We start from the raw sequence: 57,671 nt of genomic DNA, 5'->3' as shown, positions 1-57,671 counted from the left end.
TCCGGTGGGTTTGATGCCTGGTGAATCGCCCGAAATCGGCGCAATTTTGTCAACAAGCAGTGATGGCACTGGAACTGGCCGGTCAGAAACGCTCTATATAGAGGTAAGACAGAATAATAGCCCCGTGGACCCGGAATCATGGTTTCGGACCGACAAGGATGGATAAACGAGTATGAAGAAATTTCTGATGGCCGGTCTGGCCGGAACCGTGGCAGGTGTAATCGCAACTACACAAATTGCTGGTCCTTTGCTGGCGCAAGAGGCTGACCGGAAGGCCAGCGTGTACGAGCAACTGGATCTGTTCGGGGATATTTTTGAACGTATCCGCGCCCAGTATGTCGAAGACGTGGAGCCGGAAGAGCTGATCGAAGCGGCCATCGACGGTATGCTCACTTCGCTTGATCCGCATTCTAGCTACCTTTCGCCAGATGATGCTGAGCAGATGCGCGTGCAGACACGTGGCGAATTCGGCGGATTGGGCATCGAGGTCACACAAGAGGAAGGCTATGTCAAAGTTGTCTCGCCGATCGACGATACCCCGGCAGATGAGGCGGGGATCGAAGCGGGTGATTTCATCACGCATGTCGATGGGGAAAGCATCCTTGGCCTGACATTGGACAAGGCCGTGGATCTGATGCGTGGCCCGGTTGGGTCGGAAATCGTGATCACGGTCGTCCGTGAGGGCGAGCAAGAGCCGTTTGATATCACCATCATCCGGGACACCATCAAGCTAACAGCCGTGCGTGCCCGAACCGAAGGCACCAGCGTTGTTCTGCGTGTCACCACATTCAACGACCAGACTTTCCCGAACCTGCAGGAAGGCCTGAATGAACAGATCGAAGAAGCTGGTGGTCTGGACAAGGTCAATGGCTTTGTCCTTGACCTGCGGAACAATCCTGGCGGGCTGCTGACCCAGGCGATCAAAGTTTCGGACGCGTTCCTGAACGAAGGCGAGATCGTGTCCACCCGTGGTCGTGACCCAAGCGACGGTGAGCGTTTCAATGCAACAGCGGGTGATCTGGCCGAAGGTAAACCAATCGTTGTCCTGATTAATGGCGGGTCCGCCTCTGCATCGGAAATCGTGGCCGGCGCGCTGCAAGACCACCGTCGCGCGATCGTTGTCGGCACCAAGAGCTTTGGCAAAGGATCGGTGCAAACGGTCATGCCGCTGCGTGGCGATGGTGCAATGCGTCTGACGACCTCGCGCTATTATACGCCCTCGGGCCGGTCAATTCAGGCACTTGGCGTCAGCCCCGACATCATCGTTGAACAACCGCGCCCTGCGCCGGATGCCGAGGAAGAGGAAGCCAACGCCCGCACGCGGTCCGAAGCTGACCTGCGCGGCAGCCTGAACAATGACAGCCTCAGCGAAGATGAAATTCGTCAGATCGAAGAAGACCGCGCCAAAGCCGAAGCCACTGCTGAATTACGGGAAGAGGATTATCAGCTGGCCTACGCCATCGACATCCTCAAAGGTTTGTCGGCGTTCAATCCCAACGGACCGTCTCAATAAGACAAACAGGGCCGCCGATACAGGCGGCCCTTTCTGCAAAGGCCGGGATCAGCCCTCAACCTTGTGCAGTTTTTCTTCGTCAAGCATCATCGCCAGAACAATGCCTATCGAGACCGAGATGGCCGCAAAAACAAAGGCCATGTTCATACCTGCATCGAATGCGGCAGCGACGGCGGATTTGACCTTATCGGCCTCTTCCGAGCTTAGCTTTTCCATGATAGCGCGGGCCGTACCGGTCGTAAGCGTTCCACCGTTGATCGCCTTTTGATCGGTTGCAGACATGTTGATCCCATCCGCAACCAGCTGTTTACTGAGGCTGGACAGGCTGACGACATACATTATTGCGGTCGCGAAGGCGACGGATATAGCGCCGTATACCAGATGGGTCATAAAGCTCAGCCCGCCGACAAGTCCGGCGCGTTCAGGTTTGACGGCGCAAACGGCTGCAGTGCCTGATGGCCCAACCGTCAACGTTGCGCCCAGCCCGATCATCGCCATGCCGGGCAAAATCTGAAAATATCCCAGCCCCGCCGGCAAGATAATAATACTGAGAGCGCCGGTCGTTGCGATCAAATACCCCCAGAACAGCAGGCGCTTTGGCCCGAAATCATTATAAAGCGTGCCCGAAACAATTGAGCCGACGGCCAGCAGGAGTGTCAGTGGGGCAAGCCCAATCGCGGATTCAAACACGGACCAACCAAGGACCTTTTGCATGTATTGAGGGAAATATAGCAGCCCTACAAATGCCGCCGACACGTTGAACATGTTCAGTCCCAGCGTGATCCGAAACTCGCGGTTCTGCATCATTTGTGGCAGCAAGAGAGGCTCTTTCACGCGCTTTTCGACTTGCGGGAAAAAGAAGAACAGCGCGGCGCTGACGAAAAACAACATCAGCAGCGGGACAGACGTCCAGCCCCAGTCCGCACCGACGTCCAGCCCATAAAGCAGCAAAAGAACAGCAAGCGAGAGAATACCCATCCCGGCAAAGTCAATATGTTCGCCCTTTTTATGTTGGGTTTCGCGTTCCATAAGGATCAAGGCCGTAACCATCGAAATGGTCGAGAACACAACGTTTGCCAGAAAGAAAAACCGCCAATCCCCAAAGCTGACTGCGGCACCGCTGATCAGCGGACCAAAGACATTGCCGCTGGTCACACCGGCCAGGATCATGCCCATGATCATGGCGCGGTGTTCAGGGCGCGAGACTTTGGTTGCGCCAAAAGCCAATGTGCAAGGCCAGACACAGCCGGAACCAATCCCCTGCAATGCGCGAGCCACAATCAGAAAGTCGAGACTGGGAGAGACAAAGCACATGATGGACGCAAACAGAAAGATTGCCAGCCCAATGATCATCATCTTGCGGTGCCCAAACATGTCCCCCATGCGCCCCCCGGCGACCATAGTCATGGCAAAAAACAAGGCGTAGATGTTCAGCACCCACTGGGTGCTGGTAATATCAGCGTCAAAACTGTTTTCGATGGCGGGGACAAGAATAAGAGCGCCGGTAAAGTCGATACCGATCCCAAACCCTGTCACCATCAGAGCGATGACCTTGACGATACTGCTGCGGTCCATTTTCGCACCCGGGTTGCTTCGGATGACTTTTATGATGCACGGATTCCGCCTGAAAGATAGACAAAGCCTTGGAAACGAAGAAAACCCGGATCAGTCCGAAGGTGCCTGAGACCGTCTAAATGCCCGTTTCAACAAGTCGAGCTCCGCCCGCAACAAAGCGATTTCGGTTCGCAAATCATCTGCGGCTGATGCCCCCGCAATGATTGTGAATTCACCGATCTTCTGTGTTGTGTTTGCATCGGCTATTACAAAGCAATGAACCCCGTCGGCGATAGCGGTTGATGGCACCGGCACACTCAGTTCCCAACCACCATCGGTGGCGGTCATGAGCACACCCTCCAGCGCCTGGCCCATGTAACGGACTTCGACATGCGGTTCAGTGTCGGCCTGCAGGTACCCGCGCCAGATGCCGTTTTCGAACAAGGTTGGGGTCAAGGTTGGTTGTGTCATGGCCAATGCTCTCACATGTCGGCGCGGTGGTGGCGGCAAAGGGTCAGGTCCCGCAGAACTATGCGGTTCATCGCCGGATTGGTCAGAACCAGGTCCAGCCAAATCTTGTCTATGCGCCGTTCGTTCAGCGGCAAATTGGCAAGATCGAAATCTAGAGCATTCGAGCTTGTAGACAAATCCAGAGACCGTGGAACGGAATCGGTGTTTGGGCCGTGCTGAATATTCAGTCGTGCGGTCACGTCCAGCGGACGTTCTGTTTCAATCTGGGCATCGACCCGCATCAGGTGCTGCCGCGTCAATCCTTGCACTGCCTCAGGCGGCAAATCCAGCGACACGGAAAGAAATGACCCGGCAAAACCGAACACTTCGACGCCAAGTCCAAAAGCGGCCAGATCCTTTTCGTCCATGTTTCGCGCTTGTCGCACGCTGATCTCAGACAAGGCGCAGTCATGGAATATCTTTACCTGTTGATCCAACTCGACCTTACGCGGGATTGAGGCCAGGCCGGGCCGAGGCAAGGGGCCCCGCCACAAATCAGGTCGCCAGCACCAGTCAGTACCCAGCGGTTTGGGAAATTGCTTTGATCCAATCAGGGGCAGCGTCAGTCGTTCGTTTGCCTCCCGAAGCAAACGGTCCAATTGCGCACGCAGTTTGCGCGCCTCATCCCGCTGTTGACGCAATTGGGGGTTCGTAGCCCCGGCCGCGTCTTGAACGGCCCGTTGCCAGCGCGCAATAGTTTTGCGGTGTAGATATCGCTCCAGAAGTTTGCCCATGATCCCATCGTCTGAACTTGACCTTCTTTAGTCAAAGACAACGGCGAGGATAAGGCCGAATTGGTGAAATCCGCATAAAACTATCCGACACTAACGTGGTTGTGACTGGGCGGTTTTGGTTGTGTCTGCTAAGGCCGCCATTGCCGTTCTTGCAATCATCCGGGACTGTGCGTACCGTCCGGCACCTGATTGCTGTGGATTATCCGAAAAACCGCGTACTAAATTCTTTGAGGCAAGGCCGGGGCATGGAACCCACACTATTTTCGTTCATCTGGAAACACTCGAAAAAGCAGCAGCTTGTGCTGTTGTTTCTGACGGTATTGTCATTTCCGTTTCTCTACGCCTCGCTTGAGCTGCCAAAGCAGATCATCAACGACGCAATCGGTGCGCCCAGCGATAGCGTGACGCTTTTTGGGTTCACCTTCACGCAGGTCCAATATCTGCTGATCCTCTGTTTTGCATTTTTGGCCACTGTAATCGCCAGCGGCTTGATGAAGATGCGCATCAACACGATGAAGGGCATATTGGCCGAACGTATGCTGCGCCGCCTGCGGTTCACGCTGATTCACCGCGCCATGCGATTCCCGAAATCGTATTTTGCCACCACCAGCCAGGGTGAACTTGTTTCAATGATCACCTCCGAGGCCGAACCGATGGGCGGCCTGATGGGTGATGCGATTGCCCAGCCGGTGTTTCAGTTTGGTCAGATGATGACCATTGTCACCTTTCTGTTCATGCAAAGCGTTTGGTTCGGTCTGGCCAGCATCGCGTTGATTCCGTTGCAGGCATGGCTGATCCCAAAACTGCAGCGCCAGATCAACCTGCTGAACAAGGAACGTATTCAGCAGGTCCGCCACCTCAGCTCGGAAATTGGCGAAAGCGCGGCGGGCATCAGCGATTTGCGGGCCAATGGTGGCTGGCGCTATCGGTTGGCACAATTCAGCCATCGGTTGGGAACCTTGTTCGAGATCCGGTTCAAGATCTACAACAAGAAGTTCTTTATGAAGTTCCTCAACAATCTGATTACTCAGATGACGCCGTTCCTGTTCTATTCGGTCGGTGGCTATCTGGCGATCACGGGTGAGGTGACAGTGGGCGCGTTGGTCGCGGCGCTTGGGGCATACAAGGACCTTAGTGGCCCATGGAAAGACTTGCTGACCTATTACAACCAGGTTCAGGATATGTCTTTGCGCTGGGAAATCGTGATTGAACGTTTTGCCCCGGACAACATGATCCCTGAAGAGCTGTTTGTGGGTGAGCCAGAGTCTATTCCGCATCTCAGCGGCGATATCGAACTGCGCAATGTAACAGTGCGCGATGATGACGGGAAAACCATCCTTGAAGATATCGACCTGACCATCCCCAAGGGTGCCCGCGTTGCTATCCAGTCGTCAAGCGCCGCCGAGCGCGGCGCGTTGGCGCAACTGCTGACACGAGAGCTTTTGCCGATACAAGGCAGCGTCACAATTGCGGGTCACGATCTGCTAAAACTCCATCAGACGGTAATTGCGGCGCGGATCGGCTATGCCTATTCGCGGCCCTATCTGTTTGACGGGACTTTGGGTGACAACCTCTTGATGCCGTTGCGAACCCATCCACAACACGAAACCGACGCGAAGAAGGCCCCAAGCCGGTGGCAAATCGAAGCGGTGCGGGCCGGGAACCCTCCGGATTCCCTGTCGGATGAGTGGATCGATCCCGGCCTGGCAGGGTTGGAAGACATCGAGGATATCCGCAACTGGTGGTTCCAGCTGGTCGAGGCGATGGGCATTGATGAGTTCATGTTCCGCCGGACATTACGTACCCAGTTCGATCCAGAACAGCATTCTGCGCTGGCGCGGGATATTGTAAATCTGCGCGATACGGTCGCGCAAAGGTTGGAAGAAAAAGACCTGGCGCGGTATGTCTATCGGTTCGAGCCGGACCGCTTTAACCCGGCTGTTCCACTGGGGGGCAACTTGCTGTTTGCCGCTCCGTCTCGCGATATCTCACCGGATATTCTGGCGGGCGATGATCGGTTCATGTGGATGCTGCGCCATCACGATCTGGATGATGACGCAATGAGCATTGCAAGCGCGGTGCTGGAAACACTGCACCAGACGTTTGGGCGGGACGGGGCAGATCACCCGCTGTTCCTTCGTCTGGGTATGGCCAAGGATATGTTCCACCGCCTGCTTGATATCGAGGATCGGCGCAAAGCCAAAGGGGATGAAGCAATCAGCGAGGGCGAGCGTGCCTTGTTGCTGACCGTTCCGTTCCTGCTGACGGCGGAACAGATCGGGCCTGATTTTCCAGACGAGTACAAAGATAAAATCTTGGCCATCCGAAGGGGGCAGGCGGAACAGCTGCGTGCCTCGATGGATGGGATGTTCGTTCCGGTCACGCCAGATGCATATATTGAACGCATGACTGTCATGGAAAATGCCCTGTTCGGGCGGGTTTCTTTGATGGCCGGGGCGCACACGGATGAAATCGAAGATGTCGTCGCCGAAGCCATGAACGAAGCTGGTCTGCGCCGCCGGGCGGCGGCCATTATCTATGACCTGCCCTCGGGTCTGGGTGGGAATAATCTGCCGACGGTATTTCAGGAACGCGCCGCATTCTCGCGCGCTGGAATCAAGCGTCCTGATGTGTTGATCCTGGACAAAGCTCTGGCCAGCCATGATTCCGAGAGCAGGCTGAGAACCCGGCTGAAACTGCGGGAATTGTTGCCGGACTCCGTCATGATCTTCATGGAGGATTACTTTGCCCATCCCGAAGCCTATGATCTGTTCGTCGAGATCAAGGATGGTCGAATTGACGGCGTCTCGCGGACCCGTCCAGAAGAAGAGGCCAGCTCAACAGATGATCTGAGCCGCAAGCTCAAGATTATCTCGTCGACCGAGCTGTTTTCCGGCATTGACGGTCGCAACCAGCGCCTTCTGGCGTTTTCCGCGCAATGGTACGATGCCGCAGCCGGGCAGATCATCTTTTCCGAAGGGCAAACGCCAGATGCCGCTTATCTGTGTATTTCGGGCGAAGCCGACCTGATCTGGAATGAAGGGAACGGAACCGCGCGTACGATCTCGGTCATCGAGCCGGGGCGTCTGATCGGAGACTTGTCGATCATCACGGGTGAAATTCGGCAATTTGATTTGGTCGCGGTCAAGAATTGTTCGTTCCTGCGCATTGGGGCCGAGGAATTGCGCGCGGTTATTGAAAGTGACGCAGGTGTTGCGATGCAGCTGCTGCAGACGGTTGCCGGCTATCTGACTACGATTTCCCAAAGGCTGAACGCCGCCAATGCAACCTCATTGATCTTCGACGATGACGCGCCGAACCGGGATGTGGCCGACAATGCCTGACGCCCACCCCGGCAGATACATAGCGCATGAACGACTGGTTGCACCTTCGCGCGCACGGCCAGAGCTGTGGCGCCTGCTGGTCGGGCTGACCATTGTTGGCGTGGTTGGTATCCTGCTGAACTTTCTACTTTTTGGATTGGTTGCGGGTCTTGGGTCCGTGGAGTGGGCTCAAGGCTTGTTGACTGGTGCATCCCCGGTTGCACTTTTGGTGCTACTGGCAAGCTTTGGCTTCATCACATTGGGCGTGTCCATCGCTGCAAAACGCCTACAGCATCGAACCCTGAGCTCAATCTGTGGCCCATGGCGCGAGGGCATTGGGCAATTCTGGAGTGTTTTTAAGGCATTGCTGATCGTTGGGATCGTCGTGGCCATCTTGCCGCCATATGGCATGGGCGCAACGCTGACGCAGAATTTGGCACTGTCGACCTGGCTGTTGTTTCTGCCTTTCTCTCTTTTGGCAGTGCTGATTCAGACAAGCGCTGAAGAGGTTCTGTTTCGGGGGTACATACAACAATGTCTTGCGGCACGATTCCGATCACCGGTTGTTTGGTTAGGCATTCCGTCAATCTTGTTTGCGATCGGTCACTATGCCCCCGGCGCAGCCGGAGACAACGCGCTATTGGTCGCCGTTTGGTCCGGGATGTTCGGCCTGATGGCGGCGGATCTAACGGCCAGGTCAGGGACGCTGGGACCCGCTATCGCATTGCATCTGTTCAATAATATGGTCGCGTTGCTGTTTGTTTCCTTACCCGATGGCTTAAGTGGTCTGGCATTGTATCTGCTTCCCTATGACATGTCGGATACCGGGGCGCTGCGGCAATGGCTGTATGTGGATTTTGCTGTGATGATCGTCAGTTGGCTAACAGCGCGGGTTGCACTCAGGCGTTGATTGCAATTCTTTCCGTAGCGTCTTATTTGACGTCAAAGCCGCACAAGCCAAGGTTCCGATATGAACTGGATTACAAACTACGTCCGCCCACGGATCAACTCGATCTTCTCGCGCCGAGAAGTGCCTGAGAATCTTTGGCACAAATGCGATGAATGCGGAACCATGCTGTTTCACCGTGAGTTGGCGGAAAACCAGAATGTCTGCACCCAGTGCGATCATCACATGGCGATCACACCGCGCGCGCGGTTCGATCATCTGTTCGATGGTGGGATCTTTACCGAGGTCGAAGTTCCCGCGCCCAAAGACGATCCGCTTCAGTTCCGCGATCAGAAGAAATACCCCGACCGGATGAAAGCCGCCCAAAAGAAAACGGGCGAGAAAGAGGCGATGTTGGTCGCCTTAGGCGAAATTGGCCGAACCCCGATTGTTGCGGCCGCGCAGGACTTTTCGTTCATGGGCGGATCCATGGGCATGTATGTCGGCAACGCGATCATCGCGGCCGCGCAAGAGGCTGTGAAACAGAAACGCCCGCTGATCCTGTTTTCGGCCGCTGGCGGCGCACGGATGCAGGAAGGTATCCTAAGCCTGATGCAGATGCCCCGCACAACCGTGGCAGTAGAAATGCTGAAAGAGGCAAATCTGCCCTACATCGTAGTGCTGACTCACCCAACGACGGGCGGTGTGACGGCTTCGTACGCGATGCTGGGTGATGTCCATATCTCAGAGCCCAATGCGCTTATTTGTTTTGCCGGTCCACGCGTGATCGAACAGACGATCCGGGAAAAGCTGCCCGAAGGCTTCCAACGCGCGGAATACCTGTTGGATCACGGCATGTTGGACCGTGTGACCAAGCGGACCGAAATGCGCGATGAGCTGATCACGATCACGCGGATGTTGATGAACCAGCCTCCGGCGGTCAAAGGTGATCTGCCTGCGCCCGAATCTGAAGATGCAGTGGCAGAAGCCCCGGCTGAAGACGCGGAAGAAAAATGACCTCTCAGACATCGGACGTCATCCTGGAAAGGATGATGGCGCTGCATCCCAAGATCATTGACCTGACCTTGGATCGTGTCTGGCGTCTGCTGGCCGCGCTGGACAATCCGCAAAACAAACTGCCGCCGGTGATCCACATCGCGGGAACCAACGGCAAGGGCTCGACCCAGGCCATGATCCGAGCGGGGCTGGAAGGGGCAGGGCTGACCACCCATGCCTACACCTCACCCCACCTGGCCCGGTTTCATGAGCGTATTCGTCTGGCGGGGGAACTGATTTCCGAACCGGATCTGACAGCGGTTCTGGACGAATGTTATGCCGCCAATGGTGGCGAGAACATCACGTATTTTGAGATCACGACCTGCGCGGCCCTGCTGGCTTTTGCCCGGTCCAAGGCGGACTACACGTTGCTTGAGGTCGGGTTGGGTGGCCGGTTGGATGCGACCAATGTCATTCACGACCCGGCGGTGACGGTCATCACGCCGGTTTCAATCGACCATGAACAATTTCTGGGCGATACCTTGGGCAAGATCGCAGCGGAAAAGGCCGGCATCATTAAGCCCGGTGTTCCCTGCATCGTTGGCCCGCAACAGGATGAGGCGCTGGAGGTCATTGAATACACTGCCGCGCGTCTGGGTGCACCTTTGTTGGTGCATGGCCAACACTGGCACGTCACCGAAGAAAACGGGCGGCTCGTCTATCAGGACGAAACTGGCCTGCGCGATCTACCGCTGCCAAATCTGTTGGGCGCACATCAGTATCAAAACGCCGGCGTCGCGCTAGCGGTATTGCGTCATCTGGATCTTGGGGAAGACGCCTATGAGGCTGCGGTGACCAAGGCTGAATGGCCAGCCCGCATGCAGCGATTGAAAACCGGCCCTCTGGTCGAACAGGCCCCCGAGGCCGAGCTCTGGCTGGATGGCGGGCACAACGCTGCCGCAGGTTTGGCATTGGCCGATCTACTGGCGAAGCTGCCTGCACGTCCAACCCATATGATCTGTGGGATGTTGAACACAAAGGACGTCACCGGGTATCTGGCTCCGCTTGCCGCACAGGCGCAAAGCCTGACGGCAGTCTCTATCCCGGGCGAGGTCAATACGCTGAGCGCTGACGACACCGCTGAAGCCGCTTCTCGGGTTGGGCTGGCAGCGTCTACTGCCAATAGTGTGGCCGAGGCCCTGAAAAAAATTACTGAAGATGACCCGCAGGTGCGGGTTCTGATCTGTGGATCGCTATACCTGGCCGGTAATATTCTGCGCGAGAACGGCTGAAAAAGGCGCATCTGCACAGCTTCATCTGGCCAAAAATATCCCGGGGGAGTCGCGCAAAGCGCGGCGGGGGCAGCGCCCCTATTGCCCCCAATCCTGATCCTGCATCTCACGCAGGCGGGACGCAGTGCGCTCGAATTCAAATGTGCCTTCACCTTCGACGTACAGCATCTCGGGTTCTGCCGCAGCTGAACAGATCAAGCGGACTTTTCCCTCATACAGTGCATCAATCAACGTTACGAACCGTTTGGCTTCGTTAAAATTATTGCGCGACAGACGTGGGATGTCCTCAAGCACCAGAACTTTGACCTCTTCCGCGATGGCAAGATAGTCTGCCGGGCCCAGCATCCTTCCACAAAGGTCATAAAAACTGGCCCGCGCCACGCCGTTTCGAAAAGCGGGCAGTTCTACCGCACGACCGTTGACCTGCAGAATTAGCGGGTCCGCCGCGCCTCCGGCCAGGTCGTTCCAGACGCTGCGAATGCTCTCGCGCGCCTCGGGACCTATGGGCGTAAAGTAAACAGGTGCGCCTTCCAGCCGGTTTTGGCGGTAGTCCGTGGGTGAGATCAGCTCCCACACCTCAAGCTGTTCTTTGATATGTGCAATGAAAGGCAAAAATAGCTGACGGTTTAGCCCGTCCTTGTAAAGGTCATCCGGATGGCGGTTCGATGTCGTCACGACCACGGTGCCACCTTCATGTAGCAGATTAAACAAACGACCAACGATCATCGCGTCCGTGATATCGGTGATTTGCATTTCGTCAAATGCCAGTACGCGCGCGGACTTGATCACCGAGGCGGCGACAGGAGCCAGCGCGTCTTCAACCCCGTCCATACGGGCCTTGTGCATGCCTGCGTGGATTTCCTGCATAAAGGCGTGAAAATGCACTCGGCGGGCGGGGATGTCTGCCAAAGAGTCGACGAACATATCCATCAGCATGGATTTTCCGCGCCCGACTCCGCCCCACAGATATAAACCCTTGGGCGGCGGCGGGGCTTTTCGAAAGAACCCCCGTTTCACAGGTTCGGCCAATGCCGCCCGGATACGTTCGAAATGAGGAAGAACAGCCTCTTGCGCGTCGTCTCTGGTCAGGGTGCCGTCGGCCACCTGCGTGTCATAAAGCGATATCAAACCCGTCATGTTTTGAGGCATAGCGCCCGGTTTGCCCGTTGAAAAGCAGCCATTTCTCTGACGCATCAATTTTGCTTATCCGTGACCGCAAAAGTCCTGAATTGACGCACAACCTAAACGCGGTAACGTCTGGTTCTTGAACGCCCGAGGACCTAATGCCCCAACACACGCGCTTGCTGAACCCCATCCTGATCGTCGGATGTATCATCATCACCGTCAGTTTTGCCGTGCGCGCATCGTTTGGCGTGTTTCAGATCCCCATCGCAGATGAATTCGGCTGGCTGCGCTCGGACTTTTCGATGGCAATCGCAATTCAGAATTTGGCCTGGGGCATTGGGCAGCCGATTTTCGGGGTCATCGCCGAAAAGGTCGGCGACAGGCGCGCGATTATTCTTGGGGCTCTGACCTACGCGGCGGGTATGGTTCTGTCGGCCTGGTCCGTCACTCCGTTCGAGCACCAAATGTACGCATGGCTTGTGGGGTTCGGTATCGCGGGAACAGGATTTGGCGTGGTGCTTGCCGTGGTGGCGCGGGCATCGTCGGACGAAAACCGCTCTATGTCGCTTGCGATTATCACAGCTGCTGGCAGTTTCGGTCAGGTTCTGGGGGCGCCTACAGCCGAATGGATGCTGAGCTTTATGCCTTGGCAGCAGGTGTTCATCGTATTCGCTGCAGCTATCTTGGCACTGGTGCTGACACTGCCGTTCATGCGCGCCCCGCAGGCCGCCAGCAAGGCAGAGATCGAAGAAAGCATGAGCCAGATCCTGACCAGGGCTTTCCGCGATCCATCCTATACGCTGATCTTTCTGGGCTTTTTCAGCTGCGGTTATCAGCTTGGCTTCATCACCGCACATTTCCCCGCTTTCGTGACCGAGATGTGCGGACCCATACAACCCGGTGGCGTACTGCATTCTATTGGCATCACAACCACATCAGCACTGGGGGCCGTGTCAATTTCATTGATAGGCCTGGCAAATATTGCGGGCACGCTGCTGGCGGGTTGGGCCGGGAACCACTTTCCCAAAAAATACCTTCTGGCAGGTGTCTATACGGCGCGCACACTTGCGGCGGCGGCCTTCATCGTGTTCCCGATCACGCCCCTGTCGGTCATCGTGTTTTCGCTGGTCATGGGTTCGCTTTGGCTTGCCACCGTTCCGCTTACTTCGGGGTTGGTCGCGCATCTCTACGGACTGCGCTACATGGGAACGCTGTATGGGATCATCTTTTTCAGCCACCAGGTCGGCAGTTTCCTGGGCGTCTGGTTGGGCGGGCGCATGTATGACCAGTACGGCGACTACACCATGGTCTGGTGGATCGGAGTCGCAATTGGGGCGTTCAGTGCCATCGTCCACCTTCCCATTCGCGAAAACCGCCCAACGCCCGTCACCGCCTGAGCTACAGCGCCTCTTCGACCGTCAGTAGACCTTCTTGCAGCAGTCGGTCCGCCCAACCCTGTGGGCCGGTAAAGTGGTGCGTCTGCCATCCACGGGCGCGCGCCGTTTCGATATTTTCGAGTCGGTCGTCGGTGAACAAAAGCGCCTCGGGCGGTAGTCCACAATCCGCTTCGACCATTTCATAGATCGGAACATGCGGTTTGACGGTCTGCATCCGTCCCGACACGTATTGTTTGTCGAACTCGTTGAGGAACGGGTAAACCGTCGTCGCATAGTCGAAATTTTGCACGCCGAAATTGGTCAATGCAAAAACCGGCACGCCTTTGGCCCGCAAGGCCCGTTGCAGACGGATCGAGTGGGGGATCTCGGGCGCGGCAAGTTCGATCCACTTGTCGTGCCACATGCGGATTTCATCCCGCCATTCCGGGTATTTCTCGGCCCAATCATAGATTGTGTCAGTGAAGTGATGACCCTGATCAACCAGGTCGTTCATCCCGTGCAGGTCAACTTCCGAGAACATGGCACGACGGCGCTCTTCCCCGATGACCTGGTCGTAATAGCGTTCGGGTTGCCATTCGATCAGAACATTCCCGATGTCAAAAACAACAGCTTTCACCGACATGTACGTACCTGTCTTCTTGTTCCTTAGTTGGTGCCACTGAACCAAGCGCGACGGGATTGTTCAAGGCACAACCGCAGCGCGCAGCGCTGCCCGGCCCAATTGTCAAAGACGCATCTATGATGCGTCGCTGGCAAGCGGGAGGATTAGCCCCGCTGCGCAGCCCTTAACTCACGTTCCAGGGCGTCCAAAAACCGGGATCGGTCAGCTTTGCCAAAGGGTTTTCCGCCGCCACCCGCGCCCAATGGGTTGGATGCGCGCAAGTCGGCCATCAAATCACGCATGGCCAGTTGCTGGCCGATATTGGCCGCGGTAAAGGCTTCACCGTTTGGACGGAGGACCCGAGCGCCGGCCTCAACACATTTTGCGGCCAGCGGGATATCCGAGGTTACCACTACGTCCCCTGCGCCGCATCGTTCGGCGATCCATTTGTCTGCCTCATCCGCACCCTCAGACACGATGACCACCTGCACCAATGGGTTTGCAGACGGCCGCAAGCCACCGTTTGACACCAGTGCCATCGGAACTTTGTGCCGGGTTGCAACCCGTTCAGCCTCGGCTTTCACGGGGCAGGCATCGCCATCGATATAGAGCGTCGTCACGCTTTCCCGGCCTTCTTCTCGGCCTTTTCAGCGGGCTTCTTGCGCACTTTGAACTCGTCCGGGATTGGCATCCGATTGAATGCATCCAAACCAGCGATCTTATAGGCCTCGGCAAGGGTTGGATAGTTGAACGTATTCTGCACGAAGTAATCCACCGTGCCCTTCAGATTCAGGACTGCCTGCGCGATATGGATCAACTCGGTCGCACCTTCGCCCACGATCTGCACGCCCAGCACCCGGCGGGTTTTCAGTGAAAACAGCATCTTCAGCATGCCATGTTCCAACCCCATGATATGCCCGCGCGAAGTCTCCCGGAACCGCGCCACGCCGACTTCGTATGGGATGCCGCGTTCCTGCAGTTCCTCTTCGGACATGCCGCAAGTTGAAATCTCGGGGACTGAATAAATGCCGTAAGGATACCACGGACTTTCCGGCAGGGTAGGGGTTTCCAGCGCGTGACAGGCTGCCACGCGGCCCTGCTGCAGCGAGGTTGAGGCCAATGATGGGTGCCCAATCACATCGCCAGTCGCGTAGATATGCGCCACAGCAGTTTGATACGTCTTGCGATCCACGTTGATCCGGTTGCGATGATCGGTTTCCAAGCCAACGGCCTGCAGGTTCAATGCCGATGTCGCCCCCATGCGCCCGGCGGCGAACAACAACATTTCAGCACGCACGTGGCGGCCATTCTCGAGCGTGACTTCGACATGGCCGCCAGCGTCTTCTATCTTTTGAACGGCTGAGCCCAAACGTAGGTCCACGCCGTTTTCGCGGATCTGATGGGTGAAATCATGGATTAGGCGGGTGTCGATGAAATCTAAGAAGGTTTCACGAGGTTCGATTAACGTCACCCGAACGTCCAATGCCGAGAACATGGTGGCGTATTCCACACCAATTACTCCGGCACCTATCACGACCAGCGAGCGCGGGATCTCTGCCATCTCAAGAAAGTCGTCACCGTCCACAACGGTCTTTCCGTTGAATGGCACATAATCCGGGCGATAGGTTTTTGTTCCGGTTGCTATCAGGAACTTGGCCGCCGTAAGTCTCGTGGTCTCACCGGCATCAGTGGCAACCTCAATCTCGTGAGGCCCAACGAATTTGGCCAACCCGTTCAGGGTCTCCACATGGTTGCGGTTGAATTGGTGTTCCAGCACGTCAACTTCATGATCCAGCGTCATATGCAGACGCGCCTTGAGGTCTTCGGCCCGGATCTGATCTTTGACGCGGTACGAGCGGCCATAGAAGCTGCGCTCGCGCCAGCCGGACAGGTTCAGTACCGTTTCGCGCAGGGTCTTTGACGGGATCGTTCCGGTGTGGACGGACACGCCGCCAAACCGATCCTTGCGATCGATCACCAGAACACGCCGTTGCAGTTTGCCCGCCTGTATCGCGGCCGAACGACCCGAGGGGCCGGACCCGATGATGATCAGGTCATAGTCGTATTGGCTCATGCCTCAGTCTCCGTACAGTGCCTCGGCGTGGAAGGTGATGTGGTCTTCCATGAAGGTCGACACGAAGAAGTACGAATGATCGTAGCCCGGTTGCAGGCGGAAGATTGCCTGCTGACGACGTTCGGCAATCGCCTGCGCCAAAGTTTCGGGGCGCAGCAAGTCGATGAATTGGTCACTGGCACCAGTGTCGATCAGGATAGGGCCATCAAAGCCGATTTCTTTCATCATGACCGAGGCATCGTGTTTGACCCATGCCGTCTCATCGTCGCCAAGGTAGGCGCTTAGTTGCTTGCGACCCCAATCCGCACCCGTCGGGTTCGATATAGGTGCGAAGGCGGAGACAGACCGGAAGCGACCCGGCAGGTTCATCGCGAGCGTCAGCGCCCCGTGACCACCCATCGAATGTCCGGTTATGGCCTGACGCTCCGCGTCGATCGCGAAGTTTTCGATCAGCAAAGCAGGCAATTCTTCGGCCACGTAATCCCACATGTTGAAATGCGGCGCCCAAGGCTGCTGCGTGGCGTTCAGATAGAACCCGGCGCCCTGGCCCAGATCATAATCCTCGTGATCCGCGACACCCTCACCGCGCGGGGAGGTGTCCGGGAAGACAACCGCGATGCCTTGCTCGGCCGCCCAAGCCTGAGCACCTGCTTTGGTCATCGCGTTTTCATGGGTGCAGGTCAGGCCTGACAGATACCACAATACCGGAACCGGGCCGTCTTTGGCCTCGGCTGGCAGGAACAAGCCAAAGGTCATGTCGCATTGGCAGGCAGTCGAGGCGTGGCGGTAGACGCCCTGAACGCCTCCGAAACATGCATTTTCCGAAAGGGTTTCCATTTGGTTTCGTCCTTACGTTGGGTTTGCGACATGGCTATCCTTACACGCTCGATACGTAAAGGCTGCGCGGCTTTGGTGTGCCATTTTTCACAAGGCTTAGATCAGGGCGTTCCGACCCAGGCGATGACCAACGGCACCGTCAGAATGCTGGCCGCTGTGGACAGTAGTATCGCAGCTGATGCACGGTGCGGGGCCACCCTGTAATGGGCGGCCAGCATATACACGTTACCCGCCACCGGCAGTGCCGCGGCGGCGATTGCGACAGAAGCAGGAAATGCTGCCACGGGCAAAATCCAAATCAACACAACGGCAACGCAGACAGGGTGAACGACAAGTTTGCAAAAGCTCAGCCAGCCTGCAATGTGAACGCGTTCGGCGGATTTACTGGCCAGAGAAGCTCCGATAGCGAATAGGGCACCCGGTGTGGCTGCCCCGCCCAGAATTGTCAGGAAATCGTTCAATGGGACAGGAACAGGAATCTGCAACGCGGACCATAGCATTCCCGCCGAGATCGAAACGATCATCGGATTCTTGATCAACCCGATCCCGATCAGTCGGAAGGTTGCAGGTTTCAACCGCCCGTCGCGCCCGCCATTTATCAAGATGACGATTAGGGATGAAAACACCACCAGATCAACCGTTAGAACCAGCATAACCGGGCCAATCGCGGCTTCGGTAAACAGCAGCGCCAGCATGGGCAGGCCCAGAAAACCGACATTGCCGATGGCGGCACATTGAGCCTCGACCGCGGCGGTCGGGATATCAAGCCCACGTATCCATGCGACAACCGTCGCCAAGACGTACACAGCGGCGGTTCCGATCAAGTATCCAACGACTAGCCTTGCATTGAAAATATCCGCAAAGGGCAGGGTGGCGGCAAAGCGAAACAGCATGGCCGACAGCGCAAAATAGAAAACGAATTTCGTCAGGTACGCCGTTGCTTCTTCAGAAAAAAATCGACTGCGCCCGGCCCAGTACCCCAAGCCGATGATCGCAAAAAAGGGCAGTGTGCGCAGAAAGATATCGACCATGTGCAACGTGGTAGCACGTAACACACAGGCTGCAAGATGTGACGGGCCAGTTATAGGGTTTTGGGGACGCGCGTTGTAAAATAACTTAACTGGTCAATCGAAAACCTAACGTCATCTGTGTTGCCAGATGCCTGCTAATTGTGCGATTTGTTGTATCTGAACTGAACGGTTTATACATTTGTCACCCAATCGACCGAAGGAGAGTACATGACCGAAGCAGCCGTCATTCTGCGAACAGGCCGAAAATTTGATCAGGTCCTGCGCGGAGCCCGAGAGGTTTTCATGGCGGATGGTTTCGAAGGTGCAAGCGTCGACGACATCGCGCGCGCTGCGGGGGTGTCGAAGGCGACGCTCTACAGTTATTTCCCGGACAAACGCCTGCTGTTCATGGAAGTGGCGCAGGTCGAGTGCAGGCGAATGGCCGAAAACGTCGTGGCGATGGTCGACGACTGCAAGCCAGCGCGCGAAGTTCTGACTATCGCGGCGACGGAACTGACGACTTTTTTAGTCTCGGACTTCTCGCAACAAATGTTCCGCATCTGCATCGCCGAGCGTGACCGGTTCCCCGAGCTGGGCCAAACATTTTATGAGGCCGGGCCGCAGAACGGTCAGCGCCAGATGGTCGAGTATCTGGAAAAGGCAGTCAACAAGGGTGAGCTGGCCATCGACAACCTGCAATTGGCAGCCGAACAGTTCAGTGAACTATGCAAGGTTCGGATTTGGACCCGCGCTGCCATCGGTGTTCAAAAGAGCTTCTCCAAAGCAGAGTTGGATACAATTGCGACGCAGGCCGTTGATATGTTCATGGCGCGATACGGCGTCTAACCGGCCACTTGCCCCCTAAATCGAAGGGTGAACGACCCGCATCCGGCAAGCCGGATGCGGGCGAAACAAGTCACTCGATAAAAGTCTTGGCCAACCGGTCACTGATTGGCTGTGACAGATAGCTGATTACTGCGCGCTCGCCGGTTTTCACGAACAGATCCGCGGGCATTCCTGGCAACAGATCCAGTGCGGCGACTTCGGTGGGTTGATCGGCATCCAGTTTCACCCGGGCTTTGTAATAAGGCTCGCCGGTGCGGTCGTCCTCCAGAGCGTCGGCTGAGATGTCAAAAATCCGGCCGCTGGCTTCGGGCACATCGGTCTGCGTAAAGGCTGACAGGCGAATGCGCGTTGCCTGACCGATCTGCAGCTTGTCAATATCGGCGGTTTTGATCCGCGCTTCGACGATCAGGGCCTGATTGGCGGGAACAATATCCATGATCGCTTCTCCGGGGCGAATGACGCCGCCGGTTGTCGATACTGCCAGATTGACGACCCGCCCGCTGGCAGGGGCCAGGACCTGTGTTCGTTTCAACCGTTCCGATGCCCCTGAATATTGTGACCGGATCAGATCAAGCTGAGCATCCACAACGGCAAGCTCTCCTGCGATCACCTCATCGCGCAACTTTTGTTGGCTGAGCAAGGACAGCTGCAACTCTTGCACCTGATCCTGTGCCTGCGCGATCTGGGTGCGCAACGACGCATCGACACCGCCCAGACGTTCCATTTCGATCTGGCGCGCGCTGACCCGTGTGACGGCCACAAGTCCTTTGTCTAGCAAGGATTTCAGATTGGACAGTTCAATCTGAGTGATGACGATCTGGTTTTGGGTCGAGAGGCGTTGTTCGTTCAGGCCGACGATCTGATTGCGCAGCCCCTGAATGCGTTGCGCGTTGATTTGAGCCTCGGTCCGGCGGGCGCGGGCTTCGGCGTCAAATAGTTGTTTCTGCGTCAGGTAGGGCGACAACCAATGCAGCCGCTGCATTCCATCGCTGAACCCGGCCAAGGCGGTTGGTTCGTCAAACCTGTCCGTGCCGTTGATCTGCGCCAGCAAGCGGGCGCGTCGGACCGACAATTCGCCCAATTGGCTGCCCAGGATACTCAGATCTACATCGATATCCGAGCTATCAAGTCGCACAAGGGGCTGACCTGCCTGAACAAATTCACCGTCCGTGACAAGGATCGAGTCAATGATGCCACCATCCAGATGTTCGACCGTCTTGCGGTTCCCCTCCACCACAAATGATGCTGGCGCGACGACCGCCCCGTCCAGTTTCGAGGCGAAAGCCCAATAGGCGCTGCCGCCCATGAAGGCCATCAGGGTAAACAATCCGAACAGGACATAGCGTTTGATCTCAGAGGTCTCGGTTGTGATGTCCAAGACTTGCACATCGTGGGCAGCAAGTGCGTTCTGAGATTGTGAGCGTTTCATCAACTGGGTCATTGGGCAACTCCGCTGATCTGAGTTTCATTGGCAGGGGCCGCGTCGGGTTTTTTCGCCGCGGATTGGGTAGGGTTGTCCAGAACGTTCCGGCGATTGACCTTCAGAACGTCCTCTTTGTCTCCGAACTGAGATAGGGCACCGTTTCGCAGGACCATCACCTTGTTGGCGGCCTGCAGTGTTGCCGGACGATGGGTCATGACGATGGCAATTGCACCGCGGGCCTGCGCCGACATGATCGCATCGCGCAGGGCCTGTTCACCTTCGGCATCCAGGTCCGAATTCGGCTCGTCCAAAATCAACACAAATGGATCGCCATAAAGCGCCCGGGCCAGTGCCAGCCGCTGACGTTGACCACCTGACAAAAAGAACTCCCGACCAATGCGCGTTTCATATCCATCGGGAAGGGCGCTGATCATTTCGTGCACACCGGCCTCGCGGGCGGCACGCAGCACTTCGGCATCATCTATGGCGACAGAGAAGCGCCCGATGTTTTCGCGGATCGTGCCGTCGAACAGCTCCACATCCTGCGGAAGATAACCGATCTGTTTGCCTAGATCCTCGTGGTTCCACTTGGACATCGGGCTGCCATCCAGCAGAACTTCACCCCGCTGTGGGTGCCAGATACCAGCCATCATCTTGCCCAGAGTGGTCTTGCCCGAGCCGCTATGCCCGATCACCGCCAGCACGTCTCCGGGCACAAGGCCAAAGTCGATCTGGCGGAGCGAGGCGTTGACGGCGCGCGGGGGCCCTGCCTGCGCAATCTTGACGTCCAGAGATTTGAACGCGCGCGGCAGGTGCAGATTGGGTGGGGCTTCGGCAAACTCTTCGGTCAGTTTTGCCAGCTTGGAATACGATCCGCGCGCGGCCAGAAAGCTGCGCCACTGACTGATCAATTGGTCAATTGGGGCCAGTGCACGGGCCAGCACGATGGTTGCCGCGATCATGACGCCAGCGGTGGATTCTCCGGTGATGGCCAGTGCCGCGCCAAGTCCCAGAATGGCCGACTGCAAACCCATCCGAACGGTCTTGGACACGACAGAAAAGCTGGCAACCCGGTCAGCGGCGCGGGTTTTGTGCTGATGGGCCTCCGCCTGAAGCGAGGTCCAGCGTCGCAGCAAATCGGATTTCATGCCAAGCGCTTGAACAAGCTCGGCGTTTTTATCACTGATGCTGAACAAGGCATCTGAACGACCGCGCGCTTGCGAAGCCGACCGCATCGGTTCACGGGCGCGGGAGTTGTTGATCAGCGCCATGATCGTCAGCATGACGGCGCCGGCCAGACCAAGCAGACCCAGATAGGGGTGAAGGGCATAAAGGACCAGCAAATAGAGCGGGATCCACGGCGCATCGAAAAACGCGGTCAGCGTGGTTCCAGAGATGAATTCGCGAAAGCCGTTCACGTTTTCGACAAGGTTTTCTCCAGCCTCGGCTTCGCCATGGACACGGCGGCGCATCGCAGCAGCGAGGACCGGGGCACCAACGTTCAGCTCAAAGCGGGCAGCCAGGCGTCCCGAAATGCGCATCCGCATCAGGTCAAGGCAGGCGACCACGACGAAAACACCGGCCAGCAATGCAGACAGCGCGATCAAGGTGTCGACATTTTGACTGGTCAGGACGCGGTCGTAGACCTGCAACATGTAAAGCGGACCGGCCAGCATAAGAAGGTTCAGAAACAAACTGAAGAAGGCAACTGCAACAAAACCCTTGCGCAGCGACCCCCAGGCGGCTTTCACGGGATTGGTTTTCTGGGACATCAGGGAACCCTTTCCGGTTTGGCAAACGGGGCGGCAAGGGCCGCCCCGCTGTTGTTCAATTAGACGATGAAATCGTTTTCGCTCAGGTCAGCGGCATCGACACCGGCCAGACGGATCGAGCCTGCGTCGCCGAAGCTGATGACGGCGTCGTCACCATCCTGAACGGTACTTGGACCGCCGTCGAAGTCAGGACCCAGATCTCCGATCTGAATTCTGTCGACGCCCGTTTCAAAGTCCGAGATTGTGTCATCACCGAAGGTGCCCTGGAACAGGAAGGTGTCAGCGCCTTCGCCACCGATCAGGACGTCATTGCCGCCCTCACCGTTCAGCAGGTCATCGCCATCCGCGCCGTTCAGAACATTCTCCAGATCACTGCCGACAATCACGTCACCATCGTCAGAGCCGATGACATTCTCGATCGAGACCAGCACGTCGGTTTCGATCTGATTGTCGATCACGTCCAGTCCGACAACTCCGGTGCCGGCTGTTGCATCAACATCAAGCGTCGCGCCCGCGTCCACCAGCGTGTCCTGCACGACCGGGCCGTTTGCGCCCGCTGGTGCGTTGTGCAGATGGATGGCTGATACGACACCGGGGATCGGCGTGTTCAGGTCGGCCTCGTTAAGGCCCACAACGCTCAACTCGCTCGAGTAGGTGACTTCGCCGGTTGCAAGGTTCTGAGTGATGACGACGGTTGCGTTGCCGGAGGCCTCGCTGTCCGATGTCGGCCCAGGCTCTTGCGCCGCGTCCAGACCGCCGCTCAGCGTGACGGTGCGGATCCCGTTCTCGGTCACGTCGCCGTCGACCAGAAGCTGCCCGCGAATTTCCCCACCAGGGAAGTCGGCGGTGTGGATGTTGTAGTACAGGTTGCCCAGAACGGCCTCTTCTACAAACCAACCTCCATCCGGGATATTCGCCCCGAACTGGTCCGGTGCCACAACAGCAGCATCCACGATCGAGACATTAAAGCCGGTATCACGTGTGGCCGTGCCGTTGCCGTTGGCATCCAGACGAACTTCGACTGCGACATCCAGGTCCGAGAAGTTGGCTGTATCGATGCCTTCTCCACCGTCGATGAAGTCATTGCCCAGACCACCGGTCAGCACATTGTCTGCATCGCCTGCGATCAAAACATCATCACCTGCGCCACCGTTGATGTCACCGTTGGTGGTGCCCAGATCGACAAAGATGTCATTGCCATCGCCCAGCAGGACGTTGCCGTTGATCACACCTTCGTCGTCGTTGACGATGGTAACGTCACCAGCATCCGATGCATCGATCGCGTTGACCGTTCCGCGGATTTCGCCCTCGTTCAGGACCGCACCCAGAAGGTTCAGACCCCCATCAATACGGATACCAGCTGCGGCGCCCGAATGCTCGGACCCGGCAATGAGACCTTCGTTGATGACAACCCCGGCAAAGGACGCGTCGTTCTGACCCGTGAACAGGCGCAGACCATCGCCGACTTGATTGCCCTCGGTGACATCGCCGTTACCCTGGAAGATTCCTTGGTTTACGATGGTTGCCAAGACGATATCGCCATCAACATCACCGGTTTGCAGCGATACGGCAGAACCGTTGGCGCCATCATTGACGCTGACCGTACCAGTGTTGGTGAAGTTATAGTTGTCAGCGGTTCCATCGGCATAAACTGCGCCGTTGCGCTGATTGCCTGCGCCGACAATCTGGCCTTCGTTGATGACCTCAAGGCCTTCGCCATCGATGTTCAGCGCGCGGCTTTCCGAAGCGACAATACCTGAGTTCACGAACGAACCACCTGAGTGGTCACCGGTGCCAAAGTATACACCGTTCTGGATGCCGGTAATGAAGCCCTGATTTTCCAGCGTACCTTGGAAATTCACGCCATTGACGACACGAAGGCCAGCAACTGTGCCGTTGGCACCGCTGGAGGAGACGTTTCCGGTGTTTAGAATGGTCGCATCAGTGGTGCCGGTGTTGCCGACATTGCCGATACGAATGCCATCACCGGCAAGCGACGTAGCCGCACCAGCGTTTCCGCGCCCGGTGATCTCACCGGAGTTTTCCAGCGTGAAGGTGTTAGCACCGTCTGCCGCACCCCCGATTTCCACACCAAACCCGGAACCCTGGTTGTCTTCACCAGCGTCAATCCGGCCAGAGTTGATAACCGAGAAATCATCGGCAGTACCATCGGCGTAGACCGTCCCATTGCGCTGATCCCCGGTACCGAAAATGAACCCAGAGTTCTCAACGGTCAGGCCGATGCCATCAATGTTCAGAGCGCGACTGCCGGAAGACACGTTGCTCCCGTTGATGAACGAACCACCTGTGTGATCGCCATTGCCAAAGTAGACACCGTTGCGCACACCGGAGATGCCGCCGAGGTTAATAAATTCACCCTGAAAGTTCACTCCGTCGACAACACGGACGCCAGCGACGGTGCCATTGTTCCCTTCTGACGAAATGATGGTGATATTGCCGATCGACCCGTCGACGGTACCGGTGTTGCCAACGTTACCGATGCGAATGCCGTCACCGGCCAGCGACGAGGCTGCATCAGCGTTTCCGCGCCCAGTGATAACGCCGGCATTACCTAGCACAAAGGTGTTTGCACCGTCTTCTGCGCCACCGACTTCAACTCCGATGCCTGAACCCTGATTGCCCTCACCTGCGTCAATCAGACCGGAGTTCTGTACAGAGAAGTCATCCGCGGTTCCGTCAGCATAAACCGTCCCGTTGCGCTGATCGCTGGTGCCGAGGATCTCACCCTGGTTGGAAACCTCAAGACCGATACCATCAATGTTGAGTGCGCGGCTGTCAGATGACACAACACCGCCTGCTTCGTTCACAAAGCTACCACCTGTGTGATCCGCGTTGCCAAAGTAGACACCATTTTGAACACCCGAGATCGTGCCCGAGTTGGTGAATTCACCCTGAAAACCGACACCATCTACAAAGCGCACACCGGCTACAGTGCCATTGGCACCTTCCGAGCTCACCTCGCCGCGGTTGGTAATGTTCACCTCAGCAACGCCTTCATTGCCGGGGTTGCCGATGCGAATACCGTCGCCCGCCAGGCCTGTGCCTGCCGCGCCGTTGCCGCGACCCTGGATAACGCCGTCGTTTTCCAGCGAGAATGTGTTGGCGCCGTCGGCGGCCCCACCAATTTCTGCGGCGAAACCAGAACCTTGGTTGTGCTCGCCTGCGTCAATCGTTCCGTTGGCCAGATTGCGAACCGAGAAATCATCCGCAGTGCCGTCGGCATAAACGGTACCGTTGCGTTGGTCGCCAGTGCCCAGAATGTCACCGCCGTTGATCAGGTTGACACCCGAGCCGTCGATGTTCACTGCGCGGCTGCCGGATTGGATGGTGCCAAAGTTCAGCACGTCCAGGTCGTGTTCGCCTTCGCCGATATACAGACCGTTACGGGGACCTTCAATCACACCGGTCGAGGTGTTCAGGATCTCACCTTCGGCATTTACGCCATCGGCGATGCGGATACCGGCGGCTGTGCCCTGGTTGCTTTCGGTCGAGATCAGGCCGCTGTTGATGATTTCGGTTTCCAGCGTGGCGCCTTCGGCACCGTCATCAATGCGGATGCCGTCCCCGGCCAGCCCGGTATTGGCCGCACCTTGGCCACGGCCCTGAATCGTAGCACCAAAGCCGTTGAAGATGTCAGTTTCCACACGGTCGCCGACCTCGTCGCCGATTTGCAACGAGATACCAGCGCCCTGGTTGCCTTCGCCGGCGTCAATCGTGCCGCCCACAAAGTTCGAGATCGAAATGTCTTCGGTGGTGCTGTTGGTATAGATCGTGCCATTGCGCTGATTGCCGGTGCCGATGATGCCGCCAAAGTTGCGCACATCAATGCCTTGGCCCTGAATGTCTACTGCACGGCTGTCCGAACTGATCACACCGCCGCGGAAGTTATCCAGACCGCCAGAGCTTTGAGAGCCCGCAAACTGCACACCGTTGAACTCGCCCGCAATCTCACCAAAGTTGCGAACGCTTGCGCTGCCGGTGACCTGAACGCCTGTGGCCAATGCGTCAGGGCCGTTGTTCGCCTCAATCAAGCCCGAGCGGAAGTTGAATACGTCAACATCCTGCCCCTGCGCCTGAACAGCGGCGACGGCGTTGTTGGTGATGATCTCGCCAAAGTTCAGCAGGCGCGAGAAGTCATTTGCCAGAACAAAGGCTGGAGTGTCGTCGACGACGGTACTTTGAAAGAAGTTATTGAAAAGGGTTTGGCCGGCACGGTTGGTCTCTTGGGCTATGGTAGACGTGGTCAAGAGCTGAGCGCGCAGGCTTGTCAGCATTTGGGACAGCATGGGGTACTCCGTCAAAAATTGTTACGTTTGGCGGTCCGCCCGGTGTTTCGGACATTCCACGTAGCAAAGGGGTAGACGGCACCCCGTGTAAGCTGAAATTCATCGTGCAAATCGGTTGTATAACAAATGCTAATAATCACGGTTTTCGTGAGCGTCTGGGAAGTTCAACTTATATAAATCAACACGTTACGTCACAATTGTCCCGCATGACGTTCTATTCGAATGCGCTGGTTAACAGTTTTGTCAGCGAAATTGATCTGTATTTCATGCACCTTTCCCCGCTTTACGGTAGAGAAGCGAACGGTCCAGTGCCGTCTTTTGTATGACCGCAGAGAGATTGGGCGGATGAATTTCAGAGATTTGGAATACGTGCTTGCCATCGCGAAGCATGGCAAGTTCAGCCAGGCGGCGGTTGCGTGCAACGTTTCGCAACCTGCTCTGTCGAACCAGATCAAGAAGCTGGAACAGGAACTGGGTGTTGAACTGTTTCTGCGGCTGAATAGCGAAGTGCGGCCAACCGCGTTTGGTCAGAGCATCCTGAGTGTCGCTGAATCCATTCTGTCGGACGCACAGAAGATCCGCGATTCCGCCACCCAATTTCGCGACCCCGAGGCCGTTGCATATCGGATTGGCATGACGCCAACGCTTGCACCGTACCTGACGCAGTATTTTTCAGAGCTGTTCAGCGATATTTTTCCGCGTATGCGAGTGACAATGATTGAGGATCTTCCACAGAACATGTTGCAGATGGTTGAAGACCATCAGCTGGACATGGCGCTGGTGGCTCAGGTCAACAACAGTGACGCTTTGGCTTTCACGTCGATTTGGTCCGAACCCCTGTTTCTGGCCATGCGCGAGGGGCATCCGCTGTGTATGCTTCCTTCAATAGCACCTGAGGGCGTTCCCGCGCATGACTTTATCCGGCTTCCTCACAGTTTCGGCTATGAGCTTGAGGACCGTTTGCCCAAAGCTGATCCTGCGATCCGGGTCGCAAAGCGGTTTGATCTGAGCGCGCTGAGGTTTGAAACGATCTGTCGGCACATCTGTCATTCTGATGATTGTACAATTGTGTCGGCCCTGGCTGCCGAGCAATTCAAGCGGGACAAATGGCCCTTGTGTTTTGTTCCGTTTGAGGGCCCAGGAAACCTACGCAACCTTGGGGCCGCGACCCGCCCGGGATGCCCCAGAAACCCCGTGCTGAACCGTGTCGGTGCATATATTCAGGACCGGCCACCGGTTGGTGTGACCCCAACATTCTCGCAATAAATACCCGTCGATCCTTTTGATCATGCAACGCAATGATGCGGGGCAGTCTTTCGGCTGCTTCCTTTGCATTTGGTTAAGCTGTGCAAGAGCTATCAAAGTGAGTTGACAATGGATTTTGTATTTTGGATACATTGGGCACAGATTTCGCGGCGATGAGAGTCGTCAGAAATTGCTTGGTCAACAAAAGCAACGCGAAAGCCGATTGAAAATTTTTCTGGGAGACAATCATGAAACTTAAATTTTTGGCTGCAACAGCGGCAGTTGCCCTGTGCAGCGCAGCCGCTCAGGCAAATACGCTTGTTTATTGTTCAGAAGGCTCACCCGAAGGGTTTGACCCGGCGCTTTTTACGGCCGGAACCACCTTTGATGCCTCATCGCACCCGATCTACAACCGCCTGCTGGAATTCGAAACCGGTACGACCAACGTTATCCCCGGTCTGGCCGAAAGCGTCGAAGCCAGTGATGATGGTCTGGAGTACACATTTAAGCTGCGTCAGGGCGTTAAATTCCATTCGAATGACGAATTCACACCGACCCGCGATTTCAACGCGGATGACGTGATCTTCTCGTTCATGCGCCAAAAGGATGACAGCCATCCTTATAATCAGGTGTCAGGCGGTACGTGGGAATACTTCAAGGGTATGGGTATGCCCGATCTGGTCGAGTCCATCAAAAAGGTCGACGACTACACCGTCAAATTCACGCTGACCAAGCCTGAAGCGCCGTTTGTTGCCAATATGGCGATGGATTTCGCTTCGATCCTGTCTGCAGAATATGCAGATGCAATGATGGAAGCCGGGACGCCTGAAAAGCTGAACACCGCGCCCATCGGTACTGGCCCATTCTCGTTCTTGGCGTACCAGAAAGATGCCGTGATCCGCTATGCCCAGAATGCCGACTACTGGAAGGCTCCTGCGGATGTTGAGAACCTGATCTTTGCGATCACTCCGGACGCATCCGTGCGTTATCAGAAGCTGAAGGCTGGCGAATGCCACATCATGCCGTATCCCAACCCGGCCGACATTCAGGCAATGCAGGATGATGCTGACATCAACATGATGGAGCAAGAGGGTCTGAACGTCGGTTATCTGGCCTACAACACCACGATGGCGCCGTTTGATAACCCGAATGTCCGCAAGGCGCTGAATATGGCGATCGACAAGAACGCGATCATCGACGTGGTGTTCCAGGGCTCGGGTCAGGTTGCCAAAAACCCGATCCCGCCAACAATGTGGGGCTACAACGACGCGATCACCGACGATGCCTATGATCCAGAAGCGGCCAAGGCGATGCTGGAAGCCGAAGGTGTTTCCGACCTGTCGATGAAGGTCTGGGCTATGCCGGTACAGCGTCCGTACAACCCGAATGCGCGTCGTATGGCCGAACTGATCCAGGCGGATTTCGCGAAGGTTGGCGTGGACGTCGAGATCGTGTCCTATGAATGGGGCGAGTATCTGTCGCGTTCGAAAGATCTGGACCGGGACGGTGCCGTTCTGTTGGGTTGGACCGGTGACAATGGTGACCCAGACAACTTCCTGGCGGTTCTGCTGGGCTGTGACGGTCGCGAAGCGTCGAACCGAGCACAATGGTGCCATGAGCCGTTCGAAGATCTGATCCTGAAGGCCAAACAGTCCACGGATCAGGCTGAACGCACCAAGCTGTATGAAGATGCTCAGGTCATCTTCAAAGAGCAGGCCCCGTGGGCAACCATTGCGCACTCGGTCGTGTACATGCCGATGAGCAATAAGGTTCAGGGCTATAAAGTGCACCCGCTGGGCGGCCACATCTTCTACGGTGTGAGCGTCGAATAAACCACCACTCAACGACCGGAGCCGCCCAATTGGCGGCTCCGGTTTTCTTTATTGGGAGGTCGGCGCGAATGCCGGATTTGTCCGAGTACCAACAACTGGCAAAGGACATGTCAGTAGATGCCGTGGCACTGGTGCCCGGCCCAAATTTTACCCGAGCTTTGGGAAAACCCTTCATGAGCCACGAGCGGCCTTTTGTGGTCGTCATCCCGGCCATAGGTGAACCAGCCGCGATTGTTCCCAATCTGGAATTGGGCTCATGGGCGCTGGTCGGATTTGACGGCGCTGTCTTCGACTGGCGCGACCAGACGGGCTATGACGACGCCTTCGCGGCGCTGGCTGAACACATGCCGCTGCGATCTCTCGCGGTCGAAGGGCAGGTGATGCGCGTCTTTGTCTCTAAGGCCTTTACCCGTGCCTTGCCCGAGCTGCGGATCGTGGACGCGGAACGAGAGATATCCGGCCTGCGCATCATCAAGACAGACGATGACATTGCAGCGCTGCAAGCGGCGATTGATATCTCGGAACGAGCGCTGGAGCGGGTCGTTGCGGATGTTCGTGTGGGTCAGACAGAAGTACAGATTGAACAAGCTTTGATCCAAACGCTGTTCGCCGAAGGAGCCGCGTCGCTGGCCTTTTCACCTATCGTGACAGCCGGAGGAAACTCGGCTCAACCGCATGGTAAAGCGCGCGCGGATTATCAGATCAAAGCAGGCGACGCGCTGCTGTTCGATTTCGGCGCACGCAAACACGGGTTTGCCGCCGACATCACACGCACCTTTTTTGTCGCCGAAGCCTCAGATGAGGGCAGGGCGGTCTACGACACGGTTTTGCGTGCCAATCTGGTCGGGTTCGAAGTTTGCAGACCCGGAGTAACCGCCCACGATATCGACGACGCGGTGACCAGCGTGCTCGAGGCCTCGCCCTATGCAGATCGTATCCGCACCAAGACTGGTCACGGGCTGGGCCGCGATGTGCACGAAGCGCCCTACATCATGCGTGGCAACAGCCAGATCATGCACGCGGGCATGGTTTGGACAAACGAGCCGGGCCTCTATGACCTGGACAATTTCGGCGTTCGGATCGAAGATGACGTACTGGTGACCAAAGACGGTTGCCGGTCGTTGACCAGCTTTCCCAAAGAACTAACAATCATAGGGCGCTGATGTTTGGCTATTTCCTTACCCGCCTCGGCATGTTCGTTCCGACATTTCTGGGCGTAACACTGATCTCGTTCATGTTCATTCGGGTGCTTCCAGGCGATCCGATCATCGTCATGGCCGGTGAACGCGGAATGTCCGAAGAACGCTATCAGGAGATGGTCGAGAAGCTGGGCTTCGACAAACCTGTTCTGCAGCAATACTGGGACTATCTGGTTGGCGTGTTGCATGGTGATTTGGGCGAGAGCTTTGTCACCAAGAAGCCGGTTTGGGACGAGTTCTTTGCCCTGTTTCCGGCCACGCTGGAACTGTCGATCTGCGCCATGATTTTTGCAGTAGCTTTGGGGCTGCCTGCGGGCGTTATTGCAGCTGTGAATCGGGGCAAATTCTTCGACCGGGCGCTGATGTCGTCCGCGCTGATCGGGTATTCCATGCCGATCTTTTGGTGGGCGCTGTTGTTGATCATCGTGTTTTCCGGCAACCTTGGTTGGACGCCTGTCTCAGGCCGGATCGACCTGCTGTACTACTTTCCAAGTGTCACAGGCTTCATGTTGATCGACAGTCTGCTGTCCGGGCAGGAGGGGGCCTTTGGATCGGCTGTACGCCATCTGATCCTGCCGACCATTGTTCTGGGCACGATCCCTTTGGCCGTAATTGCGCGCCAGACCCGTTCGGCCATGTTGGAAGTGTTGGGTGAGGATTACATCCGCACGGCCCGCGCCAAGGGCCTCGCCCCCGCGCGGATCAATGGGCTGCATGCGCTGCGCAATGCGCTGATCCCGGTGATTACAGTGATTGGCCTGTCGGTCGGCACTTTGCTGGCCGGAGCGATCCTGACCGAGACAATCTTTAGCTGGCCTGGCATCGGCAAGTGGATGGTCGACAGCATTTTCCGCCGTGACTATCCGGTGGTGCAGGGTGGTCTGCTGATGATCGCTGTCATCGTCATGCTCGTAAACCTTCTGGTCGATGTCCTTTACGGCGTCATCAACCCAAAAATCCGGAGGCGGTGATGGCTGAATTGTCCGCGACCCCACCAAAAACCGAAGACCGCCCCAGCGCTCTGCGAGAGTTCTGGTATTACTTCAGCGAAAACCGCGGTGCGGTGATGGGCCTTTGGGTCTTTGCCGCTTTTGTCTTCTGCGCGGCCTTTGCGCCTTTGTTGGCCCCCTACGACCCGACTGAACAGTTCCGCAATCACATTCTGCAACCTCCTGCGTGGCAAGAGGGCGGCAGTTGGGCCTTCCCGTTGGGCACCGATCCGTTGGGTCGGGATATGCTGTCGCGGCTGATCATGGGATCGCGTTATTCCTTCTTTGTCGGCATCGTGGTGGTTTGTGTGGCCGTGACGGGCGGGGTGATTGTCGGCCTGCTGTCGGGTTTCGCGCCCAAATGGGTCGATACGATGATCATGCGGGTGATGGACATAATCCTGTCCTTCCCCTCACTGCTGCTTGCGCTGGTTCTGGTTGCCATCCTTGGTCCCTCGTTGACCAACGCGATGATCGCCATCGCCATTGTTTTCCAACCGCATTACGTGCGTTTGACACGGGCATCAGTGTTAGCAGAGCGGCAAAAGGATTACGTGACCTCGGCTCGCGTTGCCGGTGCCAGCAAGGCCCGACTGATGTTCAAGACTGTGCTGCCGAATTGTCTGGCTCCGATCATCGTTCAGGCGGCGCTGTCGTTTTCGACCGCCATTCTGGATGCCGCAGCCCTTGGCTTTCTGGGCATGGGGGCGCAGCCGCCCACGCCGGAATGGGGCACCATGCTGGCCGAAGCGCGTGAGTTCATTCTGCGTGCGTGGTGGGTGGTGACGTTCCCGGGCCTTGCCATTCTGGTCACCGTGCTGGCCATCAACCTGATGGGCGACGGTCTGCGCGACGCGCTGGACCCGAAGCTAAAGCGGAGTTGACGACATGAGCCTGTTGGATATCCGAAACCTCACCGTCGAGTTTGCCACCGCCTCGGGTCAGTTCCGGGCCGTAGATGGCGTTGATCTGTCTGTCGACAAGGGCGAATTGATGGCCATTGTTGGCGAAAGCGGCTCAGGTAAGTCCGTGTCGATGCTGGCGCTGATGGGATTGCTGCCTTGGACTGCTACGATCACCGCTGATCAACTGAGTTTCGAAGGCATCGATCTGACCCAGATCTCTGCCCGTGACCGCCGCAAGATCATCGGCAAGGACATCGCTATGATTTTCCAGGAGCCGATGTCATCGCTGAACCCATGCTTTACGGTTGGCTTTCAGATCAAGGAAGCCTTGCGCATCCACTTGGGCCTGAACCGAAAGGACCGGCACCAGCGCGCTATCGAACTGTTTGATCAGGTCGGCATCCCCGCGCCCGAAAGCCGCCTGAACACGTTTCCGCACCAGATGTCCGGCGGCATGAACCAACGAGTAATGATTGCGATGGCCATCGCCTGCAAACCCAAGCTGTTGATTGCGGACGAGCCGACAACGGCACTGGACGTGACAATTCAGGCGCAAATCCTTGATCTGTTGGTTCGCCTACGGGACGAACAGGGCATGGGTTTGGTCCTTATCACTCATGATATGGGCGTTGTCGCCGAGACCGCCGAGCGGGTTCAAGTCCAATATGCTGGCCAAAAGGTCGAGGAGCAGGCAGTCAAAGACCTGTTCCGCACCCCGCGTCACCCCTACACAACTGCGTTGCTTAACGCGCTTCCGGAACGGGCGACGTCGAAGATGCTGCCTACTATTCCCGGCGTCGTTCCAGGGCAGTTTGACCGGCCAAAAGGGTGTCTGTTCAGCCCCAGATGCCAATATGCAGATGATCTGTGCCGATCGTTGCCCCCAACTCCGCACAGTGCGGAGTTCGGCAAGGCGCGTTGCCATTACGTTGAAAAGATAACAACCGGAGAGCTGGCATGACCGCCCCCATCGTTCAGGCCAGTGAATTGGCCAGGTTTTATACCGTAAAAGGCGGGTTGTTGTCGAAGGCCGCAACGGTCAAGGCCTTGTCTGGTGTGGATTTCGAACTGCGGCCGGGCAAAACGTTGGCAATCGTGGGAGAGTCTGGTTGTGGGAAGTCCACCCTCGCAAGGGTGGTGACGATGATCGAAGAACCGACCTCGGGCAGTCTGACCATCGATGGCGTTGAAATAACTCCATCGAAATGGGCCCAGATGCGTGAAACTGTGCAGATCGTGTTTCAGGATCCATATGGCTCGCTCAACCCGCGCCAACGGATCGGTCAAATCCTGCAAGAGCCATTGATAATTAACCGCCGCGAGATGTCCGCAGCCGACCGCGAGGCGCGCGCGCGTGAAATGATCGACCTCGTGGGTTTGCGCCCCGAACATTACGACCGCTACCCACACATGTTTTCGGGCGGGCAGCGCCAGCGGATTGCAATCGCCCGCGCCCTGATGCTGAACCCCAAGGTGCTGGTGCTGGATGAGCCGGTTTCAGCACTGGACGTCTCAATCCAGTCGCAAATTCTGAACCTGCTGGTCGAATTGCAGGAACGTCTGAACCTTGCCTATCTGTTCATTTCGCATGATTTGTCGGTGGTAAAGCACTTTGCCGACGACGTAATTGTCATGTATTTGGGCCGCGCGGTTGAGAAGGCACCGAAAGAAAAGCTGTTTGCTGCCCCTAGGCATCCCTATTCCAAGGCTCTTTTGTCGACAACACCTCGCGCAGATCCCGACGCGCGCAAGGATCGGATCAAACTAGAAGGCGAGCTTCCGTCCCCGATGAACATCCCCAAAGGCTGTGCCTTTGCACAACGGTGCTGGCTTGCAACCGAAGAATGCCGTGCAGCGCCGCCAGAACTTAGCGGGTCAGACCACAAAGTGGCGTGCCTGCATCCTCTTGGGTAAGAAAGCTGACATTCAGCCGGTTTCACCTTTCCGTGTCTTGATAACCATCGCCAACAACTGATCCTTGGTCCGTTGAATATGCTTGGTCAGCAGTTCACCTGCGGCATCAACCTGACGTTTGCGTGCCAGCGACAAAAGCTGTCGGTGGTCTTGCTTGGCGGGCTCGCGCTGTTCCATGACGCTTAGATGCATACGGACATAGCGGTCCGATTGCAGATTGACCCGTTGAAGAATCTCATTGGTCAGCCCACGATCAGCAGCCGCATAAAGGGCTTTGTGGTATTCATAATTCAGGCTGCCCCACCGCCCGACATTGTAAGCTTCGTAAGACCTTTCCATGTCGTCGAGCAGCTTCTCGCATCTGGCAAAATCAGCTTCTGTCATCTGCGGAATAGACCGTTTGAACAGGTCGACCTCCAAAAGAACGCGAAGGTCGAAAATCTCGCCAATTTGCGAAAGCGAATGCGAAGTCACCGATGCACCACGGTTGTTTGTCAGTTGCACAAGGCCTTCGGCATCCAGCCGTTTCAGTGCTTCGCGGATCGGCATGCGCGAGACATCATAGTCCTCTGCAAGGGCCTCTTGCCGGATGGTTTCACCTTCGGCCATCTCTCCGCTTAGGATACGTTCCCGCAGATCATTCGTGATGACTTCTGGAAGACTTTGGCGTGCGATCGCGCGGGTTCTGGGCATAAGAGTGGTCTCGGTCGGTCTAAGTTGTATCCAAAATACAAAATGAGCGTTCGATTTCCAAGGGCCTTACATCTATTGATATCTTAAAGTTGCTCGAGCGTTTCAGCAGGCCAGCGACGATGCGGTATTCGAACGCGAAGGAGGGGTGTAGTGGTCAGCCAACGTTTCCTGCCCAAGGGGGCGATTTCCGTCGACGTTCCTTATGATGGACCGCCCAAGGCCTTTCATTTTCTATTGCTGCCGAATACCACGATGTTGGCGTTTAGCGCTGCGATTGAACCTTTGCGTATTTCCAACCAACTGGCCCGAAAGCAATTGTTCGAATGGTATGTCCTTTCAGCAGATGGCGCGCCGGTCACGTGTTCGAACGGAATCCGCATTCAAGCTGACCAACCCATGCACGATCTGGAGCAGGGGGCCTATACTTTCGTGTGTTCCGGCACTGAGCCGATGGCCTCGTTTGATACCCCGGTTCTGAATTGGATCCGTCGGCAAAAGGCGCATGGATGCGATTTTGGTGGTATCTGCACTGGGGCCTTTGCCTTGGCCAAGGCCGGCCTGATCGGTGACAAGAAATTCACCGTTCATTGGGAAAACCGCCCCGGGTTTTGCGAGTATTTTCCGACAATGACGCCAACCCAGAGCCTGTACGAGATTGACGGCAAGCTGCGCACTTGCGGGGGAGGGCACGCCAGCACCGATATGATGCTGGAAGTGATTGAGGAATTGTTCGGCAACGCCCTGGCCATCAACGTGTCCGAGATGTGTTTGCACCGACGCGTCGGTGAAAGTGGCAGCAATCAGGTTTCGCCCGTCTCGGCCCTTTTGGGGACGCGCAACGGCAAGCTGGTCGAAGCTGTCCAAATCATGCGGGACAACATTGAATCGCCGCTCAGTCTTGAAGCGGTAGCGGATCAGGCGTCACTGTCCAGACGCCATATGGAACGGCTGTTCCAGCAGCACACCAAGATGTCGCCCGGCCAGTATTATAATAACCTCAGGCTGGATCGCGCCTTTGCCCTTTTGAATGAAACCGATCTCAGTGTATCCGAGATTGCCTTTGCATCTGGGTTTTCCAGCACGGACAGGCTTTCGGTTCATTTCCGAGGCCGGTACAAGGTTTCGCCGCATAACTTCCGCAGATCGTGGTCGCACGAAAGTGGCAGCTAAGACCATTGGTGTGACTTGGATATCGAAGTGCATTCCAGCTCTGGACTGAAACAGTGGATTGCTCTGGCTTTCGACCCAACGCGGAAATTTTGCAATTCTGTGATCTATGGCTGGCATTAGAACGGGCGCAATTAATCCAAGGCTACGAAGATGATGATGCAAATCCAGATCACAGCCCACCCGCGGGTCTATTCAATCCTGAATGTACCGGTTGAGAATACCTACGCGGGTACTTCCCGGAACTGTCATGATCTGGACGCGCTGGCGGCCGACTTACGCTGCCACGGTGGATTGACCGATCGGGGTATTCCCTTCATCGTCAGTCGCGTGATCGACACTCCGCAGCGCCATCAATTGCGCAATTTTGAAGCACTGCTTTTTGCCACCACAGCGGCGGCCCATTAATCATGGACGATATCATGAACACATCCGGTATCCGCAATGAAGGCATGCGAATTGGCGGCGAGATTGTCTTTACCGATGCTAAAATCTCGGTCCACTACCCCTATACGAACGAGACTATTGGTACCGTCCCTGTGGGCACTTCTGAACTTGTACGCAAAGCTTTTGAAATCGCCGCAAATTACACGCCCAAACTGACGCGTTATGAACGTAGCGAGATTTTACGGCGTGCTGGCGTTTTGATTGGTGAAAGACGCGAATACCTCGCAAAATGGCTGACGCTTGAGCTTGGCATCTGCCATCAACACTCGATCTATGAAACCAAGCGCGCGCAGGACGTTTTTCAGTTCGCCGCCTCCGAGGCCCTGAAGGACGATGGTGAGGTTTTCTCGTGCGATCTGACCCACAACGGCAAGGCGCGCAAGATTTTCACCAAACGCGAGCCGGTCAGAACCATCAGCGCAATTACACCGTTCAATCACCCTCTGAACATGGTCAGCCACAAGATTGCACCGTCCATTGCCACCAATAACTGCATGGTCTGCAAACCGACCGAGCTGACCCCACTGACGGCCCTGACGCTGGCGGACATACTTTACGAGGCAGGGCTGCCGCCCGAAATGTTTCAGGTCGTGACTGGCTGGCCGAAAGAGATCGGCGATGAGATGATCACCAATGAACACATTGACATAGTCACCTTCACGGGCGGCGTACCGGTAGGCAAGATGATTGCGTCCAAGGCGGGTTACAAACGGCAGGCACTGGAGTTGGGCGGCAACGATCCTCTGATCGTGCTGAATGATCTGAATGACGCCGATCTGGACAAAGCCGCCAGTATAGCTGTGGCCGGGGCTACAGGGAATTCGGGGCAACGCTGCACCGCGATCAAACGCATTCTGGTTCAGGAAAGCGTGGCAGATAGATTTGTGCCACTTGTTCTGGAAAAGGCAAAAGCGATCCGGTTTGGTGACCCTCAGGACCCAGAAACGCAATTGGGTTGCGTTATCCACGCACAAGCCGCCGAGTTGTTCGAAAACCGCGTGCTGAAGGCTGCGCAAGAGGGCGCAGAAATCCTCTATCACCCCGGCCGCGACGGTGCACTGTTGCCGCCGATCGTCGTCGACAAGGTGCCCCACGGCAGCGAGTTGGTGATGAAAGAGACCTTTGGTCCAATCGTGCCGATCGTTCGTGTTCCAGATGATGATGCGCAAGTCATGCAGATCTCAAACGGCACCGCATTTGGTTTGTCGGCGGGTGTCTGTACAAATGATCTGAACCGGGCGATTACCTACATCAACGGTTTGAACGTCGGCACCTGCAACATCTGGGAACAGCCCGGCTACCGGATCGAAATGTCTCCTTTTGGCGGCATCAAGGACAGCGGCAACGGCGTCAAAGAAGGCGTGATCGAGGCGATGAAATTTTTCACCAACGTCAAAACTTATTCACTGCCCTGGCCCGAGTGACTTTTCAGCCCTTTTTCTGTTGCGGGAAATTGTGACAATTGCACAAACAGGGGGCTCAGCCCTGCACAACGTTCTGCCGTTGCACACCCAAGCCTTTGATCCCCAACTCCATCCTGTCGCCGGGTTTTAAATAGGTCGGCGGATTTTGGCCCATGCCCACGCCCGGAGGGGTGCCTGTTGAAATCACATCTCCCGGCTGTAGCGACATGAACTGCGAGAGATGAGAGATTACAGTCGCCACACTAAAATGCATCGTTCTGTTCGAGCCATCCTGAGTTCGTTGCCCGTTAACCTCAAGATACATCTGCAGGTCCTGCGGATTTGGCACCTCATCCCGTGTCACAAGCCATGGACCTATAGGACCGAACGTGTCGGCGGATTTGCCTTTGACCCACTGGCCCGAACGGTGCAGTTGGAAATCGCGTTCTGATATGTCGTTGATAACGCAATAACCGGCGACATGGTTCAAGGCTTCAGCTTCCGAGACGTATTTGGCCTCTTTCCCGATCACCACACCCAGTTCCACCTCCCAATCGGTTTTGACCGAACCACGAGGGATTTCGACCGTATCGTTGGGGCCAACAATAGCTGATGTCGCCTTGAAAAAGATCACCGGTTCCTGCGGCAGCTCCATCCCACTTTCGGCCGCGTGATCGGCATAGTTCAGACCAATGCAGACGAACTTGCCGACCTGACCGACGCAAGCGCCAATCCGCGGTTGACCATCCACCAGAGGCAGGCTTGCCATATCCAACCTGCGCAATCGGTCCAGGGCTTCATCGCCAAGCGACTCGCCTGTGAGATCATCAATCACACCCGACAAATCACGAATTGCGCCCTGGGCATCCAGAAGACCGGGCTTTTCCGCGCCCTTGGGACCGAACCGCAGTAATTTCATTGATAGTGTTCCCTTTCCTCAGAGCGTCCGCGGCCATCATTAGCCAACAGGGGTGCGGATGGGAAATTCCGTTGTATTTGACCGGACAGCACACTTGTCGACCCCCTGCACCAAAAACTCAAATCTTGTGGTGAATTAAACAGAGGACAGAGATACTGTAATCTCATTTCGTAATTTTTATTTTTTTGTGCTAGTGTCCGAGCAGATTTTACTGATTTCTTTCAAAGGTACTATTTATCGTGAGCAACAATTCACAAAACACGTTCAGGTTGCGCCCGATGGAAAGGGCAGATCTGGATTCCGTTCTGAGTTGGTTTCAGGACGTTGAAGACCTTGCGCGTTTCGATCGTACAACGCGCGTGCCCCTCAATACATCGCATGCCGAAGAATTTTGGAGAGATTCATTTACGTCTTCCGATGCCAGCCGCAAATGTTGGTTTGTCGTCGAGTCCTCCGCAGGTGAGGCCGTTGGGCTGGCCGGGCTCGAGTCTATCTCGAACATCAATCGCGATGCAGTGGTTGCAGTTTTCGTCAACAAGGCAATGCGCAGATCCGGCGTCGGGCTCCGGGCATCTGCTTTGGTGTTGGATCTGGCATTTCGACAGCTGGGGCTGAACCGCATAACGTCTTATTATCGTGAGGACAATCATCACAGCCGTGATCTTGTTGCCAAGATAGGATTCCGGATTGAAGGGACGATGCGTCAAGCGTGGTTCGCTGAAGGTGAGTTTCAAGATATGGTTGTTGTGGGCATTCTGAAATCCGAGTGGATGGTTCGCCGAAACGTTTTGGCACAGGAACTGGATGCGAATACGATCGTGACTTTGGGGCCGAATGATTGCGCCGACTGGTCATGGCCACCTCGGATCGCAGAGGTGTGATCAGTTCCGATCAAAACTGCTTCGGTCGTCAAAAACGTTTTTTGATATATGTTGGTTACGGGTCCGCTACGAATCCGAAAAAAGAGTAACACTTGTGAGTACGACAATTTCTGACATTCCAATTACTCAACGGCTTGGCGCAGTATTGTTCGCTGATGTCGTAGGATACTCCCGGCTCATGAGCGAGAATGAGCTGGATACCTATAATGAATTGAAAGCATTGATTTCTTTGCTTGAGGCATCGTGCGCAAAGTACAACGGCCGAGTGGTTGAGGTACGTGGGGACGGGATTTTGGCCCTGTTCGAAACTGCCACCAGCGCAGTAGAATTCGGGGTCGAATTGCATCAAATCGCAAGCGATCAGAATAAAACCCGCGCGCAGGATCAGCGAATCAAGTTCCGGGCCGGGATTCACCTTGGTGAGATACTGATAGACGAACGTGGCATTCACGGCGACAACGTCAATATCGCGGCACGGTTGCAAGAGATAGCCGAGCCTGAGCGGGTCTATGTCAGCTCTGCCGTGTATGATCAGGTCTGCAATCGCCTGCGATATGGGTACGAGTTTCTGGGGCCAAAACAGCTCAAGAACATCATGAATCCTGTCTCGACCTACTGCGTCCGCAGCGAAGTGGCCGGCGCGACCATGGCCGGCACGATGCGCCCGGATTTGAAAGGGGACATATTCGAACGGCCGGATACGCCTTCGGTGGCCGTTCTGCCCTTCAGCAGCTCTGGCGGCGATGAGTCCGACAGCTGGATCGCCGAAGGTCTGACAGACGACATCATCATGAATCTGTCCAAGTTCCGGAACCTTTTTATCATCGCCCGGAACTCGTCATTTTTCTTCAGGACACAGTCGATGCCTCCGAAAGAGGCCGCGCAAAAGCTGAATGTCCGCTATGTCGCGCGCGGCAGTGTACGTCGGTCAGCCAGTCGGATCAGGATTTCCGCCGAGCTGATTGATGCCAACACCGAGCGCACGATCTGGGGCGAACGGTTCGATCGCAAGATTGACGATATTTTCGACATTCTCGACGAGGTGACGGAGTGCATTGTTGCCGCCACTGCGGTGATGATCGAATCGCATGAAAAGCAGCGCATGATTCAGGCGATTCCAAACGACCTTGAGGCCTATGGTTCTGTCCTGCAAGGTCAGCACCACATCTTCAAATACACCCGAAACGACAACCGAAAGGCGCAAAATTTCTATCAATCAGCCCTTGAGCGCGACGAGGGGTATGCCCGAGCTGCAGCAGCGCTGTCGCGAACCCTAAATATCGACTGGCGTTATTCCTGGGCCGAAGAGCCGTCACAATCGCTGGAAAAGGCGTTGATGTTGGCGCAGCGCGCAATTGAGCTGGACCCGACCGACGCGCGTGGTTTTGGCGAATTGGGCTATGTGCATCTTTACCGCAAAGAGCATGACGCAGCCATCCAATCCTATCAGAGGGCGTTGGCGTTAAACCCAAATGACGCGGATATGCATTCTGACTTTGCTGATGCGCTGGCTCATTCAGGTGACAACGAAACGGCCATAACGCATCTTCAGCAGGCAATGCGTCTAAATCCCTATTTTCCGGATCAATACCTTTGGCATCTTGGTGGGGCGTACTACAACCTCAGACGCTATGAGGATGTAATTGAGACGGTCAACAAGATGAACAATCCGACCGAGGGGCAGCGCATGCTGGCCGCAAGCTATGCTCAGCTAGGTCAAACGGACATGGCCCGTCTTATAAGGGAAAAGCACCGCGAGGCACATCCTAACTTTTCGCTGGCCCGCTGGACGACCGTTCAACCGGATCGGCTAGAGGAAGATACGCAGCACTTTGTGGAAGGTCTGAAAAAAGCCGGGTTCTGAAAAGCAAAGGGGCACCCAATTTCAGGTGCCCCAGAATATTTCTCGCAAACCGGGCTTAGTCGCCGCCGCGCACCTTTGCGCCGCTGACCTTGGCACCGCTCACCTTTGCGCCACTGACTTTGGCACCGCTGACTTTCGCGCCGCTGACCTTTGCACCGCTCACTTTGGCACCGCTTATCGCCGGGCTGTCAAAACCGAAATAGATGTCCAGCAGGACCTGCTCGAACTGGCCGGTCATCACATCCATACGAAATGTGAAGTCAGCCTTGTCGTAGTCCCAGACTCGCATATCATTGGAAAACTGATAATCCGCCGAAGCAACACCAGAAAGCGTCGGACTTACTGGCGCACGAGAACCCTGACCTACAGGCGCATTCGCTTCGGTTGCTGAATCACCTTCACCATGTACCAGGAAAATAGTGGGTTCGGGCAGTTCATAGTACGTGCCTTCATATGCGAAGCCGTAGATCCTGGCGAGTTGGGCATCGTCATCCAGCTGTTCCGCAAGATGATTATTGTTGCCGCGCCGTTTTCTGCGCCTGCCGACTTGCTCGAACTGTTGTTGCCCAAGATCAAATCTGCCTGTTTGCTCCCAAAACGGTTTTTGGGGATCGAACTGCGTGCCCTTCCGCACTCTGATCAACGTCCCGCGTTTAACTTGTGTTTTGTTAAACCAGGAGCTGTCCGTATCGTCCGCCACGGTGTAAATGCCGTTTTGATCCAAATTGGCCTGATTTTTCACCAATACGCGGTCACGCGGCTTCAATGTCACGCCGTCGACTGAGGCCCCCTTCAAAGGAGGTTGCATATTTGCGGTGGTGGCTGCTTTTACTTTGGTTTGTGACTGGATTTTTATATCTTCAATAATTCGACCAAACAACAACACTTCTGAAAAACTGAGCAAGGATTCAGCCATATCTCTCTCTCCCAATTACGGGATCGACGAAGCCAGAACCCTCATCTCCCCCTCAAAATAAGCTCGAAAAATATTCGAGCAAATGCGTTCCAATAAACTTCTTCCGATTGCATGCCACAAAACCGCTTAAAAATAAAGGATTTTACAGGTCATTCCGGCACCTGCGTGCGAACCGAGGCCGAGTGGCTCTCTTCTTCGGGATCGGGCAGACGCGGACCGGCAGACATCAGACCAATATCTCGCATGCGGAAGTTGCCTTCGATGATGTCGCGAAAAGCACCGCCAGTGATTTCCTGGTCGACCGCCAGCAGGGCCTTTTCAACACCGAAATAGCTGAGCATATCCGCATCCAGTCGCTCCCATGTGTCGGCCAGATAGGTTCCCAGAAAATCGCGCGCTTCAAGCAAAGCGATCCGGAAACCTTCCGGGTTTTCGGCATAACGGGCATCGAACACACCCTGCATAACCTCGCTGTAATCCGGAGAGTCTTCCAGTTGATCGGACAGGTGTTCTTCTTCAGGTGAGATCAGCCCATGCAGCAGCAGGCGTTCGTGATAAATGTCTACGAAAATGTCGAACATCGCTCCGGTCAACGGTTCGGAAAGATCGTGTTCGCTGGTCCATCCGGCCGCAAACTCTGACATGGACCGTGTGTTGGCGGCAATTCGGATTTGCGCGTTTTCCCCGAGTTCTGCAAACCGGTTCAGACGATTGAATGTGTAAAGGTTGCCCCGCGTGTTTTTTAACAGAGCGTCAACTACAGAACCAAAATGTAGCGACGCAAGAAGGGCGACCATATCGGCAGCTGACTCGTGAAACCCATAATATTCGCCCGACGCATCCCCATCTGACGGCATACCAATGACGCTATAGATAATGGCATGTCCAATTTCATGGGAGACAACGTCAAAGTTCAGGCTGTATGGCCGGTACTCATCTCCATGTTCGTGCGTGCCGCCTGTTTCCAGAAACCCCCAGCCAATATGTGCGTTATCCAGACTGGGTAGCAGGGACAATTCAAGCCGGTCGAAATCGCGCGCGAAATGCCACGGGATTGGGCGATCAAAATACCCTTGCCACACATCCATTGTAAAATGGGCCGACCCGAACAAATGCGCTGCTTCAAATGCGGGGTCGGATGGGGCAATATGAAAGAAATTCCCGAACTCATCGGGCATTGCGGGCGGCTGAATGTACCCGTCCCACGGCGGCAGATACATACCCGGTCCATTCGGACCTGGAACGATGGCACCGTAAGGTGTGGTTTTTCCAACAGGGTTGACGGTGTACATGCGCGGACCGGAAGGCCCTGGCCCAATGCTGCCTTGCGGAGCCGAAATTTCGACAAGCTCCGGTTGCGCGCCAGGTTCCAGAAAAGGCGATTGCGGATACAGCAGGAACCGTGTGCCGGGTTCTTCGACGCTTGCAGTCTCATGTGTGTTCATCAATCGACCCCTCGTGCCGGGTGGAAGTCACTTTGCTCTTTGGAACCTCCGCACAGGAACTCCTGTGGCAAAACAAAAACTCTGCTTCGATCAATTCACCCAGTTCCACGCGCCCGGATAGGCCAAGCGAGGTTGCGTAGCTGTCCAGGTTATCCGGCACGTCCTGGTCAAGGCGCGCTTCAAAATACCAAACGACCATACGCAGACGATCCGCGCCCGAAAGGTGCCCATTCACAATCGCAGCTTTTTCCTTGGCGGCCGCCCGTTCCCGTAGATCGGTATACTTCCCGGCTCGTTTCAGTTCAGCCAACAATGGCCCATCCAACTGGGTCAAACGCGCGGCGACCGTCGCATCGATCCGAGCGGCATCCGTCAGTATGTCCTCGTATTCCGCAAGGTTCAGATCATTGGCGGCCAGCCATTCCATCAAATGCGCTTTTTGAGACAATCCAGCTTTGGCCCTATGGTCCGTCATCTGCCGGATCAGGGCGTCACGATCAGGTTGCCGATCCTGTTCGGCGGCTTCTTCCTGTGCCATCACGCTCAGCACTGCGCGGTTGCGCAATTCGGCGTAAAGCTCCGGGTCTAACCGCAACTCGTCGATCACCGTGTGTTTCTTTGCTTCGTTGGTGTCGATGCGGTTGCGCAACTGTTTCCACACCAATGTTGGTTCGGTCCGCGTTACGGGACTTGGGGGTAGGGTGCCCTGCGACAGGCAATCCGCCATAAGGGCCAGCATCGCCCGTGCGTCATCTGCCTTGGCATCAATTTGGCCGTCGGGTAGCCAATCCAAAAAGGCCGCTATTCCGGGTAGGTCGCTTAACTCTTTGCCGATGTTTTGCCAAATGCGGTGCCGATAGTGTCTGGATTTCGCATGCTCTAGGATAGTGGCGACGCTTTCAGAAGGTAAAATCCCCTGAGCCTGCGCCTGTTTGACTGTGGCTCGGATAGACACCATCGGTGTACTGAGCGGTTGAAACCCCAGCTCTGCCGGGCTGTGCAGAACCGCGACCTCATCGTCATCCTGCAAAACGCCGCTGAGGTAGTCCTCAAAGATCCCGCCAACACCGATCATTCCAAAATCGGCAAGTTCCGCTGCACGCAGGGCACCCATGCTGGCGCTGCCAAATACCGGTATCCCTTGTTCCATCGCCCACAAGATTTCCTTGTGCCAAACCGAGGGCACACCTTCGAAGAACCCATCTATGATCCCAATGGCGTGCGGTTGATCCTTGGCTGCGCGATAGACATCACCCTGCTGAACAGGGGGCAGGACAGCAGCATTCAACTGTTCGGTGACTTCGTGTGCTGGCAGGGTAGGGCCCACAAATACGACAACGTTCATGCGGTTTCCTGCCTGATCTGCAGCGCTCTTAGGCCCGGTACGTAGTCCGCGTCGTCGTGCGGCGCTTCCAAGCCCGGTATGACCGCCCGAACAACCGAAAGATCATATTCAGGCCGAGACAAGTCCACGATCACCACCTGAGAAACCCCGACGGCCTCTAACCTGATTAACAGCAAAGCCAGGTCATCCTCGAATGTCTTGGTTGAATGCGTCGGGCAGTCCTGAAAATTCCCTGTCGGAGGGGCGCGATCGATCAGATCCCGCACATATCTACGCCGATCCGTTTGCGCCTGATCAGTGAATTCTGCCGGATCCAGATCATCGCGCGCGCCCGAGATATAGGTCAGCCGGGTCTGAGCAGCCTCTGTCACCGCGCGCAGCAACGCGATTGCACGATCCGGATGACATCCGTCGCCGATGCCGATGTGACCAGGCTGCCCGCCAGCCTCGCAGATCACGCAGCGAAAACTGGCAATTCCGATATCCGACGTGGTGTTCCACAGCCCGATCTCCAGATTTGCGGTGGTGATTTTTTCAATGGCCGCCTGACATCGCTGATCATCGACAGTACCGGGATCAATACGCACGGTCGTGGATTGATGAGACCACAGCGTCGTTGCATCGCGCTCAATCAATTCGCAAATCGCATGACAACTCGCTTCGGCGACATTGTTGCCCGAAGCCAAACCATTCGTTGTTCTGGGAAATGCGCGTTGTCCAGCGAGTGGAGGCGTGGTGTAGTCAGTGTCCACCATCTCAAGCGGAACCCAGCAGGTGTGTTGGCTTTTCAAATCCCGGCCTTCGACCCATAACATGTTGCCGTTGGGATCAAATTGCGCGCCAGTGACCTTAGGCAATCGCTCCACTTCCACAACGGTCGCGTCATCCGCCAAATCGGTAAATCTGGCAAGCCGTTGCGGAAGTCGCACACGTTCGGCATGCCAGGATTCGATCGCTTCCATAACGCCTGAAGCTTGCGCTGCCTGCAACGACAGTCCCTTGCCAAGTGACACCGCAACGGATCTGGAATTGGGACGAGCGACCATAACAGTCGGTAAACCAATCCTATCCAGGCCGGTCAAATTTGCGATCCGAGTTATGCCCATTTCCCGAAGAAATGGTTGCACAATTCTTAAGGTGTGCTCGGGGTCGCGCAAACGGTGCGTGTCATACACGTAGGTCTTTTGTGAACTATCGGTCATTTCATCGACCTTGCCATAACAAACGTGCGGGTTCGCACAATATAACAAACTATACGCAAATAGGATGGTAGATGAATTCGCGTGGGTCAACCTTGCTGGTTTCTAGTAGTTATGTTCGAAACGTACAGGTGAATACTTACATCATTATATTTAACATAAGATCAATTATGCGATTTCATCGTCCGCGTTATTTTCATTGTTACCGACAATGGCGGCCATACGTTGAGCTTTCAGGCGTTACAGCGGGAATTAGCCGCGCATATCGAAACAGGAGGCTTGCTGGCAATACTGGCGGTTGAACATTCGTTCATCCTCGAAGCCAGGGACCGGATGAACATTGACCAATTTCTATCCAACGATGTGGTTGTGTTTGACAAGAGCCACCTGAACAAACTGTCACCAACAGAACTCTCTGACGTCTACGCACGATCTGCGAGGAGTTGGCGACCATGAAAAATCAAACATCCTGCCGTGTCAGAATGCTGCGTTCACTTTCGGTGGATCACACATCTCCATGTAACAATTGGGTGCACCACAAATGACATCTAAATGTGACGCGATCCACCGTCCCATTAGGGTGGTCAATTCAACAATGTGACAGATTGAACATCACCCCTACCCTAATGTGATAGATACCAAATGCTCCGCATCGGATATGCCAGAGTCAGCACCACGAGCCAAGATCTCGACATTCAAACGGCAGCATTGAAGAAAGCTGAGTGCGAGATCGTCCGGTCAGAAACAGGGTCAGGTGCATCGCGTGACGGGCGCACGGAATTAGGAACAATCTTCGAGTTATTACGCGTAGGTGATGAACTGGTTGTTCACCGACTTGATCGCCTTGGTCGGACTACGAAGGATGTTCTGAAACTGGTGCATGAACTGGATGCCAAAGGCGCTTCCCTGCGGGTCCTTGAACCGGAAGTGAGTACAGCCGGTGATCTTGGTTGAATGGTGGTAACAGAGCTCGGCATGGTCGCTGATATGGAACTGAAATTCATCCGCGACAGACAGAGAGCGGGTATTGATGCCGCCAAGGAAAGAGGTGTTTATCGTAGCAGACGAAAACAAGTAGATGACGCACAAATTCGATCTCTTGCGGCTAGCGGGTTATCAAAGGCCCAGATCGCACACGATTTGGGTGTGTCTCGGATGACTATATTTCGCGCGCTCGATGCACCGCTTGGGTCGCAGAATGCTTACGACCCAACAATTGTGAAAAACAAGATTGAAGGGCATTCACGCAAGGAAAAGTAGACGCTGTTTCCTGTCGGTTCGGCTTCATAGAATTGAAGATTCAAGCATTGTGGGGATCCCGTGAAGGCACTTGGCGATAGCTGGTCTATCGGAAGCATCTGCGGCGTTATCGGTCTTTTCACTAGGCACAAATGCCCCAGCAGGGTCGAGTTTACCCTTTGCAAATTCCAGTGCTTCTTTTGCACCTCTAGTGAGGCTATCGCCAATCTTAGTCATCGTTCTCTGCCAAAATTTTTGTTCATAACTGATAACATTTCTTGTTGTGCACGTCTGCTAAGCGAGATGTTGTTTTCTCTTGGTTGCAAACTGTCGCAAGGGCGATTGAACAATTTCTCTGAACTCCTTCAGGTGACCAGGTTTTACAGCACCTCTGACCCCCCTGCCCTCACGCTTTTAACGTTCTATTCTTCATTGTCTTGAGATAGCGAAGCCTCAAGCGCTTCGAGCAACATTTGCTCATGGCGAATTGGCATATCATCCACGCTCCAAGCGCGCCGATGGTCAGGCCAAACTTGTTCGAAAAGCTCCTCTGTCAGAACAACAAAGGAAATTCTTCCTCAATGTCTAAGCCAAGTCGGCCCCTTGGAAGCATGCTCGCTCAAATTAAATGCCGTATCTTGGCGCATCTCTGCGTCAAAACGTCTGCCTTGGATTGGCGGCAACTTTGGTCGTTTCATTCGTTTTCCTTTCAATCCGCACAACAGCAGACACGGAGAAATCCGTGTTGGGTGCGGTTAAGTGGAAAACAATCAGGGCTTGATCTCAGCTAGCATGACATAGCCCTGTCGGCAATGTCGTTTGGTGGCGCGAACCAGCCACACGCCAGGCTTGATTGGAAACACCGTAACGCGGACAAAACGGACATTCCGGGCTACTGTATGTGGTTGTCATTTTCCTGCATAAGATCACCTGAGCGGACAGTCAAATCGTTCGCCGTGTGGCAGAAAGCCGTCACATAACTCGCATTTAATTGACATGCGATCTGTCTGCAAATTGTCGAAACGGCTCCCAACATTTGTTGGAAGCCGCACTTGTTGAAAATGGATGGAGTTGGAAAGTCAGGCGTGACCACCACCGATCAAGCCGATACCCGATGTCAGACCGAACCAAGCTTTGACCCGTAGACCGACCGCTTTGATGATACCCATGGCCTGAATCCCGTGGGCGACAAGTGTTCCTTCCATTTCGCCTTCAAAATTGGTGGTGTAGGATTGTACAATGCAACCGCTACCTGGAACCAAAAGTTCGCGGTGTTCTGGGTGCACCAGATCAAGATGCACAACGATCTGACCCCGTTTAGCCTTTTCGCTCGGCTCGATCAGGCGACCGCTGGGCGCTAGCTGACCGGAAGAAATCTGCTCCTGAATACGTACGATCCTTGCAGGAAGAACGGTATTGCGCATCGAGATGTTGAAGTTACTTTCGCACGCCACTTCCGCCGCCATACCTTCGTACAATTCAGTGCGAGAAACCTGCGAGAAGCCAGCGACGATACGTCCTCGCTCAGCATCCTTGCGGTCGGGTACGATCAGCATAGCCGGGCTCATCGCGGCTTGCGCTGCGCGTGATCCGACATTTAGGGTGACCTGTTCAACGACACCGTCGACAGAGCTGAGCGTCAATGTCTTTGACAGTTCCACCTGAGCCTGCTTCAACGACGCGCGCGCCGATGCAAGTTGGGCAGGCAGAACAGCACTAGCTTGGACTTGTGCCACGCCAAGTTGCGTTTCCGCAGCCTCTACCTCTGCTTCCCGAGTACTCAAGGTTGCCTGGGCGCGTTCCAACTGGCTCACTTGAAATGCTGCAGAGCCCTTTGCTTGAAGTGCCTCGTGATCCATCAACACCAGCTCAGCCTGTTCTCTGGCGGTAACTGCGGCATCCACCACTGCCTGAGCAGTTTGGACCTGCAATTCAGCTGCCAGTTTCGCGCTTTCTATCTCCTCAACTTTACGGGTTGCAAAATCTACTGCAGCTTGTTCCGACGCATTCTCGACTGCAAACAGCGGATCGCCCGGTTCCACACGATCACCGCCCTTTACGTAGATATCTGTTACTGTTCCACCGTTCTCAGCAACGACCGGAACAGTTCTGAATGGCACAAGACCTGTGTAAGATTTTGGGTAGTAGTAGAACACGGCAAAGAAGACGATCAGTGCTAGTACGAACCACATGAAGAGCGCTCGGTGAACGTTGTACAGGGTGACTGGAATCCCGCGCCATTTTAGGTAGATCACCCGCAGGACAAACGGAAAAGATGTGACGAGCAGTTCAATCATTTTACCAGCTCCTCTGTCGAAGGCCGCCACCACAACATGAAGTCGCGGGCGATTGCAGTCAGGATCAGCGCGCCTGGCAGCAGAATGCTGAAGTGGCTGAGCGCGGGCATCAATTCGTACGCCAAGGCTATGGTAAGCATCACCGGAATAGTTGTGCGCAGCGGAGTGCCGATTGATTTGCGCTCGGTATAGCGTTCAAAGCGGGCATAGAGGTGTACTACCAGTAGGATCGCAAGGAAGAGGACAATCAGGCCGACCCAAGCATAGGTGTCGGTCTGATTGGGCGCGACCCACCATCTCGGATCGCCGCCAGCAGCGAAGGCAGGAGTTGAGATGACGCCAAGTATAGGGGCCATCAGGAACGCGGGTGGTTTCATTTTTCAGGTCCTTTTGTTTCGCAGCCGTGCTGCGTGTGAAGATTTTAGGTGTCTGTGGAAATTCAGTTCTCGGTCTGATTTTGAGATGGTTCTGAGGGCTGTTCCTGCGGGACATAGGGGGGATCCCAGCGACGTCCGTTCGCTGTTTTTTCGCCAAGCGCCAATGAGCGCAGACCGTGGATGTTCCCCCCGGACCACTCTTGTTTGGCGGAGTTTTGGATTGCCTTCAGTACGCGGTAGTACCTTGCGAAGTAGATCATGGTCGTTTCCTTTCTGATGACCCGGACCTAACCGTCATCGCATCCGCGATCCTGAGGGTTCTGGACATTTGTTATTGGCTTCTGGACAATTGCAGTGACTGCAGGAGGTTGCGTGCAAGTCAGGGGAGGACGCAAAAGTGCCACGCATCAGCGCTTATAGACTGCAAAATGTAGGGCTGCGTTATTCGCAAGAGCCCGGCGCGCGGGTTCCGTTTCCTGAAGTCCTGGAAATGGCGGGAGCACCCTCTGATATCGTCGACAGCCCCGACGCCACTGTCGAGCTGCTACATGAAGCAGGCGCTGTGGAAACCGCGTGTCGTATTTTGGAAGACAAGACCTTCGCCGCTCGGGTCGGGCTTTCGGCACAAGGTCCCGGAACACTTCTGGCTTACATCGTGCGGGCTGCCGAAACGGTGGAAGACGCGCTGGTATTGACGCAGCGCTTTTATGCAATGCAAGACCCTGACTTGCGTCTTGACGTGGTCGGGGCGCCCAACGAGCCAAAGATAACTCTGGAGAGCAGTGTTATCCCGGCGCATCAATATCCTCGCCATCGCGAAATGCTGATTTTCGGCCTTTACAAGCGAGTGCAACAAATCACCTCTGGCGGCCTTGCCCCGATCTCGATTGAGTTGGAAACGGACGATGCCGAGCACTGCCAGCTACTGGCCGATTTGGCGAGATGTGAAGTCTTAGGCTTCAAGTCCGGATACGCCCTGGCTCTGCCCTCAAACGGCATGAGTTTTCGGATACCAACGGCAGATCCCACCTTATTAGGGCATTTACGCAGGCACGGAGAAGAGCAACTGAAGGCTCAGCCTGATGCAGTCCGCAGTCTGTCCGACCGCATTGTGGACATGCTCGGGGAGCGTCTTCCCGGACCGATACCAAACGGCGACGATATAGCCGGAGAGCTTGGACTGACGCGGCGTACCATGACCCGGCATCTGTCGGCTGAAGGAACAAGTTTCAAGGCACTACTGGAAGGGGTGTTGTGCGACCTGTCCAAGCGGATGCTTCGTAGCGGCGAGGGCGTCGCCCGCGTGGCCTTTATGCTCGGTTTCGCCGATCAGGCTGCTTTCTCAGTAGCGTTCAAACGGTGGACAGGTGAAACGCCGGCAAGGTTCCGTAAAACGGGCCGGTAGCTTTTTCTGGTCCATGCAATCCAGAAAGCGCCCAGATGTCCAAGATCCACAAAACCTTGTCCCGTCTCCAAAAGAAAGCAGGCCGTCAGGTCACCTAGTTCAATGGCACACAGCAGCCGCGGTGGTTGCTAACCCAGAACAAGGATGAACCCTATGAAGACCTCGAAGAAATTCTTTATCGCCCCGATCTCAGGCGCACTTCTGATCACCATGGCTGCTACAGCCCATGCTGACTACGTCACCGACAAAGCGATCAAAGGAGCGGTTGTCGGTGCCACTGTCGCCGGTATCGCTGGCGAAAGCATCGTAGGTGGCGCGGCCGCTGGTGCCGCGGTCGGAGCCGTAGGAGGTGCGATCCAAAAGGACAATTTTGAAGACGCGCAAGACGAAGCCCAAGAACGTCGCGACGACTTTAAAGAAGAACACAAAGACTGGAACGACTAAGACACGACCGCCAGCGAAACAAAAAAAGGAGAAATACCGCCGAACAAACCTGACCGGTCAGCATGCGCTGTTAGCATCCAGACGCTGTTTGACTGACCATCCCACACAGAACTCGCACAGTTTCTGAGAGGTTGCCATCCTGCTCGTAATCGAGCCGGGTGGCAACTTTGTTTTGGGCCTTCGAACGCCACACGTTCGCGGCGTTCTCGGTTTCAAATTTCAGTCGCCCATCTCGAACCGAGTTTTGTCCAAAACCCAAAAACAACCGTCCAGAACCCAAACGAACTGAAACAGCTACCAACCCAAATCCAACTCATCTGAATGACATCGACGAGTTGGCAGCCGAAACACTTCTGTTCACTGCCGCTCTTTGGAACCCAATGCCTAAGGAAGCGGCAATGAACCTATTCGCAAACTTCGACGCAGAAACCCTGGCACGCATCCAGTTTGCCTTTACCGTGTCGTTTCACATCATCTTCCCGGCCTTTTCTATCGGCTTGGCAAGCTTCTTGGCTGTTCTCAATGGCCTCTGGCTATGGCGAAAAGACAAGGTCTACCTGAACCTCTTCAACTACTGGAAAAAGATATTCGCCGTTGGCTTCGCGATGGGTGTCGTGTCCGGCATCGTGATGTCTTACCAATTCGGCACGAACTGGAGCGCATTCTCGGACACCGCTGGTCCCGTAATCGGCCCCTTGATGGCCTATGAAGTCATGACAGCCTTTTTCCTTGAGGCAGGCTTCCTCGGCATAATGCTTTTCGGTCGCGAACGCGTCGGTCGCGGTTTACACATGATGGCCACGGCGATGGTCGCCGTTGGCACGCTGATTTCGGCAACGTGGATATTGTCGGTCAATTCCTGGATGCAAACCCCGGCTGGGTTTGACATCAACGAACTGGGGCAGTTCATTCCCGTCGACTGGTGGTCGATTGTCTTCAATCCGTCCTTCCCCTACCGCCTGACACACATGGTTCTTGCCGCTTACCTCACCACTGCTTTCGTGGTGGCCGGTGTTGCGGCCTGGCACTTGTTACGCCGCAATCGCACGGCTGAGGTCACCCGAATGTTCTCGATGGCAATGTGGATGGCCGTTCTGGTCACCCCTCTGCAGATCGTTGCCGGCGACCTTCATGGTTTGAACACGCTGGAGCATCAGCCGCAGAAAGTGATGGCGATGGAAGGTCACTTCGACAGCCATCCCGAAGGTGCACCGCTTATCCTGTTCGGCATTCCGAACGAGGATGAAAAACGCGTGGACTATGCCATCGAAATCCCGAAACTATCTTCGCTGATCCTGAAACATGATCCCAACGCGCCGCTTGAAGGGCTGGACACTATCCCCGACGACGAAGAACCCCCGGTCGCGATTGTGTTCTACAGCTTCCGCATTATGCTCGCTATCGGCTTTGCCATGCTGGGCATCGGCTTGTGGTCGCTTGTTCTGCGGGTTCGCGGCCGCCTCAACGAAGATCGTTGGCTGCACCGGACATCCGTTCTGTTGGCGCCCAGCGGGTTCGTGGCGGTACTGGCCGGTTGGATCACCACCGAAGTCGGGCGCCAACCGTACACTGTGTATGGGCTGATGCGGACATCGGACTCACTCTCACAAGTGGATGCACCTACAGTTGCCGCGTCTCTGATTGCCTTCATCGTTGTGTATTTCGCGGTGTTCGGAGCGGGCACGTTCTACATGCTGCGCCTCATGGGGAAACCACCTGTCGAAGGTTTCCAGAAAAGTCACAAACCCATTGAAATCTCTATTTTGTCGGAGACAGCGTAATGCTTGAACTCTCGACAATCTGGGCCGGTATCATTGCCTTTTCCGTTCTGACTTATGTGATCCTGGACGGTTTCGATCTTGGAATTGGAATCCTCTTTCCATTCGCGAAATCCGACAAAGATCGCGATGTCATGATGAACTCGGTCACGCCTGTATGGGACGGTAACGAGACCTGGCTGGTCATGGGGGGCGGAGGTTTGTTCGCCGTTTTCCCGCTTGCTTATTCTGTGGTGATGCCCGCGATCTACATGCCCGTCATCATCATGCTTCTTGCGCTTGTTTTCCGCGGTGTCGCCTTCGAATACCGGTGGCGAACGGAGCGCGGGCGCTGGCTATGGGATGTTGCGTTTCACAGTGGGTCAACCGTAGCCGCCCTCTGCCAAGGCATCGCGCTTGGCGCGCTGGTCCAGGGTATCCCGGTCGAGGATCGGCTGTACGCAGGCGGACAATGGGATTGGCTGACGCCGTTCTCTGTCACGACGGGTGTGGCCTTGGTGATCGGGTATGCCTTGCTAGGAGCAACCTGGCTCAACATGAAAACCAAGGGCGAGATACAGCGCCAGATGCGTTCTTTTACCCGCCCGCTGATGCTAATGACGCTCGCGTTGATTGGCCTCATCAGTCTTTTGACCCCGTTCCAAGATCCGGTCTATCTGATCAGATGGTTTTCGTGGCCCGGTATCGTTTTCTCTGTACTAGTGCCAGCTATCGTTGCTGTTATTGCATGGATGCTTGATCGCGGCCTGAGGGAACAGAGAGACTATCAACCCTTCTTCTGGGCCATTGCCTTATTCGTCGTCTGCTTCATCGGCATTGGGATCAGCTTCTATCCCTATATGCTACCCCCAAGCCTCACGATTGCCGAAGCCGCCGCGCCGGATAAGAGCTTGGCCTTCGCTCTGGTCGGGGCCGTCGTTCTGTTGCCCATAATCCTGGCCTATACCGCCTACACGTACTGGGTTTTCCGCGGAAAGGTCGATCCAGAGGAGAGCTACCATTGAAACTGCTAAAGCAAGTTTTCTGGTTCAGCGCGATCTGGTTCGGCAGCGTCTTTTGCCTAGCGACTGTCGCTTACGTAATCAGGATGTTCATCACTTGAGATGGCAAGGACACCAATGTTCGCGCGTCGGCATGTCTAGATCACGCAAATATCAGTCCAAGCGCCGAAAGAAACTCCGTTCCGGCCTACCAAATTCCCAAGAACAAGCGGCTGGCTAGGTCGTCTCAAATTTAACAAACCAAGGGGGCTGTTATGCTTTCTCGTCCAAAACCAATATCCGTGCGGTGGGATCAGATTGATCCGGATCTGCCCAAACCACCTAAGCCAAAAAACCGGAGCGACAGACGCTCGTCTGGCAAGTTACCAAAATTGTTCACCGGGCACCTTGCCGCAGGGCTTGCTACCTTTGTTCTATTGCCCTTCACCTCGGCCCTAGCAGGGACGGTCACGAAAGACCTCGCTCCAATTGTGGACATGTTGCTAGTCCTGCTCTCTGCATTTGTTGTTTTTGCTTTCACAGCCGCAATAGTTTTGAAAGGGTCAACACTGCGGGCTGTTTTCGGGCGAGGATTGGCCTCTCTCGGTACAGCGCTCATCATTTCACCCGTGGGGTTCTCGGTCCTGTTCGCATTGTACCTGCAAGACTGGGTATCGATCGTAGCGGGCACATCTATCGAGCAGGCAGGAAGAACAGCGATATCCCTATTTGGTGGTGTTTTCATTGCAAATGCCCTCGCAGGGGGATTGGCGTTTGGTTGTTTATCTCTGTTACTTGGGATTAGGCTAATGCAAAATCGTCCAAAACCACTTGTTTCGCCTTAGACGAGTGAACTTCCGCTTTGGGCTGACCGCGGTCCTTTGGAGCAAAAATGCGGATGGCTGCAAATTCCCCTTTTCAGCCACCCGACACCGGACGTTGGAAACCAGACGGCTAATGGCCGTGAGCGGACAAAGCCGCCTTAGGCTCAACGGTTGATGATGACCGGTCTCGCACGAAGCGGACCTTCATTACGAGCTTTACATCCTCCGAGATCCGGACGAAGCGGGCATTGCATGAGGCGACTAGCGCACGTGTATCAGCCAACCGGCGCTTGCGACTACTATGCTGTCCTACCAGAAGACTGGTCGCAGTCGTCTGACCGCCCCGCGGCCCAGGCACAAGAAGCTAGATACCAGAGCTGAAGCATGGCTGGATTGCTTAGACATTACCTAATCCTGCGGAGATCCCCTAAAATGAAAAGAAATGCTAAAAAGCTGTTAGTGACATCCGCTATTGCTATAGCTCTTTTGGGCTCTGGTGCGGCACGTACTTCTCCTACCGAACCAGCAAGCGCAGAGGCTGGTTCATTCTGGGATGAAACCGTTGAGTCTGTAGATAGAAGCCCATGGATATTTGAAGGGACAAATGTTTTTGGAGAATTAGCACGATTTCCACCGTCAGATTGGGTACGTACTCTTGAAAAAGCCCCATACCCAACTGAGCTTGAGAACTTAGTTTTTTTGGCTAGCTATAATGAAGAACAAAATATCAGAGATTGGTTGCATCAAACGCATACCGATAGTTTTTTGATTTATCACGATGGTAAACTCGTCGCTGAAAAGTATTTCAATGGCATGAGAGCGGATACGTCCCACCGCATTCACTCTATCACCAAGACAGTGTTGTGTATGGCAGCAGGGTTGGCGGTTGAGGCGGGGAAATTAGATCCAAAAAAGTTGATCACTGAATACCTGCCTGAGTTGGATGGCTCAGCATTCAAAAATACAACGGTTAGACATCTACTTGATATGACCGCTGCTGTTGATTGGAAAGATGCTTCCAGTGGTTACTTAGACGATGCCGGTGATCTGTTCTGTTCCTTGGGTCAGGACCTCTCTGAAAAAGTTGAAATTTGTGACACTGAGTCTGGCGTTAAAGAGTATTTGATTTCTCTGAGTGAACGCGAGAACTTAGTAGAAGACGGTGAAGTATATAGTTACCGTTCAGTGCTATCTGCACTACTTGGTATGGTTATCGAGTCGGCGACCGGTGAGAGCTATTTAGATGTACTGGCCGAATTGTGGCAGGACATCGGTGCTAAGGACCCTGCATATAGCGAACTGGGGCCCAAAAGGATTGTTCAAACCAGTGGCGGGTTATTCACTAGCTCTCGTGACCTATTACGATTTGGCAAAATGATGCTGGACAACGGTAAGGTTAACGACACTCAAGTTATCCCTTCAGATTGGATAGCTGACACTATTCAAGCAAATGACGATGTGGTTATGGTGAAGCTATCAAGCCAGCCAGAAGTTCAGAACACACCTATGTACCTGGACTCGATGGTTGCGATGAAATTAATTGCAGAGACTTTGAGCAAATGAATTTTAAAGCGCGTTAACCTATAACGCAGAGCCAAATAGCTCAGCTTTGCCAGCGTTTTGGCATAACCAAGCCTTCTCCTTGTCGCTCTTTAAAGACAAGCCAAGTATTACGTTTAGCGTCGTCGGGTCAGTACCGGGTTAAGACGACAGCGACCGCAGCAAACACCACACCAATCAACAGAGCCTTTGTATTCATTGACG

General features: G+C 55.4%; 49 protein-coding genes (1 of these 49 running past the window's edge). 29 read left to right on the top strand and 20 right to left on the bottom strand.

Annotated features, from left to right (window positions below; translation table 11 throughout):
* Window positions 1-166: the end of a murein hydrolase activator EnvC family protein gene (locus tag AC2FI8_RS20785; RefSeq protein WP_496780813.1), read on the top strand. 965 nt of this gene lie to the left of the window's left edge; 166 of the gene's 1,131 nt are visible here — the last part of the coding sequence; its start codon lies off the left edge, out of view; its stop codon occupies window positions 164-166.
* A 6-nt stretch (window positions 167-172) separates the two neighbouring features.
* Window positions 173-1,513, top strand: a complete 1,341-nt coding sequence (locus AC2FI8_RS20780; protein ID WP_058277149.1) for a S41 family peptidase — start codon at window positions 173-175, stop codon at window positions 1,511-1,513.
* 48 nt (window positions 1,514-1,561) lie between these two features.
* Here AC2FI8_RS20780 and AC2FI8_RS20775 read toward each other — a convergent pair whose 3' ends face one another.
* From AC2FI8_RS20775 to AC2FI8_RS20765, 3 genes are all read right to left on the bottom strand, one after another.
* A complete protein-coding gene (locus tag AC2FI8_RS20775) occupies window positions 1,562-3,088 on the bottom strand; it encodes an MFS transporter (RefSeq protein ID WP_496780812.1) in 1,527 nt (508 codons plus the stop codon).
* Between the two features lie 90 nt (window positions 3,089-3,178).
* Window positions 3,179-3,538, bottom strand: a complete 360-nt coding sequence (locus tag AC2FI8_RS20770) for a hypothetical protein (protein ID WP_496726923.1) — start codon at window positions 3,536-3,538, stop codon at window positions 3,179-3,181.
* A gap of 11 nt (window positions 3,539-3,549) precedes the next feature.
* Window positions 3,550-4,311, bottom strand: a complete 762-nt coding sequence (locus AC2FI8_RS20765) for a DUF6478 family protein (RefSeq protein WP_496780811.1) — start codon at window positions 4,309-4,311, stop codon at window positions 3,550-3,552.
* A gap of 245 nt (window positions 4,312-4,556) precedes the next feature.
* Between AC2FI8_RS20765 and AC2FI8_RS20760 the strand changes: the two genes are divergently transcribed.
* Genes AC2FI8_RS20760 through AC2FI8_RS20745 form a run of 4 tightly spaced genes read left to right on the top strand, consistent with a single transcriptional unit; the run spans window position 4,557 to window position 10,808 of the window.
* Window positions 4,557-7,655 carry an ABC transporter transmembrane domain-containing protein gene (locus tag AC2FI8_RS20760; RefSeq protein ID WP_496780810.1) on the top strand — a complete coding sequence of 1,033 codons (3,099 nt, stop codon included), beginning with the start codon at window positions 4,557-4,559 and terminating at the stop codon, window positions 7,653-7,655.
* Window positions 7,648-8,544, top strand: coding sequence for a CPBP family intramembrane glutamic endopeptidase (locus tag AC2FI8_RS20755; protein WP_496780809.1), 897 nt, complete (start codon window positions 7,648-7,650; stop codon window positions 8,542-8,544). Before AC2FI8_RS20760 ends, AC2FI8_RS20755 begins: the two co-directional genes overlap by 8 nt.
* Window positions 8,545-8,604: 60 nt before the next feature.
* The gene (accD, locus tag AC2FI8_RS20750; RefSeq protein ID WP_496770032.1) at window positions 8,605-9,537 is read left to right on the top strand and encodes an acetyl-CoA carboxylase, carboxyltransferase subunit beta; all 933 of its coding nucleotides are present in this window, start codon (window positions 8,605-8,607) and stop codon (window positions 9,535-9,537) included.
* Window positions 9,534-10,808, top strand: a complete 1,275-nt coding sequence (locus tag AC2FI8_RS20745; RefSeq protein ID WP_496780808.1) for a bifunctional folylpolyglutamate synthase/dihydrofolate synthase — start codon at window positions 9,534-9,536, stop codon at window positions 10,806-10,808. Before accD ends, AC2FI8_RS20745 begins: the two co-directional genes overlap by 4 nt.
* Before the next feature lie 78 nt (window positions 10,809-10,886).
* Here AC2FI8_RS20745 and zapE read toward each other — a convergent pair whose 3' ends face one another.
* On the bottom strand, window positions 10,887-11,945 hold the full coding sequence (zapE, locus tag AC2FI8_RS20740; protein ID WP_496780807.1) for a cell division protein ZapE: 1,059 nt from the start codon (window positions 11,943-11,945) through the stop codon (window positions 10,887-10,889).
* A 146-nt stretch (window positions 11,946-12,091) separates the two neighbouring features.
* On the opposite strand from zapE, the gene AC2FI8_RS20735 reads away from it, so the two are divergent.
* Window positions 12,092-13,330: an MFS transporter gene (locus AC2FI8_RS20735; protein ID WP_282169501.1), complete on the top strand. Its 1,239-nt coding sequence runs from the start codon at window positions 12,092-12,094 to the stop codon at window positions 13,328-13,330.
* Between the two features lies 1 nt (window position 13,331).
* Here AC2FI8_RS20735 and AC2FI8_RS20730 read toward each other — a convergent pair whose 3' ends face one another.
* The 5 genes from AC2FI8_RS20730 to AC2FI8_RS20710 form a co-directional block, all read right to left on the bottom strand.
* Window positions 13,332-13,952 carry an HAD family hydrolase gene (locus AC2FI8_RS20730; RefSeq protein ID WP_108859718.1) on the bottom strand — a complete coding sequence of 207 codons (621 nt, stop codon included), beginning with the start codon at window positions 13,950-13,952 and terminating at the stop codon, window positions 13,332-13,334.
* 143 nt (window positions 13,953-14,095) lie between these two features.
* Window positions 14,096-14,551 carry a YaiI/YqxD family protein gene (locus tag AC2FI8_RS20725; RefSeq protein ID WP_058272080.1) on the bottom strand — a complete coding sequence of 152 codons (456 nt, stop codon included), beginning with the start codon at window positions 14,549-14,551 and terminating at the stop codon, window positions 14,096-14,098.
* Window positions 14,548-16,005 (bottom strand): Si-specific NAD(P)(+) transhydrogenase, encoded by a 1,458-nt coding sequence (gene sthA / locus AC2FI8_RS20720; RefSeq protein WP_496706541.1) that lies wholly within the window; start codon window positions 16,003-16,005, stop codon window positions 14,548-14,550. Before sthA ends, AC2FI8_RS20725 begins: the two co-directional genes overlap by 4 nt.
* Before the next feature lie 3 nt (window positions 16,006-16,008).
* Window positions 16,009-16,842: an S-formylglutathione hydrolase gene (fghA, locus tag AC2FI8_RS20715; protein WP_496780806.1), complete on the bottom strand. Its 834-nt coding sequence runs from the start codon at window positions 16,840-16,842 to the stop codon at window positions 16,009-16,011.
* Window positions 16,843-16,943: 101 nt separating this feature from the next.
* The gene (locus tag AC2FI8_RS20710) at window positions 16,944-17,873 is read right to left on the bottom strand and encodes an AEC family transporter (protein ID WP_496780822.1); all 930 of its coding nucleotides are present in this window, start codon (window positions 17,871-17,873) and stop codon (window positions 16,944-16,946) included.
* 207 nt (window positions 17,874-18,080) lie between these two features.
* On the opposite strand from AC2FI8_RS20710, the gene AC2FI8_RS20705 reads away from it, so the two are divergent.
* On the top strand, window positions 18,081-18,698 hold the full coding sequence (locus tag AC2FI8_RS20705) for a TetR/AcrR family transcriptional regulator (RefSeq protein ID WP_496780805.1): 618 nt from the start codon (window positions 18,081-18,083) through the stop codon (window positions 18,696-18,698).
* 70 nt (window positions 18,699-18,768) lie between these two features.
* Here the strand turns inward: AC2FI8_RS20705 and AC2FI8_RS20700 are convergent, their stop codons facing one another.
* Genes AC2FI8_RS20700 through AC2FI8_RS20690 form a run of 3 tightly spaced genes read right to left on the bottom strand, consistent with a single transcriptional unit; the run spans window position 18,769 to window position 26,200 of the window.
* Window positions 18,769-20,139 carry an HlyD family type I secretion periplasmic adaptor subunit gene (locus AC2FI8_RS20700; RefSeq protein WP_496780804.1) on the bottom strand — a complete coding sequence of 457 codons (1,371 nt, stop codon included), beginning with the start codon at window positions 20,137-20,139 and terminating at the stop codon, window positions 18,769-18,771.
* Window positions 20,136-21,893, bottom strand: coding sequence for a type I secretion system permease/ATPase (locus AC2FI8_RS20695; protein WP_496780803.1), 1,758 nt, complete (start codon window positions 21,891-21,893; stop codon window positions 20,136-20,138). Before AC2FI8_RS20695 ends, AC2FI8_RS20700 begins: the two co-directional genes overlap by 4 nt.
* Window positions 21,894-21,952: 59 nt before the next feature.
* Complete coding sequence (locus AC2FI8_RS20690; RefSeq protein WP_496780802.1) at window positions 21,953-26,200, bottom strand: beta strand repeat-containing protein; 4,248 nt, start codon at window positions 26,198-26,200, stop codon at window positions 21,953-21,955.
* A gap of 345 nt (window positions 26,201-26,545) precedes the next feature.
* Here AC2FI8_RS20690 and AC2FI8_RS20685 point away from each other — a divergent pair, with 345 nt between their 5' ends.
* The 7 genes from AC2FI8_RS20685 (at window position 26,546) to AC2FI8_RS20655 (ending at window position 34,284) form a co-directional block, all read left to right on the top strand.
* A complete protein-coding gene (locus AC2FI8_RS20685; protein ID WP_496740889.1) occupies window positions 26,546-27,466 on the top strand; it encodes a LysR family transcriptional regulator in 921 nt (306 codons plus the stop codon).
* 227 nt (window positions 27,467-27,693) lie between these two features.
* Window positions 27,694-29,277 (top strand): ABC transporter substrate-binding protein, encoded by a 1,584-nt coding sequence (locus AC2FI8_RS20680; RefSeq protein ID WP_496780801.1) that lies wholly within the window; start codon window positions 27,694-27,696, stop codon window positions 29,275-29,277.
* Window positions 29,278-29,345: 68 nt separating this feature from the next.
* Window positions 29,346-30,440 carry a M24 family metallopeptidase gene (locus tag AC2FI8_RS20675; protein ID WP_496780800.1) on the top strand — a complete coding sequence of 365 codons (1,095 nt, stop codon included), beginning with the start codon at window positions 29,346-29,348 and terminating at the stop codon, window positions 30,438-30,440.
* Window positions 30,440-31,447, top strand: a complete 1,008-nt coding sequence (locus AC2FI8_RS20670; protein WP_472725036.1) for an ABC transporter permease subunit — start codon at window positions 30,440-30,442, stop codon at window positions 31,445-31,447. Before AC2FI8_RS20675 ends, AC2FI8_RS20670 begins: the two co-directional genes overlap by 1 nt.
* Window positions 31,447-32,349, top strand: a complete 903-nt coding sequence (locus tag AC2FI8_RS20665) for an ABC transporter permease subunit (protein WP_058277168.1) — start codon at window positions 31,447-31,449, stop codon at window positions 32,347-32,349. The genes AC2FI8_RS20670 and AC2FI8_RS20665 overlap by 1 nt, the downstream gene beginning before the upstream one ends.
* A 4-nt stretch (window positions 32,350-32,353) precedes the next feature.
* Entirely contained in the window at window positions 32,354-33,331 is a 978-nt protein-coding gene (locus AC2FI8_RS20660; RefSeq protein WP_496780799.1) for an ABC transporter ATP-binding protein, read from the top strand.
* A complete protein-coding gene (locus AC2FI8_RS20655; RefSeq protein ID WP_113788358.1) occupies window positions 33,328-34,284 on the top strand; it encodes an ABC transporter ATP-binding protein in 957 nt (318 codons plus the stop codon). The genes AC2FI8_RS20660 and AC2FI8_RS20655 overlap by 4 nt, the downstream gene beginning before the upstream one ends.
* A 12-nt stretch (window positions 34,285-34,296) precedes the next feature.
* Here the strand turns inward: AC2FI8_RS20655 and AC2FI8_RS20650 are convergent, their stop codons facing one another.
* Complete coding sequence (locus tag AC2FI8_RS20650) at window positions 34,297-34,977, bottom strand: GntR family transcriptional regulator (protein ID WP_496780798.1); 681 nt, start codon at window positions 34,975-34,977, stop codon at window positions 34,297-34,299.
* Between the two features lie 150 nt (window positions 34,978-35,127).
* Between AC2FI8_RS20650 and AC2FI8_RS20645 the strand changes: the two genes are divergently transcribed.
* From AC2FI8_RS20645 to phnY, 3 genes are all read left to right on the top strand, one after another.
* Entirely contained in the window at window positions 35,128-36,147 is a 1,020-nt protein-coding gene (locus AC2FI8_RS20645) for a GlxA family transcriptional regulator (protein WP_496780797.1), read from the top strand.
* A 150-nt stretch (window positions 36,148-36,297) separates the two neighbouring features.
* Window positions 36,298-36,552, top strand: coding sequence for a hypothetical protein (locus AC2FI8_RS20640; protein WP_496780796.1), 255 nt, complete (start codon window positions 36,298-36,300; stop codon window positions 36,550-36,552).
* A 14-nt stretch (window positions 36,553-36,566) separates the two neighbouring features.
* On the top strand, window positions 36,567-38,015 hold the full coding sequence (gene phnY, locus AC2FI8_RS20635; RefSeq protein ID WP_496780795.1) for a phosphonoacetaldehyde dehydrogenase: 1,449 nt from the start codon (window positions 36,567-36,569) through the stop codon (window positions 38,013-38,015).
* A 55-nt stretch (window positions 38,016-38,070) separates the two neighbouring features.
* Here phnY and AC2FI8_RS20630 read toward each other — a convergent pair whose 3' ends face one another.
* The gene (locus tag AC2FI8_RS20630) at window positions 38,071-38,913 is read right to left on the bottom strand and encodes a fumarylacetoacetate hydrolase family protein (RefSeq protein WP_496780794.1); all 843 of its coding nucleotides are present in this window, start codon (window positions 38,911-38,913) and stop codon (window positions 38,071-38,073) included.
* A 278-nt stretch (window positions 38,914-39,191) separates the two neighbouring features.
* On the opposite strand from AC2FI8_RS20630, the gene AC2FI8_RS20625 reads away from it, so the two are divergent.
* On the top strand, window positions 39,192-39,794 hold the full coding sequence (locus tag AC2FI8_RS20625) for a GNAT family N-acetyltransferase (RefSeq protein ID WP_496780793.1): 603 nt from the start codon (window positions 39,192-39,194) through the stop codon (window positions 39,792-39,794).
* Window positions 39,795-39,888: 94 nt separating this feature from the next.
* Window positions 39,889-41,658 (top strand): tetratricopeptide repeat protein, encoded by a 1,770-nt coding sequence (locus tag AC2FI8_RS20620; RefSeq protein WP_282119444.1) that lies wholly within the window; start codon window positions 39,889-39,891, stop codon window positions 41,656-41,658.
* Window positions 41,659-41,713: 55 nt separating this feature from the next.
* Here the strand turns inward: AC2FI8_RS20620 and AC2FI8_RS20615 are convergent, their stop codons facing one another.
* The 4 genes from AC2FI8_RS20615 to AC2FI8_RS20600 form a co-directional block, all read right to left on the bottom strand.
* Complete coding sequence (locus AC2FI8_RS20615) at window positions 41,714-42,574, bottom strand: hypothetical protein (protein WP_496769990.1); 861 nt, start codon at window positions 42,572-42,574, stop codon at window positions 41,714-41,716.
* Window positions 42,575-42,723: 149 nt separating this feature from the next.
* Window positions 42,724-44,019 (bottom strand): gluzincin family metallopeptidase, encoded by a 1,296-nt coding sequence (locus tag AC2FI8_RS20610; RefSeq protein WP_496769988.1) that lies wholly within the window; start codon window positions 44,017-44,019, stop codon window positions 42,724-42,726.
* Entirely contained in the window at window positions 44,006-45,364 is a 1,359-nt protein-coding gene (locus tag AC2FI8_RS20605) for a TfuA-like protein (RefSeq protein WP_496780792.1), read from the bottom strand. The genes AC2FI8_RS20610 and AC2FI8_RS20605 overlap by 14 nt, the downstream gene beginning before the upstream one ends.
* Window positions 45,361-46,566: a YcaO-like family protein gene (locus AC2FI8_RS20600; protein ID WP_496780791.1), complete on the bottom strand. Its 1,206-nt coding sequence runs from the start codon at window positions 46,564-46,566 to the stop codon at window positions 45,361-45,363. The genes AC2FI8_RS20605 and AC2FI8_RS20600 overlap by 4 nt, the downstream gene beginning before the upstream one ends.
* A gap of 639 nt (window positions 46,567-47,205) precedes the next feature.
* Here AC2FI8_RS20600 and AC2FI8_RS20595 point away from each other — a divergent pair.
* Window positions 47,206-47,517: a recombinase family protein gene (locus AC2FI8_RS20595; protein ID WP_496780790.1), complete on the top strand. Its 312-nt coding sequence runs from the start codon at window positions 47,206-47,208 to the stop codon at window positions 47,515-47,517.
* A complete protein-coding gene (locus AC2FI8_RS20590; RefSeq protein WP_496780789.1) occupies window positions 47,518-47,823 on the top strand; it encodes a helix-turn-helix domain-containing protein in 306 nt (101 codons plus the stop codon).
* A gap of 1,058 nt (window positions 47,824-48,881) precedes the next feature.
* Here AC2FI8_RS20590 and AC2FI8_RS20585 read toward each other — a convergent pair.
* Window positions 48,882-50,099 (bottom strand): HlyD family secretion protein, encoded by a 1,218-nt coding sequence (locus AC2FI8_RS20585; RefSeq protein ID WP_496726957.1) that lies wholly within the window; start codon window positions 50,097-50,099, stop codon window positions 48,882-48,884.
* Entirely contained in the window at window positions 50,096-50,476 is a 381-nt protein-coding gene (locus tag AC2FI8_RS20580; RefSeq protein ID WP_496742056.1) for a hypothetical protein, read from the bottom strand. Before AC2FI8_RS20580 ends, AC2FI8_RS20585 begins: the two co-directional genes overlap by 4 nt.
* Window positions 50,477-50,873: 397 nt before the next feature.
* On the opposite strand from AC2FI8_RS20580, the gene AC2FI8_RS20575 reads away from it, so the two are divergent.
* The 7 genes from AC2FI8_RS20575 to AC2FI8_RS20545 all read left to right on the top strand — a co-directional run bounded on the left by AC2FI8_RS20575 (window position 50,874) and on the right by AC2FI8_RS20545 (window position 57,470).
* Window positions 50,874-51,881: a helix-turn-helix domain-containing protein gene (locus AC2FI8_RS20575; protein WP_496769976.1), complete on the top strand. Its 1,008-nt coding sequence runs from the start codon at window positions 50,874-50,876 to the stop codon at window positions 51,879-51,881.
* 153 nt (window positions 51,882-52,034) lie between these two features.
* On the top strand, window positions 52,035-52,325 hold the full coding sequence (locus AC2FI8_RS20570) for a hypothetical protein (protein ID WP_496718691.1): 291 nt from the start codon (window positions 52,035-52,037) through the stop codon (window positions 52,323-52,325).
* 398 nt (window positions 52,326-52,723) lie between these two features.
* The gene (locus AC2FI8_RS20565) at window positions 52,724-54,106 is read left to right on the top strand and encodes a cytochrome ubiquinol oxidase subunit I (RefSeq protein WP_496769973.1); all 1,383 of its coding nucleotides are present in this window, start codon (window positions 52,724-52,726) and stop codon (window positions 54,104-54,106) included.
* Window positions 54,106-55,107 (top strand): cytochrome d ubiquinol oxidase subunit II, encoded by a 1,002-nt coding sequence (cydB, locus tag AC2FI8_RS20560; RefSeq protein ID WP_496769969.1) that lies wholly within the window; start codon window positions 54,106-54,108, stop codon window positions 55,105-55,107. Before AC2FI8_RS20565 ends, cydB begins: the two co-directional genes overlap by 1 nt.
* Window positions 55,104-55,205 carry a DUF2474 family protein gene (locus AC2FI8_RS20555; RefSeq protein ID WP_496726963.1) on the top strand — a complete coding sequence of 34 codons (102 nt, stop codon included), beginning with the start codon at window positions 55,104-55,106 and terminating at the stop codon, window positions 55,203-55,205. The genes cydB and AC2FI8_RS20555 overlap by 4 nt, the downstream gene beginning before the upstream one ends.
* Before the next feature lie 153 nt (window positions 55,206-55,358).
* Entirely contained in the window at window positions 55,359-55,928 is a 570-nt protein-coding gene (locus AC2FI8_RS20550) for a hypothetical protein (protein WP_496780788.1), read from the top strand.
* Between the two features lie 411 nt (window positions 55,929-56,339).
* Complete coding sequence (locus AC2FI8_RS20545) at window positions 56,340-57,470, top strand: serine hydrolase domain-containing protein (protein ID WP_496780787.1); 1,131 nt, start codon at window positions 56,340-56,342, stop codon at window positions 57,468-57,470.
* Window positions 57,471-57,671: the final 201 nt, after the last annotated feature.

It is taken from the genome of Ruegeria sp. CDSB029 (genome assembly GCF_059611125.1).
This window is presented reverse-complemented; position numbering and strand designations above follow the sequence as displayed.

What these genes read in the sequence shown, in the direction of transcription:
- AC2FI8_RS20655 (WP_113788358.1), top strand. Translation starts at nt 33,328, where the DNA reads ATGACCGCCCCCATCGTTCAGGCCAGTGAATTGGCCAGGTTTTATACC.
- AC2FI8_RS20565 (WP_496769973.1), top strand. Translation starts at nt 52,724, where the DNA reads ATGAACCTATTCGCAAACTTCGACGCAGAAACCCTGGCACGCATCCAG.
- AC2FI8_RS20615 (WP_496769990.1), bottom strand. Translation starts at nt 42,574, where the DNA reads ATGGCTGAATCCTTGCTCAGTTTTTCAGAAGTGTTGTTGTTTGGTCGA.
- fghA (WP_496780806.1), bottom strand. Translation starts at nt 16,842, where the DNA reads ATGGAAACCCTTTCGGAAAATGCATGTTTCGGAGGCGTTCAGGGCGTC.
- AC2FI8_RS20730 (WP_108859718.1), bottom strand. Translation starts at nt 13,952, where the DNA reads ATGTCGGTGAAAGCTGTTGTTTTTGACATCGGGAATGTTCTGATCGAA.
- AC2FI8_RS20680 (WP_496780801.1), top strand. Translation starts at nt 27,694, where the DNA reads ATGAAACTTAAATTTTTGGCTGCAACAGCGGCAGTTGCCCTGTGCAGC.
- AC2FI8_RS20605 (WP_496780792.1), bottom strand. Translation starts at nt 45,364, where the DNA reads ATGAACGTTGTCGTATTTGTGGGCCCTACCCTGCCAGCACACGAAGTC.
- AC2FI8_RS20690 (WP_496780802.1), bottom strand. Translation starts at nt 26,200, where the DNA reads ATGCTGTCCCAAATGCTGACAAGCCTGCGCGCTCAGCTCTTGACCACG.
- AC2FI8_RS20685 (WP_496740889.1), top strand. Translation starts at nt 26,546, where the DNA reads ATGAATTTCAGAGATTTGGAATACGTGCTTGCCATCGCGAAGCATGGC.
- AC2FI8_RS20630 (WP_496780794.1), bottom strand. Translation starts at nt 38,913, where the DNA reads ATGAAATTACTGCGGTTCGGTCCCAAGGGCGCGGAAAAGCCCGGTCTT.
- AC2FI8_RS20675 (WP_496780800.1), top strand. Translation starts at nt 29,346, where the DNA reads ATGCCGGATTTGTCCGAGTACCAACAACTGGCAAAGGACATGTCAGTA.
- zapE (WP_496780807.1), bottom strand. Translation starts at nt 11,945, where the DNA reads ATGACGGGTTTGATATCGCTTTATGACACGCAGGTGGCCGACGGCACC.
- AC2FI8_RS20545 (WP_496780787.1), top strand. Translation starts at nt 56,340, where the DNA reads ATGAAAAGAAATGCTAAAAAGCTGTTAGTGACATCCGCTATTGCTATA.
- AC2FI8_RS20550 (WP_496780788.1), top strand. Translation starts at nt 55,359, where the DNA reads ATGCTTTCTCGTCCAAAACCAATATCCGTGCGGTGGGATCAGATTGAT.
- AC2FI8_RS20580 (WP_496742056.1), bottom strand. Translation starts at nt 50,476, where the DNA reads ATGAAACCACCCGCGTTCCTGATGGCCCCTATACTTGGCGTCATCTCA.
- AC2FI8_RS20660 (WP_496780799.1), top strand. Translation starts at nt 32,354, where the DNA reads ATGAGCCTGTTGGATATCCGAAACCTCACCGTCGAGTTTGCCACCGCC.
- AC2FI8_RS20640 (WP_496780796.1), top strand. Translation starts at nt 36,298, where the DNA reads ATGATGATGCAAATCCAGATCACAGCCCACCCGCGGGTCTATTCAATC.
- AC2FI8_RS20585 (WP_496726957.1), bottom strand. Translation starts at nt 50,099, where the DNA reads ATGATTGAACTGCTCGTCACATCTTTTCCGTTTGTCCTGCGGGTGATC.
- AC2FI8_RS20590 (WP_496780789.1), top strand. Translation starts at nt 47,518, where the DNA reads ATGGTGGTAACAGAGCTCGGCATGGTCGCTGATATGGAACTGAAATTC.
- AC2FI8_RS20670 (WP_472725036.1), top strand. Translation starts at nt 30,440, where the DNA reads ATGTTTGGCTATTTCCTTACCCGCCTCGGCATGTTCGTTCCGACATTT.
- AC2FI8_RS20770 (WP_496726923.1), bottom strand. Translation starts at nt 3,538, where the DNA reads ATGACACAACCAACCTTGACCCCAACCTTGTTCGAAAACGGCATCTGG.
- AC2FI8_RS20610 (WP_496769988.1), bottom strand. Translation starts at nt 44,019, where the DNA reads ATGAACACACATGAGACTGCAAGCGTCGAAGAACCCGGCACACGGTTC.
- AC2FI8_RS20765 (WP_496780811.1), bottom strand. Translation starts at nt 4,311, where the DNA reads ATGGGCAAACTTCTGGAGCGATATCTACACCGCAAAACTATTGCGCGC.
- AC2FI8_RS20600 (WP_496780791.1), bottom strand. Translation starts at nt 46,566, where the DNA reads ATGACCGATAGTTCACAAAAGACCTACGTGTATGACACGCACCGTTTG.
- AC2FI8_RS20775 (WP_496780812.1), bottom strand. Translation starts at nt 3,088, where the DNA reads ATGGACCGCAGCAGTATCGTCAAGGTCATCGCTCTGATGGTGACAGGG.
- AC2FI8_RS20745 (WP_496780808.1), top strand. Translation starts at nt 9,534, where the DNA reads ATGACCTCTCAGACATCGGACGTCATCCTGGAAAGGATGATGGCGCTG.
- AC2FI8_RS20595 (WP_496780790.1), top strand. Translation starts at nt 47,206, where the DNA reads ATGCTCCGCATCGGATATGCCAGAGTCAGCACCACGAGCCAAGATCTC.
- AC2FI8_RS20665 (WP_058277168.1), top strand. Translation starts at nt 31,447, where the DNA reads ATGGCTGAATTGTCCGCGACCCCACCAAAAACCGAAGACCGCCCCAGC.
- AC2FI8_RS20735 (WP_282169501.1), top strand. Translation starts at nt 12,092, where the DNA reads ATGCCCCAACACACGCGCTTGCTGAACCCCATCCTGATCGTCGGATGT.
- AC2FI8_RS20625 (WP_496780793.1), top strand. Translation starts at nt 39,192, where the DNA reads ATGGAAAGGGCAGATCTGGATTCCGTTCTGAGTTGGTTTCAGGACGTT.
- AC2FI8_RS20755 (WP_496780809.1), top strand. Translation starts at nt 7,648, where the DNA reads ATGCCTGACGCCCACCCCGGCAGATACATAGCGCATGAACGACTGGTT.
- AC2FI8_RS20710 (WP_496780822.1), bottom strand. Translation starts at nt 17,873, where the DNA reads ATGGTCGATATCTTTCTGCGCACACTGCCCTTTTTTGCGATCATCGGC.
- cydB (WP_496769969.1), top strand. Translation starts at nt 54,106, where the DNA reads ATGCTTGAACTCTCGACAATCTGGGCCGGTATCATTGCCTTTTCCGTT.
- AC2FI8_RS20780 (WP_058277149.1), top strand. Translation starts at nt 173, where the DNA reads ATGAAGAAATTTCTGATGGCCGGTCTGGCCGGAACCGTGGCAGGTGTA.
- phnY (WP_496780795.1), top strand. Translation starts at nt 36,567, where the DNA reads ATGAACACATCCGGTATCCGCAATGAAGGCATGCGAATTGGCGGCGAG.
- AC2FI8_RS20695 (WP_496780803.1), bottom strand. Translation starts at nt 21,893, where the DNA reads ATGTCCCAGAAAACCAATCCCGTGAAAGCCGCCTGGGGGTCGCTGCGC.
- AC2FI8_RS20650 (WP_496780798.1), bottom strand. Translation starts at nt 34,977, where the DNA reads ATGCCCAGAACCCGCGCGATCGCACGCCAAAGTCTTCCAGAAGTCATC.
- sthA (WP_496706541.1), bottom strand. Translation starts at nt 16,005, where the DNA reads ATGAGCCAATACGACTATGACCTGATCATCATCGGGTCCGGCCCCTCG.
- AC2FI8_RS20760 (WP_496780810.1), top strand. Translation starts at nt 4,557, where the DNA reads ATGGAACCCACACTATTTTCGTTCATCTGGAAACACTCGAAAAAGCAG.
- AC2FI8_RS20705 (WP_496780805.1), top strand. Translation starts at nt 18,081, where the DNA reads ATGACCGAAGCAGCCGTCATTCTGCGAACAGGCCGAAAATTTGATCAG.
- AC2FI8_RS20700 (WP_496780804.1), bottom strand. Translation starts at nt 20,139, where the DNA reads ATGACCCAGTTGATGAAACGCTCACAATCTCAGAACGCACTTGCTGCC.
- accD (WP_496770032.1), top strand. Translation starts at nt 8,605, where the DNA reads ATGAACTGGATTACAAACTACGTCCGCCCACGGATCAACTCGATCTTC.
- AC2FI8_RS20570 (WP_496718691.1), top strand. Translation starts at nt 52,035, where the DNA reads ATGAAGACCTCGAAGAAATTCTTTATCGCCCCGATCTCAGGCGCACTT.